General features: G+C 70.4%; 54 protein-coding genes (1 of these 54 running past the window's edge). 30 read left to right on the top strand and 24 right to left on the bottom strand.

Annotated features, from left to right (window positions below; genetic code table 11):
- A protein-coding gene (locus BWR60_RS20340) for a metallopeptidase family protein (protein ID WP_088152838.1) crosses the window boundary here: on the top strand, window positions 1–74 show its 3' portion. Its footprint begins 346 nt before the window's first position; 74 of the gene's 420 nt are visible here — the last part of the coding sequence; the start codon falls outside the window, past its left edge; its stop codon occupies window positions 72–74.
- Window positions 75–239: 165 nt separating this feature from the next.
- Here BWR60_RS20340 and BWR60_RS20335 read toward each other — a convergent pair whose 3' ends face one another.
- The 4 genes from BWR60_RS20335 to BWR60_RS20320 all read right to left on the bottom strand — a co-directional run bounded on the left by BWR60_RS20335 (window position 240) and on the right by BWR60_RS20320 (window position 5,039).
- Entirely contained in the window at window positions 240–1,346 is a 1,107-nt protein-coding gene (locus tag BWR60_RS20335; protein WP_179221857.1) for an AI-2E family transporter, read from the bottom strand.
- 44 nt (window positions 1,347–1,390) lie between these two features.
- On the bottom strand, window positions 1,391–2,002 hold the full coding sequence (locus tag BWR60_RS20330) for a uracil-DNA glycosylase family protein (RefSeq protein ID WP_088152836.1): 612 nt from the start codon (window positions 2,000–2,002) through the stop codon (window positions 1,391–1,393).
- A 237-nt stretch (window positions 2,003–2,239) separates the two neighbouring features.
- Window positions 2,240–4,207: a PhoX family protein gene (locus BWR60_RS20325; RefSeq protein ID WP_088152835.1), complete on the bottom strand. Its 1,968-nt coding sequence runs from the start codon at window positions 4,205–4,207 to the stop codon at window positions 2,240–2,242.
- Window positions 4,208–4,304: 97 nt separating this feature from the next.
- On the bottom strand, window positions 4,305–5,039 hold the full coding sequence (locus BWR60_RS20320) for an NAD-dependent deacylase (RefSeq protein ID WP_088152834.1): 735 nt from the start codon (window positions 5,037–5,039) through the stop codon (window positions 4,305–4,307).
- Window positions 5,040–5,114: 75 nt separating this feature from the next.
- Between BWR60_RS20320 and BWR60_RS20315 the strand changes: the two genes are divergently transcribed.
- The 3 genes from BWR60_RS20315 to BWR60_RS20305 all read left to right on the top strand — a co-directional run bounded on the left by BWR60_RS20315 (window position 5,115) and on the right by BWR60_RS20305 (window position 8,029).
- Entirely contained in the window at window positions 5,115–5,948 is an 834-nt protein-coding gene (locus tag BWR60_RS20315; RefSeq protein ID WP_088152833.1) for an EcsC family protein, read from the top strand.
- 195 nt (window positions 5,949–6,143) lie between these two features.
- Window positions 6,144–7,175 (top strand): isopenicillin N synthase family dioxygenase, encoded by a 1,032-nt coding sequence (locus BWR60_RS20310; RefSeq protein ID WP_088152832.1) that lies wholly within the window; start codon window positions 6,144–6,146, stop codon window positions 7,173–7,175.
- 35 nt (window positions 7,176–7,210) lie between these two features.
- Window positions 7,211–8,029 (top strand): MetQ/NlpA family ABC transporter substrate-binding protein, encoded by an 819-nt coding sequence (locus tag BWR60_RS20305; protein ID WP_088152831.1) that lies wholly within the window; start codon window positions 7,211–7,213, stop codon window positions 8,027–8,029.
- On the opposite strand, the gene BWR60_RS20300 is transcribed toward BWR60_RS20305, so the two are convergent.
- Window positions 8,010–8,927 (bottom strand): LysR family transcriptional regulator, encoded by a 918-nt coding sequence (locus tag BWR60_RS20300; protein ID WP_088152830.1) that lies wholly within the window; start codon window positions 8,925–8,927, stop codon window positions 8,010–8,012. The two genes, BWR60_RS20305 and BWR60_RS20300, sit on opposite strands and share 20 nt — an antisense overlap.
- A gap of 127 nt (window positions 8,928–9,054) precedes the next feature.
- Between BWR60_RS20300 and BWR60_RS20295 the strand changes: the two genes are divergently transcribed.
- The gene (locus BWR60_RS20295) at window positions 9,055–10,044 is read left to right on the top strand and encodes an aldo/keto reductase (RefSeq protein WP_088152829.1); all 990 of its coding nucleotides are present in this window, start codon (window positions 9,055–9,057) and stop codon (window positions 10,042–10,044) included.
- Window positions 10,045–10,091: 47 nt separating this feature from the next.
- Entirely contained in the window at window positions 10,092–10,556 is a 465-nt protein-coding gene (locus BWR60_RS20290; RefSeq protein ID WP_088152828.1) for a low molecular weight protein-tyrosine-phosphatase, read from the top strand.
- Here the strand turns inward: BWR60_RS20290 and BWR60_RS20285 are convergent.
- On the bottom strand, window positions 10,553–12,115 hold the full coding sequence (locus tag BWR60_RS20285) for an MFS transporter (RefSeq protein ID WP_088152827.1): 1,563 nt from the start codon (window positions 12,113–12,115) through the stop codon (window positions 10,553–10,555). The genes BWR60_RS20290 and BWR60_RS20285 overlap by 4 nt on opposite strands.
- 180 nt (window positions 12,116–12,295) lie before the next feature.
- Between BWR60_RS20285 and BWR60_RS20280 the strand changes: the two genes are divergently transcribed.
- Window positions 12,296–13,171, top strand: coding sequence for a LysR family transcriptional regulator (locus BWR60_RS20280; protein ID WP_088152826.1), 876 nt, complete (start codon window positions 12,296–12,298; stop codon window positions 13,169–13,171).
- Here BWR60_RS20280 and BWR60_RS20275 read toward each other — a convergent pair.
- Window positions 13,168–14,103 carry a LysR family transcriptional regulator gene (locus BWR60_RS20275; RefSeq protein WP_088152825.1) on the bottom strand — a complete coding sequence of 312 codons (936 nt, stop codon included), beginning with the start codon at window positions 14,101–14,103 and terminating at the stop codon, window positions 13,168–13,170. The two genes, BWR60_RS20280 and BWR60_RS20275, sit on opposite strands and share 4 nt — an antisense overlap.
- Window positions 14,104–14,208: 105 nt before the next feature.
- Between BWR60_RS20275 and BWR60_RS20270 the strand changes: the two genes are divergently transcribed.
- On the top strand, window positions 14,209–15,066 hold the full coding sequence (locus tag BWR60_RS20270) for an NAD(P)H-binding protein (protein ID WP_088152824.1): 858 nt from the start codon (window positions 14,209–14,211) through the stop codon (window positions 15,064–15,066).
- A gap of 56 nt (window positions 15,067–15,122) precedes the next feature.
- Window positions 15,123–15,488 carry a hypothetical protein gene (locus tag BWR60_RS20265; protein ID WP_144445679.1) on the top strand — a complete coding sequence of 122 codons (366 nt, stop codon included), beginning with the start codon at window positions 15,123–15,125 and terminating at the stop codon, window positions 15,486–15,488.
- A 10-nt stretch (window positions 15,489–15,498) separates the two neighbouring features.
- Here the strand turns inward: BWR60_RS20265 and BWR60_RS20260 are convergent, their stop codons facing one another.
- From BWR60_RS20260 to BWR60_RS20240, 5 genes are all read right to left on the bottom strand, one after another.
- The gene (locus tag BWR60_RS20260; protein ID WP_088152822.1) at window positions 15,499–16,380 is read right to left on the bottom strand and encodes a carbohydrate ABC transporter permease; all 882 of its coding nucleotides are present in this window, start codon (window positions 16,378–16,380) and stop codon (window positions 15,499–15,501) included.
- Window positions 16,377–17,267 (bottom strand): carbohydrate ABC transporter permease, encoded by an 891-nt coding sequence (locus BWR60_RS20255; protein ID WP_088152821.1) that lies wholly within the window; start codon window positions 17,265–17,267, stop codon window positions 16,377–16,379. Before BWR60_RS20255 ends, BWR60_RS20260 begins: the two co-directional genes overlap by 4 nt.
- A 173-nt stretch (window positions 17,268–17,440) precedes the next feature.
- Window positions 17,441–18,712: an ABC transporter substrate-binding protein gene (locus BWR60_RS20250; protein WP_088152820.1), complete on the bottom strand. Its 1,272-nt coding sequence runs from the start codon at window positions 18,710–18,712 to the stop codon at window positions 17,441–17,443.
- Between the two features lie 63 nt (window positions 18,713–18,775).
- Window positions 18,776–19,711: a carbohydrate kinase family protein gene (locus BWR60_RS20245; RefSeq protein WP_088152819.1), complete on the bottom strand. Its 936-nt coding sequence runs from the start codon at window positions 19,709–19,711 to the stop codon at window positions 18,776–18,778.
- On the bottom strand, window positions 19,708–21,093 hold the full coding sequence (locus BWR60_RS20240) for a 6-phospho-beta-glucosidase (protein ID WP_088152818.1): 1,386 nt from the start codon (window positions 21,091–21,093) through the stop codon (window positions 19,708–19,710). Before BWR60_RS20240 ends, BWR60_RS20245 begins: the two co-directional genes overlap by 4 nt.
- 125 nt (window positions 21,094–21,218) lie before the next feature.
- Here BWR60_RS20240 and BWR60_RS20235 point away from each other — a divergent pair, with 125 nt between their 5' ends.
- From BWR60_RS20235 to BWR60_RS20225, 3 genes are all read left to right on the top strand, one after another.
- A complete protein-coding gene (locus BWR60_RS20235; protein WP_088152817.1) occupies window positions 21,219–21,989 on the top strand; it encodes a GntR family transcriptional regulator in 771 nt (256 codons plus the stop codon).
- Between the two features lie 118 nt (window positions 21,990–22,107).
- The gene (locus tag BWR60_RS20230) at window positions 22,108–23,886 is read left to right on the top strand and encodes a peroxidase family protein (RefSeq protein ID WP_088152816.1); all 1,779 of its coding nucleotides are present in this window, start codon (window positions 22,108–22,110) and stop codon (window positions 23,884–23,886) included.
- A gap of 139 nt (window positions 23,887–24,025) precedes the next feature.
- Entirely contained in the window at window positions 24,026–24,445 is a 420-nt protein-coding gene (locus BWR60_RS20225) for a hypothetical protein (protein WP_088152815.1), read from the top strand.
- Here BWR60_RS20225 and BWR60_RS20220 read toward each other — a convergent pair.
- Together BWR60_RS20220 and BWR60_RS37715 are read right to left on the bottom strand one after the other, a co-directional pair.
- Complete coding sequence (locus BWR60_RS20220) at window positions 24,433–26,463, bottom strand: BTAD domain-containing putative transcriptional regulator (protein WP_179221856.1); 2,031 nt, start codon at window positions 26,461–26,463, stop codon at window positions 24,433–24,435. The two genes, BWR60_RS20225 and BWR60_RS20220, sit on opposite strands and share 13 nt — an antisense overlap.
- A gap of 98 nt (window positions 26,464–26,561) precedes the next feature.
- Window positions 26,562–27,884, bottom strand: a complete 1,323-nt coding sequence (locus tag BWR60_RS37715; RefSeq protein ID WP_218823589.1) for a YcaO-like family protein — start codon at window positions 27,882–27,884, stop codon at window positions 26,562–26,564.
- Window positions 27,885–27,974: 90 nt separating this feature from the next.
- Here BWR60_RS37715 and BWR60_RS20210 point away from each other — a divergent pair, with 90 nt between their 5' ends.
- From BWR60_RS20210 to BWR60_RS20165, 10 genes are all read left to right on the top strand, one after another.
- Window positions 27,975–28,835 (top strand): fructosamine kinase family protein, encoded by an 861-nt coding sequence (locus BWR60_RS20210; RefSeq protein ID WP_230983118.1) that lies wholly within the window; start codon window positions 27,975–27,977, stop codon window positions 28,833–28,835.
- 188 nt (window positions 28,836–29,023) lie between these two features.
- Window positions 29,024–29,944 carry an ABC transporter permease subunit gene (locus BWR60_RS20205; RefSeq protein ID WP_088152811.1) on the top strand — a complete coding sequence of 307 codons (921 nt, stop codon included), beginning with the start codon at window positions 29,024–29,026 and terminating at the stop codon, window positions 29,942–29,944.
- A gap of 4 nt (window positions 29,945–29,948) precedes the next feature.
- Window positions 29,949–31,469 carry a high-affinity branched-chain amino acid ABC transporter permease LivM gene (livM, locus tag BWR60_RS20200; RefSeq protein WP_230983117.1) on the top strand — a complete coding sequence of 507 codons (1,521 nt, stop codon included), beginning with the start codon at window positions 29,949–29,951 and terminating at the stop codon, window positions 31,467–31,469.
- On the top strand, window positions 31,466–32,347 hold the full coding sequence (locus tag BWR60_RS20195; protein WP_088152810.1) for an ABC transporter ATP-binding protein: 882 nt from the start codon (window positions 31,466–31,468) through the stop codon (window positions 32,345–32,347). Before livM ends, BWR60_RS20195 begins: the two co-directional genes overlap by 4 nt.
- A complete protein-coding gene (locus BWR60_RS20190; protein ID WP_088152809.1) occupies window positions 32,347–33,057 on the top strand; it encodes an ABC transporter ATP-binding protein in 711 nt (236 codons plus the stop codon). The genes BWR60_RS20195 and BWR60_RS20190 overlap by 1 nt, the downstream gene beginning before the upstream one ends.
- A 10-nt stretch (window positions 33,058–33,067) precedes the next feature.
- The gene (locus tag BWR60_RS20185; protein WP_088152808.1) at window positions 33,068–33,421 is read left to right on the top strand and encodes a DUF6867 family protein; all 354 of its coding nucleotides are present in this window, start codon (window positions 33,068–33,070) and stop codon (window positions 33,419–33,421) included.
- Between the two features lie 81 nt (window positions 33,422–33,502).
- Entirely contained in the window at window positions 33,503–34,636 is a 1,134-nt protein-coding gene (locus BWR60_RS20180) for a branched-chain amino acid ABC transporter substrate-binding protein (protein ID WP_088152807.1), read from the top strand.
- Between the two features lie 127 nt (window positions 34,637–34,763).
- The gene (locus BWR60_RS20175) at window positions 34,764–37,244 is read left to right on the top strand and encodes a glycogen/starch/alpha-glucan phosphorylase (RefSeq protein ID WP_088152806.1); all 2,481 of its coding nucleotides are present in this window, start codon (window positions 34,764–34,766) and stop codon (window positions 37,242–37,244) included.
- Between the two features lie 79 nt (window positions 37,245–37,323).
- On the top strand, window positions 37,324–39,159 hold the full coding sequence (locus BWR60_RS20170; RefSeq protein ID WP_230983116.1) for an extracellular solute-binding protein: 1,836 nt from the start codon (window positions 37,324–37,326) through the stop codon (window positions 39,157–39,159).
- 135 nt (window positions 39,160–39,294) lie between these two features.
- Window positions 39,295–39,606 carry a hypothetical protein gene (locus BWR60_RS20165; RefSeq protein ID WP_088152805.1) on the top strand — a complete coding sequence of 104 codons (312 nt, stop codon included), beginning with the start codon at window positions 39,295–39,297 and terminating at the stop codon, window positions 39,604–39,606.
- 56 nt (window positions 39,607–39,662) lie between these two features.
- On the opposite strand, the gene BWR60_RS20160 is transcribed toward BWR60_RS20165, so the two are convergent.
- Both BWR60_RS20160 and fumC read right to left on the bottom strand, forming a co-directional pair.
- Window positions 39,663–39,884 carry a ribbon-helix-helix domain-containing protein gene (locus tag BWR60_RS20160; RefSeq protein ID WP_088152804.1) on the bottom strand — a complete coding sequence of 74 codons (222 nt, stop codon included), beginning with the start codon at window positions 39,882–39,884 and terminating at the stop codon, window positions 39,663–39,665.
- A 10-nt stretch (window positions 39,885–39,894) separates the two neighbouring features.
- Entirely contained in the window at window positions 39,895–41,298 is a 1,404-nt protein-coding gene (gene fumC / locus BWR60_RS20155; protein ID WP_088152803.1) for a class II fumarate hydratase, read from the bottom strand.
- 113 nt (window positions 41,299–41,411) lie between these two features.
- Between fumC and nthA the strand changes: the two genes are divergently transcribed.
- The 4 genes from nthA to BWR60_RS20135 are packed head-to-tail and all read left to right on the top strand — an operon-like array spanning window position 41,412 to window position 43,522.
- The gene (gene nthA, locus BWR60_RS20150; protein ID WP_088152802.1) at window positions 41,412–42,053 is read left to right on the top strand and encodes a nitrile hydratase subunit alpha; all 642 of its coding nucleotides are present in this window, start codon (window positions 41,412–41,414) and stop codon (window positions 42,051–42,053) included.
- Window positions 42,050–42,709 carry a nitrile hydratase subunit beta gene (gene nthB, locus BWR60_RS20145; RefSeq protein ID WP_088152801.1) on the top strand — a complete coding sequence of 220 codons (660 nt, stop codon included), beginning with the start codon at window positions 42,050–42,052 and terminating at the stop codon, window positions 42,707–42,709. The genes nthA and nthB overlap by 4 nt, the downstream gene beginning before the upstream one ends.
- Window positions 42,696–43,076: a nitrile hydratase accessory protein gene (locus BWR60_RS20140; RefSeq protein ID WP_088152800.1), complete on the top strand. Its 381-nt coding sequence runs from the start codon at window positions 42,696–42,698 to the stop codon at window positions 43,074–43,076. Before nthB ends, BWR60_RS20140 begins: the two co-directional genes overlap by 14 nt.
- A 59-nt stretch (window positions 43,077–43,135) precedes the next feature.
- On the top strand, window positions 43,136–43,522 hold the full coding sequence (locus tag BWR60_RS20135) for a RidA family protein (RefSeq protein WP_088152799.1): 387 nt from the start codon (window positions 43,136–43,138) through the stop codon (window positions 43,520–43,522).
- Between the two features lie 129 nt (window positions 43,523–43,651).
- Here the strand turns inward: BWR60_RS20135 and BWR60_RS20130 are convergent, their stop codons facing one another.
- Window positions 43,652–44,200 carry an HD domain-containing protein gene (locus BWR60_RS20130; RefSeq protein ID WP_088152798.1) on the bottom strand — a complete coding sequence of 183 codons (549 nt, stop codon included), beginning with the start codon at window positions 44,198–44,200 and terminating at the stop codon, window positions 43,652–43,654.
- Window positions 44,197–45,360: a 2-trimethylaminoethylphosphonate dioxygenase gene (tmpA, locus tag BWR60_RS20125; protein ID WP_088152797.1), complete on the bottom strand. Its 1,164-nt coding sequence runs from the start codon at window positions 45,358–45,360 to the stop codon at window positions 44,197–44,199. The genes BWR60_RS20130 and tmpA overlap by 4 nt, the downstream gene beginning before the upstream one ends.
- A 114-nt stretch (window positions 45,361–45,474) precedes the next feature.
- Between tmpA and BWR60_RS20120 the strand changes: the two genes are divergently transcribed.
- From BWR60_RS20120 to BWR60_RS20110, 3 genes are all read left to right on the top strand, one after another.
- Window positions 45,475–46,332, top strand: a complete 858-nt coding sequence (locus BWR60_RS20120) for a LysR substrate-binding domain-containing protein (RefSeq protein ID WP_179221855.1) — start codon at window positions 45,475–45,477, stop codon at window positions 46,330–46,332.
- Between the two features lie 21 nt (window positions 46,333–46,353).
- Window positions 46,354–46,896 carry a dihydrofolate reductase family protein gene (locus BWR60_RS20115; RefSeq protein ID WP_088152795.1) on the top strand — a complete coding sequence of 181 codons (543 nt, stop codon included), beginning with the start codon at window positions 46,354–46,356 and terminating at the stop codon, window positions 46,894–46,896.
- A gap of 98 nt (window positions 46,897–46,994) precedes the next feature.
- Entirely contained in the window at window positions 46,995–48,776 is a 1,782-nt protein-coding gene (locus BWR60_RS20110; RefSeq protein ID WP_088152794.1) for an adenylate/guanylate cyclase domain-containing protein, read from the top strand.
- A 6-nt stretch (window positions 48,777–48,782) separates the two neighbouring features.
- Here the strand turns inward: BWR60_RS20110 and BWR60_RS20105 are convergent, their stop codons facing one another.
- The 3 genes from BWR60_RS20105 to BWR60_RS20095 are packed head-to-tail and all read right to left on the bottom strand — an operon-like array spanning window position 48,783 to window position 50,589.
- Entirely contained in the window at window positions 48,783–49,871 is a 1,089-nt protein-coding gene (locus BWR60_RS20105; RefSeq protein ID WP_088152793.1) for a 5-(carboxyamino)imidazole ribonucleotide synthase, read from the bottom strand.
- Window positions 49,868–50,368 carry a 5-(carboxyamino)imidazole ribonucleotide mutase gene (gene purE / locus BWR60_RS20100; RefSeq protein WP_088152792.1) on the bottom strand — a complete coding sequence of 167 codons (501 nt, stop codon included), beginning with the start codon at window positions 50,366–50,368 and terminating at the stop codon, window positions 49,868–49,870. Before purE ends, BWR60_RS20105 begins: the two co-directional genes overlap by 4 nt.
- A gap of 20 nt (window positions 50,369–50,388) precedes the next feature.
- Complete coding sequence (locus BWR60_RS20095) at window positions 50,389–50,589, bottom strand: YdcH family protein (protein WP_179221854.1); 201 nt, start codon at window positions 50,587–50,589, stop codon at window positions 50,389–50,391.
- Window positions 50,590–50,783: 194 nt separating this feature from the next.
- Here BWR60_RS20095 and BWR60_RS20090 point away from each other — a divergent pair, with 194 nt between their 5' ends.
- Window positions 50,784–51,866: an ATP-dependent 6-phosphofructokinase gene (locus BWR60_RS20090; RefSeq protein WP_034842419.1), complete on the top strand. Its 1,083-nt coding sequence runs from the start codon at window positions 50,784–50,786 to the stop codon at window positions 51,864–51,866.
- Here BWR60_RS20090 and BWR60_RS20085 read toward each other — a convergent pair.
- From BWR60_RS20085 to BWR60_RS20075, 3 genes are all read right to left on the bottom strand, one after another.
- Window positions 51,863–52,585, bottom strand: a complete 723-nt coding sequence (locus BWR60_RS20085; RefSeq protein ID WP_179221853.1) for an MOSC domain-containing protein — start codon at window positions 52,583–52,585, stop codon at window positions 51,863–51,865. The genes BWR60_RS20090 and BWR60_RS20085 overlap by 4 nt on opposite strands.
- Before the next feature lie 2 nt (window positions 52,586–52,587).
- Entirely contained in the window at window positions 52,588–53,982 is a 1,395-nt protein-coding gene (locus BWR60_RS20080) for a DUF3734 domain-containing protein (protein WP_218823588.1), read from the bottom strand.
- 22 nt (window positions 53,983–54,004) lie between these two features.
- A partial coding sequence (locus BWR60_RS20075; RefSeq protein WP_144445678.1) for an acetoacetate decarboxylase occupies window positions 54,005–54,518 on the bottom strand: 514 nt, incomplete at its 5' end.

Below are 54,518 nucleotides of genomic sequence, written 5' to 3'. Positions count from 1 at the left end.
ACGAGATCGGCCACCATTTCGGCTTCTCCGACGACGACATGGAGGCGCTGGAGCGCGAGGCGGACGAGGCCTGAAGGGTCTCTAAGTTCGGCTTTCTTTCTTTTTTGTCATGGCGAGCCCCGAAGGGGCGTGGCCATGCAGGGCCGCTCGCACCGACCCCTGGATGGCCACGGCGCTGCGCGCCTCGCCATGACGGTTCTATTTTGGGCAAGAGTTGTCTCATTGCCGGCCTGGGAGCCCTACCCCTCCAGCAGGTGGCCGAAGGCGCGCAGGGGGCGCAGGCGGTCGCAGACGATCTTGGCGATGGCCAGCATCGGCACCGCCAGGATGGCGCCGGGGACGCCCCACATCCAGTACCAGAAGATCAGGGCCAGGATCACCGCCACCGGGTTGATGGTGAAGCGCCGGGCCAGCACCATCGGCGTGAACCACTCGCCCTCGGCGACGTGGATGCCGAGATAGAGCGCGGCGGGCAGGATCGCGATCCAGGATGGGCCGTCGGCCACCAGCCCGACCGCCAGGAACAGCGCGACACCGAAGAACGGGCCCAGGATCGGCACGAAGTTCAGGCAGAAGGCGACCGCGCCCCACAGCACCGGGGCCGGCACGCCGCAGGCCCACATCACCAGCGCCGTGGCCACGCCGACCAGGGCGTTGATCACGGTGACGGTCAGCAGATAGGCGGACAGGTCGCGCTCGATCTGCAGCGAGATCGCCACCGCCTCCCGCTTCTCCTCGAAATTGGGCAGGATCTCGACGAAGCGGCGCAGGAAGATGTCGCCGAACACCAGCAGATAGAACAGGATCAGCAGCGTCTCGAACAAATGCGAGGCGACGGTGCTGGTGCCCGAGAACACCGCGGTGACGATGTCGGTCGGGTGCTCCAGCAGCGTACCGACGCCGCCGAAATGCACGCCCATCTGCTCCAGCCGCTCCTGCAGCCGGTGCAGCGGGTCGGCGATGATGGCGAACTTGGCCTGCAGCGCCGCCCATTCGTTCGACAGGTTGCCGGCCCATTCGGCGGCGGGGCTGGTCAGCAGCGCGCCGATGCCGGCGAAGATCGCCAGCAGCAGCAGGATGGCGGCGATGGCGCCGACGCCGCGCGGAATGCGGATCTTCTCCAGCAGCCGGACCAGGGGCTGCAGCAGCAGCTTCAGCACCACGGCCAGCACGATCGGCAGGACGATGTCGCGTGCGACATAGAGGGCGACGGTCAGCGCCAGCAGGCACAGGATGCCGAGGAAGACCGTCTTTGGATCCTCCGGCAGCGGCATCTCCGGGAAATGGCCGTTGCCGTTGTGCCCGTGCGGGGCGGCCGGCGCGGCCTTCTCGGGGTCGACAGGCATGGGCGGCGGATCCTGGGGCGACGGGGGCATGGGCGGAACGGCCATCAGGCGGCGTCCGCCAGCGCGGCGGCGGCTCTGGCCCGCAGCACCGGCAGAAGGTCCGCCTCGAACCACGGGTTGCGCTTCAGCCAGCCGGTGTTGCGCCAGCTGGGATGCGGCAAGGGGATGAAGTCCGGCAGATAGTCACGCCAGTTGGCCACCGTCTCGGCCACGCTCGCCTTGCGCCGGGCGCCGAGATAGCGGGCCTGGGCCAGGCCGCCCACCAGCAGGGTCAGGCGGACCTCGGACAGCAGGGGCCGCAGCCGCGGATGCCAGGTGTCGGCGCAGATCCGCGGCGGCGGATAGTCGCCGCCCTTCGGGTCGGTGCCAGGGAAGCACAGGCCCATCGACACCAGCGCCACGCGGCCCTCGTCGTAGAAGGCGTCGGGGTCGACGCCCAGCCATTGCCGCAGCCGGTCGCCGCTGGCGTCGGTCCAGGACAGGCCGGAGGCCTGCACCCGCGCGCCGGGCGCCTGGCCGATGATCAGGAGGCGCGCGGTCGCGGCGGCGCGCAGCACCGGGCGCGGCGGGTGCGGCCAGCGGCCGGCGCAGATCCGGCAGGCCCGTGCCGCCGCCACCACCGCCGCCAGTTCATCCGTCGCCGCCGCCACTGCCATGTGACCGGTCTAGGCCGTTCGCGGGCCGCGGCCAAGCGCCGGCGATGTCCGGTCACCGATGCGTCGGCCGCGGGGCGGGCGATGGAACGCCTGTCAGAGACCGTTTGGAAATGCGCTGGCGTGAGTCGGCTGGCGGTGGTTTCGAGAACCGGAGCGCAGCGGGCATTGGCCCGTGAGCACCGGAAGCGGAGAAACCGCCGTCAGACGGCCGCGCCAGCAGCATTTACAAATAGTCTCTCAGGTCCCGATCGGGCCGCCATCGGTGCGGCGGATCACGATCACCGAGGGCCGGGGCGGCACGCCGTCCTTGAAATCCGGCCAGCGCGTGGTCACGGCGTCCAGCGTCTCGGAATCCTCGCCCGGATGCTGCACCGACAGGAACAGCGTCCGGCCGTCCGGGGTGAAGCAGGGGCTGCTGCATTCCGACCCGCGCGGCGGCGAATAGAACAGCTTCGGCAGCGCCCGGCCCGGCCCTTCGGTGTCGAGGACGTAGAGCGCGTCGTTGAAGCCGGCATCGGGCGGGCCGTCGGTACAGACATACATCCGCCCGGCCGGGTCGAAGGCGATGTTGTCGGGGTCGGTGAACCAGCCATCGGCCGAGGTGTCGGGGTGGTAGCGTGCCTGGGCCTCGGGCTTCGCCGGGTCGCCGCACAGGATGAAGATGTCCCAGCCATAGCGGGTGCCGGCGTGGTCGACCTTGCCGTCGGCGGCGGGCGGCAGCAGCTCCAGCACATGGCCCTCGGGGTTCGGCGCCCGCGGGTTGGCGGGGTTGATCTGCCCGGCCTCGATATCCTCGTTCTCGGTCAGCGCAACATAGATCTTCCCGGTGACGGGATTGACCGTGAAGCCCTCCGGCGAATCCATCGGCGTGGCGCCGGCCAGGTCGGCGGCCAGGCGGGTCTTGATCGCCACGTCGCCCTGGCTGGCGAAGCCGTTCTCGGCGGTCAGCCTGCCCTCGCCCTGCACCAGCGGCAGCCAGTCCAGCGTGTGGTCGGGGTTGAACCGGGCGACATGCAGCGTGCCCTCGTCCAGCAGGTCGCGGTTGGCGGCGCGGTCCTGCGGGTTCCAGGGCTTGGCGGTGACGAATTTGTACAGGTAGTCGAAATCGTGGTCGTCGGCCATGTAGACCACCACGCGGCCGTCCGGCGCGACGACGCAGCCGGCATTCTCATGCGCCATGCGGCCCAGCGCCGTCCGCTTTACCGGCTGCGCCCCGGGGTCGTAGGGGTCGATCTCGACCACCCAGTCGAAGCGGTGCGCCTCGTTCGGCTCGCGCTCGTAGTGGAAGCGGTCGTGGAATCGGCCCCAGCCATAGCCGTCCTCGGCCTCGTCGGCGCCGTAGCGGGCCAGCAGCGCCGCATGCTCGGACTTGGTGGGATCGCCGCCGAACCAGCCGTCGAAGCCCTCCTCGCAGGACAGCACGGTGCCCCAGGGCGTCATGCCGCCATTGCAGTTGTCGAAAGTGCCCAGCACGGTGCGCCCCTCCGGGTCCGCGGCGGTGCGCATCAGCGGATGGCCGGCGGCGGGGCCGGAGATCCGGATCGGCGTCGCCGGCGTGATCCGGCGGGCATAGCGGCTGCCGGACACCGCCTGCCAGCCGGTGCCGTCGTCCCGGACCTCGATCACCGAGCAGCCGATGGCGGCCATGGTGACCGCGACCTGCGCCTCGGTCAGCTTGCCGCCGGCATCGTCCTCGGTCAGGCCGGTCCACATCAGCTGCGGGTTCGGATATTCGTGGTTGACGAACAGCAGTCCGTGGTCGGAACGGTCGGACCCGATCGGCAGCGGCAGATAGACCAGCAGGTCGTTGTTGATGCCGAATTGCCGCTCCGCCGCCGCCGCGGTCATGGCGGCGGGGTCGAACTCCGGCGCCTCGGGCAGCACCTTGTCGCCCCAGCGGATCAGCACCTTGCGGTCGTAGCCGGCGGCGATGTGGTCATGGTCGTCCATCACCCGCGCCAGCTCGGCGAAGCCGGCGCTGCTCCCGGCCGCCTCGGCGCGGCTGCCGGGCAGGGCCAGGGCGGCGACGGTGGCGGCGGAGCCCAGCAGCAGGCCGCGGCGCGACAGGCTGGCCCGCACCAGGGCGGACAGCGGCGGGGTCTCGACCGCGGCGCTGCGCCGGATGACCCGGCCCTTGTCGGTGGTGGCATAGGTGCCGGCGGGCAGGCCGGCGAGGCGGCGCCGGGCGCGGAGGCGCTTGGTCATGGCGGGAATCCTGGCAGGGATGGACGCGGGATCCTCCGCCGGCTCGGCGATGGCCGGGTGACAGGCCGATGAAGTTTCGGTGACGGCGCGGTGGACGTCAGCGCTTGGGGAATTCGCCCGCCAGCAGCGCCTCGACCAGCTCCGGCACCAGCCGGGTCGCGGGGCCGTGGCGGCGGATGTGGAACAGGCCGGAGCCCTCGCCCGGCTCCAGGTTCAGCTCCACCGTCAGGGCGCGGGCGTCCAGCGCCTGGTGGACGAAGGCGGCCGCCGGGTAGACGGTGCCGGAGGTGCCGATCGACACGAACAGCCGGCAGCCGGCCAGCGCCACTTCGATCTCGTCCATCGCCAGCGGCATCTCGCCGAACCAGACCACGTCGGACCGCATCCCGCCGGCCTCGCCACAAGCAGGGCAGGGGGTGTCGACCGACAGGTCCCCGGCCCAGTCGCGGCCGGCGCCGCAGGACAGGCAGCGGGCGCGGTTCAGCTGGCCGTGCATGTGGATCGGCCGGCGGCTGCCGCCGCGCTCATGCAGGTCGTCGACATTCTGGGTCACCAGCAACACCGGGCCCGGCCACTCCCGCTCCAGCCGTGCCAGGGCAGCATGCGCCGGGTTCGGCCGCACCGCCGGGTCAGCCAAAGTGCGGCGACGGGCATTGTAGAAGCCATGCACCCGCTCCGGGTCGCGCGCGAAGGCCTCGGGCGTGGCCACATCCTCCAGCCGCACGCGGGTCCACACCCCGCCGGCGTCGCGGAAGGTGTCGAGGCCGCTCTCCTTGGAGATGCCGGCCCCGGTCAGGATCACGATCGGATCGCCGGGCTCGATTCGTCTCATCCTTCGATCGTGGTGGCGGCGGCGCCGGGGCGCAACGGCCCTTGTCGGCGCGCTGCGGCCCCCAATCTGTTGCCTATGACCGACGCTGCCGCCGCCCTTCCCGCCCCGCTGCCCCTGCCGCCCGATGCCCTGGCCGAGCTGGCCGGGGCCAAGGCGGTGCTGGACCAGGATTCGCTGGTGGCGCGGCTGTCGGCTTTGGCCGGGACGCCGGTCGAGGCGCTGAAGCGCAACCTGCCGGCCGGGGTGCAGTCGGCGATCGACGGCGCCGTCCGCCGCGCCCTGACCACGGCGCTGAAGGCGGCGCTGCGCAGCGGCCCGGGCCGCCGGGTGCCGCGCGGGCCGGAGGCGTGGCTGCATCGCGGCCTGGCGGCGGCCAGCGGTGCCGCCGGCGGCGGCTTCGGCCTGCCCGGCACCCTCTTGGAGCTGCCGGTCTCGACCGGCCTGCTGCTGCGCCAGATCGCGGCCGAGGCCGCGGCGGCGGGCGAGGACCCGTCTGCCACCGAGACGGCGATCGAATGCCTGAAGGTCTTCGCCATGGGCCGGCCGGACCCGTCCGACGATTCGGTCGAGACCGGCTATCTCGCCACCCGGATCGCGCTGGCCCGGGTGGTGCCGAACGCCACTGCCACGGTGATGCCGCGGCTGGTGTCGATGGTCGCCGCCCGGTTCAGCGGCCCGGTGCTGCTGAAGCTGTCGGCCCAGGCCGCTCCGGTGCTGGGCGCGGCCGCCGGCGCCGCGGTCAACCTGGCCTTCCTGGAGCATTTCCGGCGTTTGGCGCGAGCCCATTTCACCGTGCGGAGGCTGGAGCGGACCCATGGCGCCGCGGCGGTGCGGCTGGCCTATGAGAGCCTGCGCCCGGTGCCGCCGCCCGACCTGACGGCGCTGCCGCCGAGACGCCGTCGCGGCTGAAAGGCCCTTTGTCATGCCCGGGCTTGACCCGGGCATCCAGAGATGCATCGACATCTTCTGGATTGCCGGGTCAAGCCCGGCAATGACACAAGAGGAATATGCATATTTATATTGTTATATAAATCGTCATTGCGCCGAGATATGTAAATTAGAGGGGCGTGCCAACGCACGTCGTCCTATCTGCCCGAGGCTGCCATGACCACCGCCACCCTCGCCTTGCCCCTGCTCGACCTGTCCCGGCTCGACGCCGGTCCGGCGGCGCGCCAGGCCTTCCTGGACCAGCTGCGCGCGGCCGCCCGGGATGTCGGCTTCTTCTATCTCGGCGGCCACGGCGTGCCGGAGGATCTGGTGGCCCAGGTGAAGGGCGAGGCGCGCCGCTTCTTCGCCCTGCCGGAGGCCGACAAGCTGGCGATCGAGATGGTGCACTCGCCGCATTTCCGCGGCTACACCCGCGCCGCGTGGGAGCGGACGCGCGGCGAGCCGGATTGGCGCGAGCAGTTCGACATCGGGGCGGAGCGGGCGGTGATCCCGCAGGGGCCGGGCGTGCCGCCCTGGCTGCGGCTGCAGGGCCCGAACCAGTGGCCGGCGGCGCAGCCGGCGCTGCGGACCGCGCTGCTGCGCTGGCAGGCGGAGCTGACGCGCGTGGCGATCCGCCTGCTCGAGGCCTTCGCCGCGGCGCTGGGCCAGCCGGGCGACGCGCTGGAATCGATCTATGGCGACACGCCGAACCAGCACATCAAGATCATCCGCTACCCCGGCCGTGAGGCCACCGGCAGCAGCCAGGGCGTCGGTGCGCACAAGGATTCCGGATTCCTGACCCTGCTGCTGCAGGACACCCAGCGCGGGCTGCAGGTCGAGGGCGAGGACGGCCGCTGGATCGACGCCGAGCCGGTGCCGGGCACCTTCGTGGTCAATATCGGCGAGCTGCTGGAGCTGGCGACCAACGGCTATCTGCGCGCCACGGTGCACCGGGTGATCACGCCGCCGGCCGGCACCGACCGGCTGTCGGTCGCCTTCTTCCTCGGCGCCCGGCTCGACGCCACCGTGCCGCTGCTCGACCTGCCGCCGGCCTTGGCGGCGGAGGCGCGCGGCCCGGCCAGCGACCCGCAGAACCCGCTGTTCCACGATGTCGGCCCGAACTACCTGAAGGGCCGGCTGCGCTCGCACCCCGACGTGGCGCAGCGCCACTACGCCGATGTGCTGGCGGCCCAGGCCGCCGCTCCCTGAACACGCCGCATTACTCGACCTGACGGATCCCAAAGATGCTGACTACCCTGACCGCCCGCCTGGCGCGGGCGGCGATCGCTGCCGCCTTGCCCCTCGCCTTCGCCGGCGCCGCCATGGCCCAGGACGCGCCGCTGAAGGTTGCCGCCGACGCCGTGCCGCATGCCGAGATCCTGGCCTTCGTCCAGACGCAGGCGCCCGACCTGAAGCTCGACATCGTCGAGCTGTCGACCGCGGTGAACCCGAACGAGCTGCTGGCCCATGGCGATGTCGACGCCAACTACTTCCAGCACCTGCCCTATCTGCGCTCGCAGGAGCAGGCGCTGGGCGAGACCTTCGCCGTCGCCGCCACCGTGCATATCGAGCCGCTGGGCGTCTATTCCCGCAAGGCCAAGAGCTTCGCCGAGGTGACGGACGGCGGCACGGTGGCGGTCCCGAACAACGTCACCAATCTCAGCCGCGCCCTCTACCTGCTGCAGGACCAGAAGCTGATCCGGCTGAAGGATGGCTTCGCCGAGCCGGACAAGCAGCTGGCGACGCCGAACGACATCGCCGAGAACCCGAAGCACCTGAAGGTGCAGGAGGTCGAAGCGGCGCTGCTGCCGCGGGCGCTGGACGATGTCGACCTGGCGGTGATCAACGGCAACTACGCGCTGGAAGCGGGGCTGAGCCCATCCAAGGACGCGCTGGGGCTGGAGAAGGCCGAGGGCAACCCCTACGCCAACATCCTGGTGACCACGCCGAAGCTGGCCGACGACGCGCGGGTCAAGCGGCTGGCGCAGGTCCTGACCTCGCCGGCGGTCGCCAAGTTCATCCGGGAGCGATACCAGGGCTCGGTCATTCCCGTGAACGACTGACGGCCAGGTTGTCCGCCCGGACGAAGTCGATGAAGGCGCGCAGCGCCGCCGGCATCTGGCGCTGGCGCGGAGTGTACAGGAAGAAGCCCGGGAAGGGCGGCGACCAGTCCAGCAGCAGCGGCACCAGCCGCCCTTCCGCCAGCTCCGCCGCCACCATGCCTTCGAACACATAGGCGAGGCCGGCGCCGTCCAGCGCCGACCGGATCAGAAGCCGCTGGTCGTTGTTGACGATCAGCGGTCCGTTCGGGCTGACCGTCAGCTCGCGGCCATCCTTCTCGAACTCCCACGCATAGACCACGCCGCTCGGGAAGCGGTAGCCGAGGCAGGCATGCTCGGTCAGGTCGCGCGGCGTCTCCGGCCGCGGTCTTCGCGCCAGATAGGACGGGGCCGCAACCACGACCAGCCGCTGCTCGCCGCCGAAGCGCACCGCCACCATGTCGCGCTCCAGCTGCTCGCCCAGGCGGACACCGGCATCGAAGCCGCCGGCGACGATGTCGATCAGGGCGCTGGTGACCGAAACCTCCAGCCGGATCTCCGGATAGGTCTCCAGAAACCGCGCCACCATCGGCGCCAGGCTCAGCTCGGCCGCCGGAATCGAGGCGGTGATCCGCAGCGAGCCGGCGGGCTGGCGTCGGAACTGGTCGATCTCCCCGACTGCCCCCTCGATGTCGCGGAAGGCCGGCTCCAGCCGGGCCAGCAGCCTTTCGCCCGCCTCGGTCGGGGTGACGCTGCGGGTGGTGCGGTTCAGCAGGCGCACGCCCAACCGCTCTTCCAGACCCCGGATCGCATGGCTGAGGGCGGAGGCGGACAGGGCCAGCTCGACCGCCGCGCGGCGGAAGCTGCGGTGCCGCGCCACCGCGGCGAAGGCGGCCAGGTCGGGCAGGTCGGGGCGAAGCATTGCTGAATTCCGTTCAACAGCTCATGCGCATATCTACGGGTTATCGCATGATCGCCCAATCCCCATTCTCCTGGCGTGCCGCGGCGGTCAGCGCGACCGGCGGCCTCGAACGCTCAGGAGAACCATCATGGACAGACGCTCCCTCGGCCAGGACGGCACCACCGTCTCCGCCATCGGCCTCGGCTGCATGGGCATGTCCGAATTCTACGGCTCGCGCGACGATGCGCAGTCGCTCGACACGCTCGCCGCGGCGCTGGAGCACGGCGTCGACTTCCTCGACACCGCCGACATGTACGGGTCGGGGCACAATGAGGAGCTGGTCGGCCGCTTCCTGAAGGGCCGGCGCGACCAGGTGGTGCTGGCCACCAAATTCGGCATCGTGCGCGAGCCCGGCGTCGCCGGGCGGCTGATCGACAACTCGCCGGCCTATATCCGGGCCGCGGTCGAGGCCTCGCTGAAGCGCCTCGGCACCGACGTCATCGACCTCTACTACATGCACCGCCGCAACCCCGACGTGCCGGTCGAGGACTCGGTCGGCGCCATGGCGGGGCTGGTCAAGGCCGGCAAGGTCCGCCAGATCGGCCTGTCCGAGGTGTCGGCCGAAACGCTGCGCCGGGCCCATGCGGTGCACCCGATCGCGGCGGTGCAGAGCGAGTACTCGCTGTGGACCCGCGATGCGGAGCGCAACGGCGTGTTGGAGGCCTGCCGCGACCTCGGCGCCACCTTCGTTGCCTATTCGCCGCTCGGCCGCGCCTTCCTGGCCGGGGCGGTGACCGACACCTCGACTTTGCCTGCCGACGATTTCCGCCGCGTCAATCCGCGCTTCGCCGGGGACGCGCTGGCCCAGAACACGCGCCTGGTCGAGGCGCTGGGCGACTTCGCCTTCGACCTGGGCGCCAAGCCGGCCCAGGTCGCACTGGCCTGGCTGCTGGCCAAGCACGGCAACGTCGTGCCGATCCCGGGCACCAAGCGCCGCGCCTACCTGGCCGAGAACGCCGCGGCTGCCGCGATCCGGCTGACGGCGGAGCAGGTGGCGGCGCTGGACGTTCTGTTCGCACCGGAGGCCGTCGCCGGCGCGCGCTATAATGAAGCGGGTCTGAAGGACATCGGACTGTAACCATTGGACGCCTTGCCGCCCGGGTTCGTCGCGACTATCCAGGCGGCATGCGCATCCTGTTCGTCTGCACCGGCAACATCTGCCGCTCGCCGACCGCCGAGGGCGTGATGCGGGCCAGGCTGGCGGCCGTGCCGCTGGACCACGCGGTCGACAGCGCCGGCATCCAGGGCTTCCATGCCGGCGAGCCGCCGCATCCGCCGGCGATCCGGGCCGCTGCTGCCCGCGGCTACGACCTGCTGCCCCTGCGGGCCCGCAAGCTGGAACGGGCGGATTTCCGCCGCTTCGACCTGCTGCTGGCGATGGATCGCGGCCATCTCGACCGGATGCGCCGCCTGGCCGTCGCCGGCCCCGGCCGGATCGGCCTGTTCCTCGATCACGCGCCGGGGCTGGAGGGGCGGGACGTGCCAGACCCCTATTATGGCGGCAGCGCCGATTTCGAGCATGTGCTGGACCTGGTCGAGGCCGGCTGCGACGGGCTGGTCGCGGCGCTGCGCGAGGGGCGGCTGGGTTAATCCGCCACGGCGCCGGCTGCCGCCTGGCGCGTCGCCGAGGTCCGCCCCGGGCCGAAGATCGCGAAGCTGATCGCGGCCAGGATCCAGGCGCCGATGCCGCCATACAGCATCACCCAGCCGAAGCCATCGACCAGCGCCGTGTGGGCGGCGGCGCCCGACGGGTCCAGCGTCGCGAGCACCGGATAGGTCTGGGGCAGCGCGGCCAGGTTGCCGGCGGCGACGGAAGCGGCCAGCGCCTGAAGCTGCGCCGGGTCGAGCATGCCGGACAGGGTCTCGGGCAGGGACCAGCGGATTCCCTCCACCAGGATCAGCCCCATCACCGCGATGTTGATCGCCAGCGTGATCAGCCGGGCGCTGATGTCGATGCCGGACGCCATGCCCGCCCGGTTGGCGGGGACCGAGCCGGTGGTGGTGTTGGTCACCGACGTGTTGGTCAGGCCGAGCCCGATCCCCGCCAGCAGGGTGCCGGGCAGCACGGTCAGCCAACTCGCCTGCGCGACGCCGCTGCCGACCCACATCAGCAGGAAGCCCGTCCCCATCGCCGCCATGCCGAGCGGGATCACCAGGCGCGGGCCGCCGCGCTGCAGCAGCCGGTCGGCCAGCGGCGGCATCACCAGGAACGGGATGGTGTAGGCCAGCAGCAGGAAACCGACCGACCGGCTGTCGAGGCCCAGCCCGCCCTGGAAGTAGATCGGCAGGTAGATCATGAACGGCCAGTAGCACCAGTTCATGCCGATGCAGCCGATGATCGCGCCGCTGAAGCGGCGGATGCGGAACACCGAGAAGTCGAACATCGGATGCGGATTGACCCGCTCCGCCACCAGGAAGCCGGCGAAGGCGGCCAGGGTCAGGACGGCCAGGCCGATCGCAAGGGCACGGTCCAGCTCCATCCCCTGGGTGATCAGGAAGGCCAGGCCGAACACCGCCAGCGTCAGGGTGACGATGCCGGCGACGTCCAGCGTCTGCGCATGCGGGTCGCGCGATTCGCGGATGCCGATCAGGGCCGGGATCAGCGCCAGCACGGTCAGCGGCACATGGATCAGGAACACCCAGTGCCAGCTGGACCAACTGGCGATCAGCCCACCGATGATCGGGCCGAAGCCGAGGCCGACGCCGCTGATCACGCCCCAGGCGGTGAAGGCGCGGCCGCGCTCGCGCTCGTCCTGGAACTGATGCGAGATGATCGCGATGGCGCAGGTCAGCATGGCGCCGCCGGCCAGGCCCTGCAGGAAGCGGGCGGCGATCAGCAGCGACACGTCGTCGGCCAGGCCGCACATCAGCGAGGTGGCGCCGAAGCCGACGGTGACGACGGTGAAAACCCGCTTGCGGCCGTAGCGGTCGGCCAGCGTGCCCGTCGCCATCAGCACCGTCGTGCAGGCGATGGTGTAGGCGTTCATGATCCATTGCAGACCGCGGAAATCGGCGGGCAGCGCGGTCTCCAGCGTCGGCAGGATCACCGGCACGCTGGAGATCTCGAGGCCGAACATCAGCGTGGCCAGGCACACGCCGACCAGGGCGGCCATGTTCCGGGCGCCCATTCTTGGGGAGGACAGAGCCATGATCCTTCTCTCGAAGCGACAGGCCGCGCCGCCGCGCAAAAGCTTTGCGCGACCGGTTCCGGCGCGGAGGGTGTCGGTGGGGGCTCGATCGGGCCTGGACCTGAATCTGGTCAATCAGCTTTCATGATGGAAATGAATTAATTTTGTGGCGTCCATTTTCCGCCATCATATATTTGGCAGATGGATTTCGATCCCGCCCTGCTGCGCGCCTTCGTCGCCGTGCATGAATCCGGCGGCTTCACCCGTGCGGCCGAACGGCTGCATCTGACCCAGTCCGCCGTCAGCCACCAGATCCGGCGGCTGGAGGAACAGATCGGCCGGCCGCTGCTGCAACGGACCACCCGCAAGCTGCTGCTGACCGAGGACGGCCAGGAGTTCCTGCGCCATGCCGAGCAGATCCTGCAGGCGCAGGAGGCGCTGACCCGGCGCTTCCTGCCCTCCTCGGTCTCCGGCGTCGTCCGCTTCGGCGTGCCGGAGAATTTTCTCGGCGACCGGCTGCCGCATCTGCTGCGCCGCTATGCCCGCGATTACCCCCAGGTGCGGCTGGAGGTGTCGGTCAGCGTCTGCCTCGACCTGCGGGCCAAGGTCGAGGCCGGCGAGTTGGACCTCGCCGTGGTGATGTCGCGGCCGGGGGAGACCGGCGGCACCGTGCTGAAGCGGACGCAGTTCGTCTGGGCCGCGGCCGACAGCTTCGACTGGGCGCCGGGGACATCGCTGCCGCTCGCCCTTGCCCCGCCGCCCTGCCCCTGCCGCGCCATCGCCGTCGACGCCATCAGCGCTTCGGGCGTCGAGTGGCATACCGGCTTCACCTCGGCCAACCAGCACGGGCTGCGGGCGGCGGTGCTGGCGGGGCTGGCCGCCTCGATGATCGCGCGGGACGAGATCGAGCCGGGGATGAAGATCCTCGACCACCGCCACGGGCTGCCGCCGCTGCCGGAGGTGGAGTTCGCGCTGATCTGGCGGCCCGGCACCACCTTGCCCTGCGCGCGCGAGCTCGGCCGGCTGATCGTGGAATCGGCGGATGCTGTTCCAGCGCCTCTCGCCCGGGCGGTCTAGGCGGCGTCCTGGGTTTCCGCCGGGGCGCCCGATCCCAGCCGCGACTGCACGAAGTCGATGAAGGCGCGCACCTTGGCCGGGGGCAGGTGGCGCGACGGGTACAGGGCATAGAGCGGGAAGCTCTCGCCGGTCCAGTCCGGCAGCAGCTCGACCAGCTCGCCGCGATCAATCAGGCGCTGCACGCCGATCGCCTTGACCCGGGCGATGCCCACCCCCTCCAGGCAGGCGCCGAGCATGGTGCCGAATTCCGCCACCATCAGCCGTCCGGTCGCCCGCACCTCCGCCACCTCGGCGCCGCGCCGGTAGGTCCAGCTGTCGATCGGCTGGCCGGAGGCGGAGTCGCGCACCTGGATGCAGGCGTGGCGGGCCAGGTCGGCCGGCGCCTCCGGCCGGCCATGCGCGGCGGCATAGGCCGGCGAGGCGACGGTGATCGTCCGCGTCTCCAGCAGCTTCCTCGACACCAGGGAGGAGTCCGGCGGGTGGCCGAAGCGCATGGCGATGTCGAAGCCCTCGCCCACCAGGTCGCCCAGCTGGTCCTTGGCCACCAGCTCCAGCGTCAACTCCGGGTACAGCGACAGGAACTCCGGGATGTGCGGCGTGAACAGCAGGCGCGAGAAGAAGGCGTCGACATTCACCCGCAGCCGGCCGCGCACGGCGATGGCGGAGCCGGCGGTGACGGTGACGGCGTCCTCGATCCCGGTCAGCAGCGGCACGACCTCGGAATAGAGACGGCGGCCCTCATCGGTCAGGGCCACGGCGCGCGTGGTGCGGTCCAGCAGCCGGACGCCGACTCGTGCCTCCAGCCGCGCCACCGCCCGGCTGACGCCGGAGCGGGACAGGCCCAGCGCCTCGGCCGCGCGGGCGAAGCTGCCGCCTTCGACCACGGCGGCCAGCACGCCGATGGTCGAGATCACCCGTCCGTCGAAGGCCATCGCGTCCTCCGTTGAATCCGAGTCATCAGTCTTATGACTCAATGGCGCTCACGGCAACGGTCTGGCGCCCCTAGATCTTCGGCATCCGCTGAAGGAGACCGAAGGATGTATGCGATCACGGGAATCACCGGCCAGGTGGGCGGCACGCTCGCCCGGCAGCTGCTGGCGGCCGGCGAGAAGGTACGGGCTGTTGTGCGCGATGCGCGCAAGGGCGAGGCCTGGGCGGCGCAGGGCTGCGAGGTCGCCGTCGCCGGGCTGGACGATGCAGCGGCCCTGACCAAGGCCTTCGCCGGCACCACGGCCGTCTTCGTCTTGGCGCCGCCGGTGTTCGACCCGGCGCCCGGCTATCCCGAGGCGTGCCGGCTGGCCGGCACGCTGGTGCAGGCGCTGACGGCGGCCCGGCCGGGCCGGGTGCTGGAGCTGTCGACCATCGGCGCCGATGCGGCGCAGGACAATCTGCTGTCGCAGCACACGCTGCTGGAGGCGGCGCTGCGCGGCCTGCCGATGCCGCTGACGATCCTGCGGCCGGCCTGGTTCGTCGAGAACGCCGCCTGGGACGTGGCCTCGGCGCGCGATGAGGGCGTCATCCATAGCTTCCTGGCGCCGACGAACCGGCCGGTGCCGATGGTGGCGACCGCGGATATCGGGCGCGTGGCGGCCGAGCTGATCCGCGAGGACTGGACGGGCCAGCGCGTGGTCGAGCTGGAGGGGCCGCGCCGGGTGTCGCCGGACGACCTGGCCGCCGCCTTCGCCGCCGCCCTCGGCCGGCCGGTGCGGGCCGAGCCGGTGCCGCGCGAGAGCTGGGAGGGCTTGTTCCGGTCCCAGGGCATGAAGAACCCCGGCCCCCGCATCCGCATGCTCGACGGGTTCAACGAGGGCTGGATCGACTTCCCGGACGGCCGCGCGCTGAAGGGCCGGGTCGAGGCGGCGGAGGTGATCGCCGGGCTGGTCGCGCGCGGCTGAGCAGCCCTTCGGCCAGCTATGCTATCGTCGGCGGGACTCGGGGATGTCGGATTGAGATGACTCTTCTGCGCATATGTCTGGTGCTCATCCTCGGCCTGTCCGGCCCAGCGGCCTGGGCCGACGACTGGCCGCCTTTGCCGAAGCAGGGCTTCATCACCGGGCGGGCGGCGCAGGCCGCCGATGTGCAGAATGGCGATGCTGTCTTCGTCGCGGCCGTCGACGGCCATGTTATCGGCCGGCCGATGGCGGTCCAGATTCCGCAATATGTCACGGTGAAAGGGCCACCCCGGGTCAAGGGCGTCCTTGTCCAGGCCGAGGAGGCCCAGGGCGTGGCGATGTACGGCATCCTGACCGCCGACGGCCAGTCGCTGGTCACCCTGTCCTCGGAGGTCGAGCTGCTGGGAACCAAGCGGCCCAGATAAAGCTGTCGCACTACCCCTTGATCGCCCCCGCGGTCAGGCCGGCGACGATCTTGCGCTGGAAGATCAGCACCAGGGCGATCAGGGGCAGGGTCACCACCACCGAGGCCGCCATGATCGGGCCGAACGGGTATTCGTAGCGGCTGCCGCCGGAGATGGTGGCGATCGCCACCGGCACCGTCCGGTTCTCGTCCGACAGGATGAAGGTCAGGGCGAACAGGAACTCGTTCCAGGCCTGGATGAAGGCCAGCAGGCCGGTCGAGGCCAAAGCCGGGCCCATCAGAGGCAGCAGCACGCTGACCAGCACCCGGCCGCGGCTGGCGCCATCCATCAGCGCCGCCTCCTCCAGCTCGCGCGGGATGTCCTGGATGAAGCCGGTCAGCACCCAGACGGTGAAGGGCAGGGTGAAGATCAGATAGGCGAAGGTCAGCGACCCCACGCGGTTGTACAGGCCGAACCAGCGCACCAGCTCGAACATCCCGGACAGCACCACGATCTGCGGGAAGATCGAGATCATCAGGATCACCAGCAGCACCGTCCGCCGCAGCGGGAAATCCAGCCGGCCCAGCGCATAGGCGGCGCCGATGGCCAGCAGCAGCGAGATCCCGGTGGCCGAGCCGGCGACGATCAGCGAGTTGACGATCGAGCCCAGGAACACCGGGTCGTGCAGCAGCGCCTTGTAATAGACCAGCTCGAAGGCCGGCAGCAGCGTCGCCTCGAACAGCGACGCCCCGGTCTTCAGCGACGACACGATCGCCCAGTAATACGGGAACAGGGTGTAGACCAGCACCAGCACGACGGCGAAGCCGAGGCCGATGGTCCTCAGCACCCGGCGCCGGCGATAGCGGGCGACGGCGCGGGCCAGGGCGTGACCGGGGGCGGCGGCGATGGTCATCGCAGGCTGGTCCGGTCCAGCCGGATTGCGCCGATGATGACGATGGCGATCAGGGCGATCAGCAGGAACACCCAGGTCGAGGCGGCGGAGCCGTAGCCCAGCTCCTGGAAGCTGACCAGGTGGTTGCGGGCATAGATCGTCATGGTCATGGTCGGGTCGCCATTGCCGCCGAGCACGTAGCTGAGGTCGAACATCCGCAGCGCGTCGAGGGTGCGGAACAGCACGGCGACGCCGATCGGCACCCGCAGCATCGGCAGGGTGATCGACCGCAACCGCTTCCACCAGGACACGCCATCGACCCGCGCCGCCTCGTGGATCTCGGCCGGGATCAGCTGTAGCCCGGCCAGGATCAGCAGCACCATGAAGGGCGTGGTGATCCAGACATCGACGAAGATGACGACGCCCAGCGCCAGCGACGGGTCGGCGGTCCAGGCCACGCCCTTGTCGATCAGGTGCAGGTCGATCAGCAGGCGGTTGATGATACCGAACTGGTCGTGCAGCAGCCATTCCCAGATCTTGGCCGAGACCACGACCGGGATCGACCACGGCACCAGGATGGCGGCGCGCAGCACGCCGCGGCCGGGGATCGCCTCGTTCAGCAAGAGCGCGATGGCGAGGCCCAGAAGCGTCTCCAGCGCCACCGAGACGATGGTGAAGACCAGCGTGTTCTCGACCGCCCGCCACCATTGCGGGTCGCGGGCGACGTCGACGAAGTTGTCGAGCCAGACGAAGCCGTAATTCGTCGGATCGTCGAGGAAGGCGTCGGTGGTGGAGAAGAACAGCGTGCGCAGCAGCGGCCACAGCGCCACCAGAGCGAGGGCCGCCAGCGTCGGCGCCAGGAACAGCCACCCGGCCCGGCGATGCGATCGGGCGACGCGACCGGTCATGGGGCGAGCGTCCCTGGGCCGGTGCAAACCCCCTCACCCTCCCGTCGCCTTCGGCGCCGGGCCCCTCCCTCTCCCCAAGGAGAGGGTTGAATCACCTCTCCCCCGGGGAGAGGTCGGAATCGCGGAGCGATTCCGGGTGAGGGGGAGGGCACCGGCCTATCCTCTTCGTCCGATCACCACTTCGCCCGCTGGCGCAGGCGGTCCAGCTCCTTGGCCAGGGCCGCCACCGCGGCGTCGGGCTGCTCGTCGCCGGTCAGCACCGCATGCACCGACTTCGAGAAGGCCTGCGATACCCGGTTGTAGCTGGCGCCGGTGGCGGCCGAGGGCCGGGCGACGCTGTCGGCGAAGGCGGCCTGCGTGTCCTTCAGGAAGGGCAGCTTGGCCAGCACCTCCGGGTCCTCGTACAGCGCCGAGACGGTCGGGTTGTAGGCGCCCTGGATCGCCCGGCGCTTCTGGTCGGCCGCGCCGGTCATGTAGCGGATCAGGTCGACCGCCTCCTTCTTGTTCTCGGAGTATTTCGACACGCCGAGATAGGCGGGGCCGAGGCAGCCGCTCGACTTCTCGCCGGCGGCGCCGACCGGCAGCGCCGCCACGCCGACCTTGCCGACCAGGGCGCCGCCCGCCGTCTGCGAGGTGCCCCAGACATAGGGCCAGTTGCGCAGGAACACGGCCTTGCCGCTCTCGAACACGGCGCGCGAGCTCTCCTCGTCATAGCCCAGCACGCCCGGCGGGCTGATCGTGTCGACCCAGCTGTGCGCCAGGGTCAGGGCCTGGGCGGCCTTCGGGTTGTCGATGGTGACGTCGCCCTTGGCGTCGATGATGGTGCCGCCGCCGGTGCTGGCGACCCATTCGATCGCGTCGCAGGTCAGCCCCTCATAGGATTTGCCCTGCCAGACGAAACCCCACATGTCGGCGTTGCCGGCCTTGCGCTCGCCGTCCTGCACCGCCTTGGCGGTGTCGGTCAGCTCGGTCCAGGTCTTCGGCACCGCCTTGCCGTATTTCTCCAGCAGGTCCTTGCGGTAGAAGATCAGCCCGGTGTCCATGTACCAGGGCAGGGCCAGCAGCTGGCCGTCGATGGTCGCGGCGTCGATCGTGGTCGGGAAATGCGCCGCCACCTCCTCCTTCGGCACCATGGTGCCGAGGTCGAGCAGATGGTTCTTCAGCATGCCCATCCAGATCACGTCGATCACCAGCACGTCGACATCGGTCGACTTCGCCGCCAGCATCTGCTGGTACAGCGGCACCGCATCGTCCCAGGACGCCGGCATCTTGTTGATGCTGACGCTGTTGCCGCTCTGCTTCGCCCAGGCCTCGGCGGCACTGCTGCACAGGTCGTAATCGGTGGCGCCGCAGAACAGCTTCACCGTCGCGGCCTCCGCATGGCCGGCGACACCGGCGGTGACGGCGGCCAGCGCCGCGGCCAGGGATAGGGTGGCGATCTTCATGGTTCCCTCCGTTCAAGCCCCTGTTTGCACTGTGTTGTCGTTTGCCGGCGGGTTGGGTCCCGCTCAGGTCGAGGCCGCAGCCTCTTGTCGGATCAGGGCGACCAGCTCCGCCTCGCGCGGCAGCGCCCGGCCGCCGTAATCGGTGGTGGCCAGCGCGCCGCAGCAGGCCGCCAGGGCCAGGCTGTCGCGGAAATCGAAGCCGCGCAGCCGGCCGTAGAGGAAGCCGGCATTGAAGCTGTCGCCGGCGCCGGTGGTGTCGACCACGGTCACCGCCGGGGCCGGCACGGCGCAGCGCTCGCCCCGGCTGACGCCGATCGCGCCGGCCGCGCCGCGTTTGACCAGCACCGTCGGCACCATCGCGACCAGCCGCTCCAGCGCCGTGCTGACATCGGCGGCGCCGGTGAAGGCCAGGGCCTCGGATTCGTTGGGCGCGAAGACGTCGATCTCGCGGAACAGCTCGGCCACGCCGGGCGAATCGATCCGGTGCGGCACGTGCTGGCAGTCGAGATAGACCAGCACGCCCTGCCGCTTCGCCGCCCGCGCCAGGGCCAGCAGCTCCGGCTGCAGCCGGAAGCTCTGCAGCAGCAGCGCCTTGGGCGCGGCCGCGGCCAGGGCCTCGGGCGCAGGCGGCAGGTCATCGCGCACGGCGTAGCTGACGAAGCCGCGGTCATGGGCGAAGGAGAAGGCGGCGCTGACCCGTTCCAGCGGGTGGTCCAGCCGGCGGAACAGCCGGTCGTCCAGCCCCTCCTTGCGGGCCGCGTCCAGCGCCAGCTGGCTGAACAGGTCGGTGCCGAAATCGGCCGCCCAGGCGGTGCGCAGCCCCAGCCGGTGCAGCGCCGTGGCGCTGGTGAAGCTGGCGCCGGGCAGGGTGGCGAAGTGGCGGGCGAACAAATCGGCGCCCAGCCGCGGCACCTCGGGCAGGCCGGTGAAGATCAGGTCCCAGTAGTATTCGCCGACCACGACGACATCGCAGCCCGGCGCCGTGCCCGCGGCGGTCATGGCCAGTTGCCGACATAGGGGGCGTGGGCGGCGAGGTATTCGTCGACCAGCGCCTCGGCCCGGGAATAGGACAGCACCAGCGGGTGCGCCACCAGCGCCTCGACCGCCAGGTCGCGGTCGCGCTCACGGATCGCCTGCACCGCCAGCCGCTCATAGCGCTTGATGTCGTGCACCAGCTGGGCCTGCGCCTCCGGCATCGGGCCGATCGGCAGCGGCCGCACGCCGTCGCGGTCGACCACGCAGCTGACCTCGACCACGTCGTCGTCGCGCAGCCCCGCGATGGCGCCCCGGTTCGGCACGTTCAGCCCGCTGTACAGCGGCTTGCCGGTCTCCAGCGCATCCACCAGGTCCAGGGCGACGCCGGCATAGCCCTCGCCCTCGTCGCCCAGCGGCGCATGGGCGCCGGCAGCCAGCGCCCGGTCGGCCTCCTCCATGCTCGGCGCCCCTTCCTGGGCGTAGTGCATGTAGGTGGCGTTGCGGCGGTGGGCGTAGGCGTAATACGCCTCCAGCGCCTTGTCGGGGTTGCGGCGCCAGTCCAGCGCCGTCAGCTGCTCGATCAGCCCGTGGTTCAGGTCGCGCACCTCCTCGCCCCGCGTGCGGACATCCGACCGGATCGCCTCCACTGCCTTCTCGGCATAGTAGAAGTAATAGAGGTACTCGTTGATCCACATCCCGTGGCGGCGGACCACGCGCGGGCTGAACACCTTCTGGGCCGAGGCGGCCAGGAAGGCATCGTCGGCCAAGAGACGCGGCAGCACGTCCTCGCCGCCGATCTCGGCGCGGCGGGTGAAGGACAGGTGGTTCAGGCCGAACACCTCGGTGCGGACCGCCTTCTCCGGCACGTCGAACCAGCGCGCCACGGCCGACTGGGCGGCGTTGGCGCCATCGCAGATGCCGATGGTGCGGTCATGGCCGGCGTCGCGCAGCGCCTGGGTGACCAGCCCGGCCGGGTTGGTGAAGTTGAACAGCCAGGCGTCGGGGCTGACCCGCTTCAGCAGGTCGGCATAGCCCAGGATCGTCGGGATGCTGCGCAGCGCCATGGCGAAGCCGCCGGGGCCGGTCGTCTCCTGCCCCAGCACGCCATGGGCCAGGGCGATGCGCTCGTCCTTGATCCGACCTTCCTCCAGCCCCGGCCGGACCGTGGTCACGACATAGGCGGCGCCGTCCAGCGCGCGCTCCGGATCCAGGCTGGTGGTGATCTTGACGGGAGACTTCATGCGCCGGGCGATCTCCGCCCCCAGCCCGCCGAACAGCTCCAGCCGCGGCCCGTCGATGTCGAACAGGCACAGCTCCGTCAGGTTGCTCCACTCCGCCCGGCGCAGCGCCGATTCGATGAACAGGGGGGCGCGGACGCCGCCGCCGCCGACCAGGGTCAGTTTCATGGTGCCTCCCGAGAACCGGCTTCGTTATGACTGGTTATAACCAGTCATGTCAATTGTGGCCGGAGCCCCGATTTGCGTGTATGCAGCGGAATGATCTCCGCCCAGTCCGAGAGGCCTTCCGCGCCATGACCGACGGCCTTCCCAGCGACGGACCGGCCGTCGACGGGCTGCGGCGCGACGATCCGCAGCCGCTCTACCGCCAGATCAAGCAGCGGCTGCGCGAGCAGATCGAGAGTGGGGCGCTCGGCACCGATGCCAAGCTGGCGTCGGAGCGCGAGTTGGAGAAGCAGTACGGCGTCAGCCGCATCACCGTGCGCCAGGCGGTGCGCGAGCTGGTGCAGGAGGGCTGGCTGCACAGCCATCCCGGCCGCGGCTTCTTCGTGGCGCGGCGGGAGGAGACCTACGAGCTGCACCTGCTGCGCAGCTTCACCATGATCGCCGAGGCGCATGGCCGGGCGCCGGCCAGTCGGCTGATCGAGGGCTATGTCTGCCGGGCGCCGGCCGAGGTGGCGCGGCCGCTGTTCCTGCCGCCCGGCGCCGATGTGGTGATGCTGAAGCGGCTGCGCTGCCTGGACGGCCAGCCGGTGGTGCTGACCCAGGACTGGTTCGCCGCCCGGCTGGTGCCCGGGATCCTCGACCTCGACTGGTCGACGGGCAACCGCTCGCTCTATGCCGAGGTGCGCGACCGCTACCGGCTGCGGCCGGACCGCGGCCGCACCACGATGAGCGCCCGGCTGGCCAATGCGGAGGAGGTGGAGCTCCTGGAGCTGACGCCCCCCGCCGCGGTGCTGACGATCGAGCAGATCGCCTATGACCCGCAGGGCCGGCCGGTGAACATGACCTTCTCCAGCCACCATCCGCTGCGCTATCCGCTGAGCCTCGACCAGCGGGGTTGACCCGGTCCGGCCCCCGGCCGCGGAATTGCCGCAGGGGAATCACGATCCGATCACGATCCGGCTTCTAAATGCTCCGGCGACGACGGATCGCGGTGTACCGACCAGGGAGGGCACGAACGTGCATGGCTTAGGTTTCGCAGGGGCCGGCCAGCGCAGCGCCGCGCTGACGCAGGGGCTCGAGCAGCCCGCGACCTATTTCGAAGGCAACCCGCCGCCCCCCAATGGCGTCTTCGGCTGGCGGCTGGCGCAGGAGGCTGGTCGGCTGGGCCTGCATCCCCAGGCCCTGGTCATGGACGTGCTGCAGCGCCTGGCCCGCAAGATGTACCTGGACGGGCTCGTCGCCGGGCCGGAGACGTTCAATCCCGAGGTCCCGGCCGGCTACACCTATCTCGGCCAGCTGATCGCGCACGACCTGACCTTCACCGATCTCGGCACTCTCTCGCGCTCGGCGAATGCCGGGCCGCTCTGGGCCAGCCCGTCGCTGGATCTCGACTGCCTCTATCGCGGCGGGCCGTTCCGGTCGCCGATGCTGTACCAGCAGCGCACCGGCGGGCCCGACGCGCTGCGGATGAAGCTGCGCGTCGGCTACACCGGCGGCCGGACCTGGGACAAGGAGGCGCCGGAGGTGCCGGGCGACCCGGCCACGGCCAAGGCCCCGCAGCCCTGCGATTTCGCGATGATCGCCTGTGTCGACGCGGCCACCAACGCGACCGATCTGTGGCCCCTGCCGCCGGACGCGCCGGAGGTGCCGCGGCAGTGCCCGGTCGAGCCGCTGATCGGCGACATCCGCAACGACAACAACCTGGTCCTGTCGCAGATCACGGTCCTGTTCCATCGCTTCCACAACCGCATCGTCGACGCCATCCTGGCCTCGCCGCACCGGCCGTCGGACTACGAGGTGTTCGAGATCGCCCGCGCGCTGGTGATCGCCAGCTACCGGTCGGTGGTGCGCCACGACTATCTCGGCCATGTCCTGGACCCCGAGGTCTGGCGCAGCTACGCGGAGCGCGAGAGCCTGCAGGATCTGGGCGGCTTCGGCCGGCGCCTGGCCGCCGACCGGGACACGCCGCTGCCGGCCGAGTTCATCATGGCCGCCTTCCGCTTCGGCCACGCCATGGTGCGGCCGTCCTACACGCTGAACCGGGCCCTGGCGCTGACCGAGACCGGGCTGAAGGGGCTGATGACCTTCCGGCGTGGCATGCTGGTCGGCGACGGCGGCATCCCGGGCAGCCCGATCCCGAACGACTGGATCCTGGAATGGGACCTGTTCTTCCCGGAGAAGCCGGGCGCCGACGAGAACCAGGCGCATCTGATCGGCCCCTGGGTCACCTCGCAGTTCTACACCATGTCGGCCATGGTCCATGACGACATGCGGCGCATGGTCGGCGGCGACCCGCTCTATGACGGCTGCTATGGCGGGCTGCCGTTCCGCGACCTGGCGCGGGCCTATCTGTCCAGCCTGCCGAACGGCCAGCACCTCGCCGACCGGCTCGGGGTCCCGAAGCTGATGCGGGAGGAGCTGCTGGGCGACGGCCATGGTGGCCTCGCCGGCATGAACGCGCGCAGCCAGCGCAACCCGCTGGCCGAGGGTCCGGACGGGATGATCGAGGCGTTGGCCGAGGACACGCCGCTGTTCTACTACATCCTGCGCGAGGCCGAGGTGCGCCACCAGGGCCGGCGCCTCGGGCCGCTGGGATCGGCGCTGGTCGCCCAGGTGATCCTGGCCGCGTCCCTGGCCGAGTCGACGACGGTCGAGCCCGGCGTGATCCGGCGCTGGAGCCGCGTCCTGTTCAAGGGCGGCGCCGTTCCGGACAGCATGCGCGACATCATCGGCTTCGTCGAATCGCCGCCGCCGCCGGCCGCGTCGTCGCGGCCGATCACACAAGCCAGCGTCTGAGGACGCCGGCACCGAGGTGGTGGGGGACCTCCGCCTCCGTCGTCCTTCGGGGCGCGGGGGCGGAGGTTTAATGCGGCGGCCGGTCGGCCGTCGCCATATGGCAAGGCGGCAGCGCCTTGCGAACAAGGAGGAGCGAGCGATGACGGACCACAACAAGCACGACCCGAAGCAGCCGCCGAAGGCGGTGCCGGTCGAGATGACCATGTATGATCGCGAGGCCGCGGGCCGGCTGATCATCGGCATGGCGATCGGCGAGATCCCGAAGCCGAAGACGACGGCGGAGGCGCTGCAGCTGCTGAAGGATCACGGCATCACGCTGGAGAACTTCGCCGAATCCGGGAAGGAGATCCGGGTCGTCAGCCGCGACGAGGCGCTCTATGTCGTGCTGCCGCCGGCCGACCTGATGCGGCAGCGGATCGAGGAGTACTCGAAGTATCCCGGCCCGTATCCGCTGCCGGACGAGTACGGCCTGCAGGTGCGGCGCGACCCCAACGCGCTGGACGCGCTCGACATGTTCTACTTCCGCGTCGGCGACTACAGCTTCGGTCAGTGCCGGTGAGGCCAGTAGAGCTGCTCCTCGCCGACATCTGAGGCGGGAAGGCCGGCCTGGATCAGGCCTTCCCGCAACTCGCGCCAGCGGGCGACGTTGCGGATCGGGAAGCTGCTCAGGAACCACTCGACGATGGCGGCGTCGGTGCATTCCAGCTTGGCGTGCCAGGCGTCGCGGGCGTTGCGCAGGAAGAGGCGCGCCTCCTCCTGCGCCCGCCGGCTGTCGCCGAGGAGGCTGAGGGCGGCCGCCTTCCAGGCCGGGATGTTGAAGATCGACTGCCCGGCCCGGTCGGCGGCCTCGACGCAGCCCTCGATGTCGCCGTGCAGGAAGCGGATGCCCGCGAGATAGGCCCAGTGATGGGGCGGGATCATCGGGTTGAGCTCGAAGGCATTGGCCACGAGGTCGAGCGCGATGTCGGTCCGGTCGACGAAGGCGAAGCCCTGCGCCGCCGACATCAGCACCGACGGGTTGCTCGGGTTCAGGTCGCGCGCCAGCTCCAGATGCAGGTCGGCCTGCGGGTAGCGGGTCGTCATCATGTAGGACCAGGCCAGCGTCAGGTGCCCGCGCGCGTCCAGCGGGTCCAGCTCCGCCGCCCGTCGCGCCAGGCTCAGCGCCTCCTCGGCCATGGCGCGGTCGCGCCGCACCCCCGGCAGGATGATGTGGCGCGAATTGTAGATGTTGGCCAGGCCGCTATAGGCCGGGGCGAAGCTGGGCCAGTCCCGGATCACCTCCTTGAACTGCGCCTCGGCCTCGAACTCCGCCTGGGGCTCCCAGAAGTTCAGCAGGTACTGGCCGCGCAGCCAGCGGACATACGGCCCGTGCGCGAAGTCGCGGTCGCCGATCTGCCGCGACAGGGCGTTGGCCGAGATGTGGATGTCCAGCGTGGCCGAGACGCGCCGGGCGATCTGGCGCTGCTGGTCCATCCAGGACGGCAGGGCCAGGGAGAAGGTCTCTGACCACAGCGACCGGTTGCGGGTCAGCTCGATCAGGGAGACGACGATCAGCAGATCGTCCTCCTTGTGCCGGAAGGCGGTGGACAGCCGGTAATCGACCTGCTGCTGCGGCGCCTCGGTCCCGGGGGGCTGGTCCGGCGGCTCGACCACGATCCATTCGCGGAACCGCACCAGATTGGCGATCAGCTCGCTGCGGAAGCCGTGCACCACATAGTCGTCGACGCCCTCGGGGATGCCGGGGCTCAGCCGATCCACCTCGATGATCGGCAGCCGCGACGCCTCCGCGACCGGCGCCAGGGCGGGCTGGGCGGCGCTGTCGACCGAGCCCTGCTTGATCTCGACGATCAGCCGCTGCGTCTCCTCCGACGGCTCCATGTCGTAGTCGTTCTGCAGCAGGTCCCACAGCGTGCCGTACAGCTTCAGCGCTGCGGCGATGTTGCCGCGCAGCGCCTGCTGCAGGATCAGCAGGCGATAGGCCTCCTCATGCGTCGGATCGATGTCGAGCAGCGCCTGGGCGGCCTCGGCGGCGATCTTCTCGCCTGAGGTCGGGTCGTGCAGCAGCCGCTCCAGGTTGCCGATGAAGATCTTCCGCCACTGCTGCCGGCAGACCGTGAGCCAGGAGGCGAATTCCCGGTCCAGGTCCTCGAACCCCGCCATGATGCGGTCCGGGTTGGCCAGGCCCAGCGTCAGGGCCGACGGCAGGACGCCCCGGGCCAGGTCGCTCGCGACCTGCTCCAGGTCCACATCCACGACCTCGCGCCGGATGCGGATGTCCTGGCGCCCGATATCGATGATCCCCGACCGGACGGCCTCCAGATTGTCGCGCAGCTGCTTCAGGCATTGTCGCAGCGATCCGCGGGCATGGTCGCCGTCGCTCTCGCTCCAGAACACGCCGGCGACGCGCTCGCGGCTCTCGATCGCGGTGCCGCTCAGCGCCACGAAGGCAAAGATCGCCTGGGCCTTGCGGCTGCCCAGCTCGATCCGCTCGCCATTGCCCAGACGGAGGTCGAATCCATTGCCCAGCGACAGCCGCAGGCGCTCAACACCACCTGTGTCCGGAGCGGGAACGTCCACCCGTTCCGGAGTCCTCGCACTCCGTGTCGCCGGAACCGCCATCCGCGGTCTCCCTTCCCCCAAACAATGAAACCGCAGCGGACTGGGCTCGCAAATTATTAAATTATCGCAGGTCGATCCTCCAAACCATTCAGCGGCCGGTCGAATTCCGTCGCCGTCTGGCGCAGCCTTTCCGTCATCGCGGCAGGAACGGAGGCTTGCAGGTCCGGCGATAACAGCTTCACAACCGGAATCCCAGCCCTCGCGGTCAGGCCGACCCGGAAAATCACCGTTCCCCGCCGGTCCAGGGCGGCGAGGAGCCCGGGCAGGGAGGCCGGGCCGTCGGGGCGGTCACCCTCCGCCGCAGCGTCTCCCTCCGCCGCCGTGGCCAGCAGCGCCTCGGGCCGCAGCCGCTGCTTCGCCGCCAGCCGGTCCCGGTCCGCCGGGGCGGCGTCCGGCCCGGCCCGGCGCAGCCGCAGGACCAGGAGATCGTTGGCGATCTCGGACTGGATCATCTCCAGCACCGCCGCCTCCAGCGCGGCCGCGCGTCCGGGGCGGGCCGCGAAGCCGCAGGCGACCAGGCCATGGATCGGGCTGACCGAGATCGCGGCGACGACGGCGACCGGCAGGCCGGCGGCATCCAGCTCCAGGGCGAAGCCCTCTCGCGGCCAGGGCGCCTCCGGGCGCAGCCGGCCGATCGCGGCGGCCAGCAGCGCCGGCGGCAGCCGCCGGGCCGGCCGGCCGCCGTACCACCACTGCGCCACGACGTCGCGCTCGACCAGCTCGAACAGGGCGGCACAGGTGGCGTCGTCCGGCGTCGGGCCGGCGGCGCATCCCTCGCTGACCGCCACGGCGGCCCGCTTCCCGCCCGATGGCCCGAAGACCAGCGGCCGCGGCACCCGCACTATGCGGCCGGTTGCCAGCTCCGTCCCGGCCAGCACCGGCGCGGCGTCGAGGGCGGCGGCCGAGTCCAGCCCGGTCCGCGCCGCGATCTGGCCGTCGAAGCGGGCGGCGATCTCCGCGGCCGAACCGTCCCGGTCGGCCGTGCCGATCCCGGGCGCGGCCAGGGCCAGCGTCTCCGCCGCCTCGCCGATGCATTTCTGGAAGGCGCGCCACGGGTCCGGGTCGCAGCCGATGACGCCGTCGACGGCGATGGCCGCGCCGTCGGGGGCGGGCAGGCCCTGCGGCAGCCGGGCGCCCAGCACCGTCAGGCCCGGATAATCCATCGCCGGCACCGCGAAGCTGGCCTCCAGCGTCGCGGCCAGGCGGAACAGCCGCGCGGTCCGGCCGTCCTCGGCGCTGCCGTCCGGCGCGATCCCGAAGGCGGCGAGGAGGCGCCGGGCCTCTTCCACCGCCTGGCCGGCTGCGCCAGGATCGGGGGCGTCGGATCCCGGCTCGAACAGCCGGGCGCAGGTTTCGTAGACCGAGGGCGGTGCGAGCATGATGCTCCGGATGACGGGCTGGGCCTCCGCCCATTTCACCATGGCCGCCGCGAAACGCGCGGTGTTTTCTGCCGGCACGGGATGCCGCCCTTGACCGCCCTCGCCCCCCGCCTTGCCGACCGGATCGCCGCCGCGCTCGGCGTCCGGCCGGTGGCGGCCGAGCCGCTGCCGGGCGGGTCGACCGTCGATGTGCTCCGGGTCGACCTCGCCGATGGCGGCCGGGTGGTGGCCAAGGCCGGGCAGGGGCCGCTGCTGCTGGAGGCCTGGATGCTCGGAGAGCTGGCCCGCCATTCCCCCCTGCCGCTGCCGGCCGTGCTGCATGCCGCCGAGGACCTGCTGCTGCTGGAGCATGTCGAGCACGAGCCCGGCCCGCCCCCGGCGCCGGCCCAGCTGCACGCGGCCGAGCTGCTGGCCGCGCTGCACGCGCCGGCCTGGCCGAGCTTCGGCTACAGCCGCGACACCACCATCGGCCGGCTGCCGCAGCCGAACCCGCCGGGCGACCGCTGGATTCCGTTCTTCCGCGACCACCGCCTGCTGCACATGGCCCGGGCCGGCCATGAAGAGGGCACGGTCGATGCCGGGCTGCTGCGCCGGCTGGAGGCCCTGGCCGGGCGGCTCGACGGCCTGCTGTCGGAGCCGCGCCATCCGGCGCTGCTGCATGGCGACATCTGGACCGGCAACCTGCTGCATCGGGGCGGGCGAATCGTCGCCGTCATCGACCCCGCCCTCTCCTGCGGCCATCCCGAGATGGAGCTGACCTATCCGACCCTGTTCGGCACCTTCGACGACATTTTTTTCCGCCGCTATGCCGAGCTGGCGCCGCTCGACCCCGGCTTCTGGGACGACCGCAGGCCGATCTACCTGCTGTATCCGCTGCTGGTGCATGTGCGGTACTGGGACCCGGCCTATGCCGCGCCGATCCGCCGAATTCTCGACCGCTACGGCGTCTGATCCGTAGCCTAAGATCCCGAAACGTCTTATGATTCATTGAGATTGTAACGGTCCATTTTCTTCGCCATAGTCGCGCCAATCCGACGTTGACGCGGAGCTTGAACAGAGAAACGCCCTCGGTTTAAACGGCGAGTGAACAGTGAGGTCGACCATCCGCGGATGGTCTGTGGAGGCAATTCGGCGCGAGCATGGAATATTTCCTGCAGCAGCTCATCAACGGGCTGACGCTGGGCGCGATCTACGGTCTGATCGCGATCGGCTATACGATGGTGTACGGCATCATCGGCATGATCAATTTCGCCCATGGCGAGATCTATATGATCGGCGCGTTCATCGCGGTGATCGGATTCGTCGTGCTCGGCGCCTTCGGCGTTCCCGGCGTCTCGGTGGCCCTGGCCCTGGCCATCGTGCTGATCGTCAGCGTGGTGGTGACCGCCGCGTATGGCTGGACGATCGAGCGGCTGGCCTACAGGCCTCTGCGCGGCTCCACCCGGCTGGCGCCGCTGATCTCCGCCATCGGCATGTCGATCTTCCTGCAGAACTATGTCCAGCTGCTGCAGGGTGCCCGGCGCAAGCCGGTGCCGCCGCAGATCCCGGGTGGTTTCCAGCTGACCTCCGGCGGCGGCTTCGACGTCAGCCTGTCCTACCTGCAGATCATCATCGTGGTGCTGACCCTGGCCCTGATGATCGGGCTGACCTGGGTGATCAACCGCACCTCGCTGGGCCGGCAGCAGCGCGCCTGCGCCCAGGACCGCACCATGGCGGCGCTGATCGGCGTCGATGTCGGCCGCACCATCTCGACGACCTTCGTCATCGGCGCGGCGCTGGCCGCCGTGGCCGGCGTGATGGTGACCCTCTACTACGGCGTGATCGACTTCTACATCGGCTTCCTGGCCGGCATCAAAGCCTTCACCGCGGCGGTGCTGGGCGGCATCGGCTCGCTGCCGGGGGCGATGCTCGGCGGCATCCTGATCGGCCTGATCGAGGCCTTCTGGTCCGGCTACTTCTCATCGGAATACAAGGACGTCGCCGCCTTCACCATCCTGGTGCTGGTGCTGATCTTCCGCCCGTCCGGCCTGCTCGGCCGCCCCGACATCGAGAAGGTCTGAGGCGATGGCCACGATCGCGCAATCCGACGCGGCCGGCGCGCGCCGCCTCGACGTCGTCGCCATGCTGAAGGAGGCGGGGGTCACCGGCCTCATCGCCCTGGTCCTGACCGCGCCGCTGGTCGGCATCCGCACCATCGAGCAGAGCGGCTCGCTCGGCTATCAGACCGATTTCACCGCGGTCGCCATCGCGGTCGCGCTGGTGTTCTTCGGCCGCATCGGCATCATCCTGAACCGCGAGGGCATCCCGCGGCCGGTGTTCTGGATCAGCCTGCTGTTCCTGATCGTCTTCGCCCTGCCGCCGATCTACGAGTATCTGCGGCCGTCGATTTCCGACGCGCTGCCGCCGCTGCCGGTGCAGGATCTGCACTCGGTGCCGCTGCTGCTGATCGGGGCGCTGGGCGCGGCCTGGCTGCTGATCCAGTCGATCCTGGTGCAGCGGCGCAGCAGGGCCAGCCTGTCGCGGCAGGAGCGTGACCGGGCGATGGACCGGATCGGCGCCCGGGTGCAGCGCCTCAGCGTCTATGTCGGGCCGATCCTGGTGGTGCTGGCGGTCGTCTTCCCCTTCACCGACCTCGCCACCCGCAGCACGCTCGGCGTCGCCACCATCGTGCTGATCTACATCATGCTCGGCTGGGGCCTGAACATCATCGTCGGCCTCGCCGGCCTCTTGGACCTCGGCTATGTCGCCTTCTACGCCGTCGGCGCCTATTCCTACGCGCTCCTGTCCACCACCTTCGGCTTCAGCTTCTGGATCTGCCTGCCGCTGGCCGGCGTGCTGGCGGCCTGCTTCGGCCTGATCCTCGGCTATCCGGTGCTGCGGCTGCGCGGCGACTACTTCGCCATCGTCACCCTCGGCTTCGGCGAGATCATCCGCATCATCCTGATCAACTGGGCGCCAGTGACCGGCGGGCCGAACGGCATCAACAACGTGCCGCGGCCCAGCTTCTTCGGCTTTCCCTTCGACCGCAGCCCGCCGGAGGGCACCACCGCCTTCCACCAGCTGTTCGGGCTGGACTACAACCCGACACACCGGATCATCTTCCTGTACCTGCTGATCCTGGCCCTGGCGCTGCTGGTGAACCTGATCAGCACCCGGCTGCGCCGCCTGCCGGTCGGCCGCGGCTGGGAGGCGATCCGCGAGGACGACATCGCCTGCCAGTCGCTCGGCATCAACCGCACCAACCTGAAGCTGGCGGCCTTCGCCACCTCCGCCATGTGCGGCGGCTTCGCCGGCAGCTTCTTCGCGACGTATCAGGGCTTCATCAGCCCGGAAAGCTTCTCCTTCATCGAATCGGCGATCGTGCTGGCGATCGTGGTGCTCGGCGGCATGGGCAGCCAGCTCGGCATCGTCGTCGCCGCCTGCCTGATCATCGGCCTGCCGGAAGCCTTCCGCGGCCTCGACCTCTATCGCATGCTGGTGTTCGGCCTGTGCATGGTCGGCATCATGGTGTGGCGCCCGCGCGGCCTCCTGGCGCATCGTGACCCGACCATCCTCCTGCACGGCAAGAAGGGAGCCCAAGGATGACCGGGGCCGTGAGCGCGCTCCTGACCATCGAGCATGTCTCGATGCGCTTCGGCGGCCTCGTCGCCATCGACGACGTCTCCTTCGACATCCGGGCCGGCGACATCACCGCGGTGATCGGGCCGAACGGCGCCGGCAAGACCACGCTGTTCAACTGCATCACCGGCTTCTACAAGCCGACCGCCGGGCGGATGACGCTCAAGGGCGAGACCGGCGAGTTCCTGCTGGAGCAGATTCCCGGCTACCGTATCGCCCAGCAGGCCAAGGTCGCCCGCACCTTCCAGAACATCCGCCTGTTCGCCGGGATGAGCGTGCTGGAGAACCTGATGGTGGCCCAGCACAACAAGCTGATGCGCGCCTCCGGCTTCTCGATCGCCGGGCTGCTCGGCCTGCCGAGCTACCGCCGGGTGGAGCGCGAGGCGGTGGAGAAGGCAAAGTTCTGGCTCGACCGCGTCGGGCTGACCGCCCAGGCTGATGATTCCGCCGGCAGCCTGCCCTATGGCGGCCAGCGCCGGCTGGAGATCGCGCGGGCGATGTGCATCGACCCGGTGATCCTGTGCCTGGACGAGCCGGCAGCCGGCCTGAACCCCCGTGAATCCCAGGAGCTGAACGGCCTGCTGCGCGCCATCCGCGACGAGCACCGGACCAGCGTCCTCCTGATCGAGCACGACATGAGCGTCGTCATGCAGATTTCCGACCACATCGTGGTGCTCGACCACGGCAAGAAGATCGCCGACGGCACGCCCGAGCAGATCCGCAGCGATGAGGCGGTGATCCGGGCCTATCTCGGCGAGCCCGAGGAGGACGACCTGCCGCCGGAGATCGCCGCCGACGTGGCCAACGCCACCGGGGCCGCCGCGACCGGGGAGGCCCGGTCGTGATGCTGTCGCTGCAGGGCGTGCACACCTTCTACGGCGCCATCGAGGCGCTGCGCGGCGTCGATGTCGAGGTCAAGGAAGGCGAGATCGTCACCCTGATCGGCGCCAACGGCGCCGGCAAGTCGACCCTCCTGATGACGATCTGCGGCAACCCGCAGGCGCGCAAGGGCGCGGTCGTGTTCGACGGCAAGGAGATCACCCGCCAGCCGACCTTCGAGATCGTGCGCCGCGGCGTCGCCATCTCCCCGGAAGGCCGCCGCATCTTCCCGCGCATGACGGTGATGGAGAACCTGCAGATGGGCGGTCTGACCGCCGATCCGGCGGCGTTCGGCCGCGATCTGGAGCAGATCTTCACCCTGTTCCCGCGGCTGAAGGAGCGGCAGGCCCAGCGGGGCGGCACCCTGTCGGGCGGCGAACAGCAGATGCTGGCGATCGGCCGGGCGCTGATGAGCCGGCCGCGCCTGCTGCTGCTGGACGAGCCGTCGCTCGGCTTGGCGCCCCTGGTGGTGAAGCAGATCTTCGAGGCGATCAAGGTGATCAACCGGGAGCAGCAAATGACCGTGTTCCTGGTCGAGCAGAACGCCTTCCACGCGCTGAAGCTGGCGCATCGTGGCTACGTCCTGGTCAATGGCCGGGTGACGATGAGCGGCAGCGGGCGCGAGCTCCTGGCGAATCCGGAGGTCCGGGCCGCCTATCTCGAAGGCGGGCATTGAGGGGCGGGCGATGGAACAGATCCTCGGAACCTCGGTCGGCGACTTCATCTTCGTCAGCCTGATCCTGGGCGGCGGCGGCGGCTTCCTGACCGGCCAGGGCCAGGCCCAGGGCTGGGCGCCGATGCGCAAGGTGGTGCCCTTCGTGGTGCTGCTGGCCTGTGCGACCCGATTCCTGCACTTCGCGCTGTTCGGCGGTACGCTCTTGTCGCCGACCGGCTTCGTCATCGATCTTGTGTGGATCGGCCTCTGCGCCACGGTCGCCTACCGGATGACGCGGGCGGCGAAGATGGTGCGGCAGTATCCGTGGCTGTACGAGCGCGCCGGCCTGTTCGGCTGGCGTGACCGGCGGCCGGCCGCACGGTAAGACGCCGGTCCTTCCGGGCCGGCGAAAAGCAAGGGCCGGCGGGGTCGTCCCGCCGGTCGATGAACTGGGGAGAGCGATCTGATGACGAGATTCAACCGAGTGCTCCTGGCCGGCGTGGCGCTGGCCGCGATGACATCGGCCCCGGCCTGGGCCGATGTGAAGATCGGTCTGGGCGCGCCGCTGACTGGCCCGAACGCGTCCTTCGGCGAGCAGATGAAGCGCGGCACCGACGCCGCGGTGAAGGCGCTGAACGACGCCGGCGGCGTGAATGGCGAGAAGATCACGGTCGTCTACGGCGACGACGCGTCGGATCCGCGCCAGGGCGTCGCGGCGGCCAATGAACTGGTCGGCGAGGGCGTGGTGGCGGTGATCGGCCACTTCAACTCCTCGGTCTCGATCCCGGCCTCCGCGGTCTATGCCGAGGAAGGCATCGTCCAGATCTCCCCGGCCTCGACCAACCCGCAGCTGACCGAGCAGGGCCAGAAGACCACCTTCCGCACCTGCGGCCGCGACGACCAGCAGGGCGAGGTCGCCGGCCCCTTCCTGGCCGAGAAGTACAAGGGCAAGAACGTCGCCATCCTCCAGGACCAGACCACCTACGGCAAGGGCCTGGCCGACGCGACCAAGGCGGCGATGAACAAGGCCGGCCTGAAGGAAGTGCTGTATGAGGGCATCACGGTCGGCGAGAAGGATTTCTCGGCCGTCGTCTCCAAGATGAAGCAGGCCAAGGTCGACGTGATCTATTACGGCGGCTTGCTCAGCGAGGCCGGCCTGATCCTGCGTCAGGCGCGCGAGCAGGGGCTGACCGCCCAGTTCATCTCCGGCGATGGCATCGTCGCCGAGGAGTTCTGGGGCATCACCGGCGATGCCGGCCAGGGCGTGCTGATGACCTTCGGCGCCGACCAGCGCAACTCCCCGGCGGCCAAGGATGTCGTGGCCAAGTTCAAGGCCGACAACTACGACCCCACGGGCTACACGCTGTACAGCTACGCAGCGGTGCAGGCCTGGGCCCAGGCCGCGACCAAGGCCAAGAGCTTCGAGGGGCCGAAGGTGGCCGAGGCGCTGCATGACGGCTCGCTCTACAAGACCGTGCTGGGCGAGCTCTCCTTCGACGAGAAGGGCGATCGCAAGCAGGCCGACTACGTGTTCTGGATCTGGAACAGCGGCAAGTTCGTCGAGGCCACCCAGGCCGAGCTGGCCAAGGTCGGCAAGTAAGCGTTCCGGCATCTGATATCGGGCCCGGCGGAACTTCCGCCGGGCCTTTTTTGTCACATGATTGATCACGGCGCCGTTCCGTGGTGTAACGGACGGTCTATATCGCAGTGCAGCATGGGGGTCAGCGATGGAGCTGCCAGCCTCCCCGATGGCGATCGAGCCGCGCGGGCTCGACCGGGACTCGCTCAAGCGCGACATTCTCGAATGGCTGGTCTATGCCGTCGGGCGCGAGGTCCATCGCGCCACCCGCCACGACTGGTTCGCCGCCACCGCCCTGGCCGTGCGCGACCGGCTGGTCGACCGCTGGATGGCGGCGCAGCACCGCGAGGAGGCGACCGACGGCAAGCGGGTCTACTATCTCAGCCTGGAGTTCCTGGTCGGCCGGCTGATGGCCAACGCGCTGACCAATCTCGGCATCTACGACACCTGCCGCGAGGCGCTGGGGGAGTTCGGCGTCGACCTCGGCTCGGTGCTGGAGGTCGAGCCCGACGCGGCGCTCGGCAATGGCGGCCTCGGCCGCCTCGCCGCCTGCTTCCTCGACAGCATGGCCACGCTCGGCATCGCCGGCACCGGCTACGGCATCCGCTACGAATACGGGCTGTTCGAGCAGCAGTTCGACCGCGGCTGGCAGGTCGAATATCCCGAGGACTGGCTGAAATTCGGCAACCCCTGGGAGTTCGAGCGGCCGGAGGTGGCCTATCCGATCGACTTCTACGGCAAGGTCGAGCCGGGCGAGCCCGGGCCGGACGGGCGGCCGAAGCCGGTCTGGCGCGGCAGCCAACGGGTGCTGGCCGTGGCCTACGACACGCCGGTGGTCGGCTGGGGCGGCGCCACGGTCAACACGCTGCGCCTGTGGTCGGCCAAGCCGGTGCGGGAGTTCGACCTGGTCCCCTTCAACTCCGGCGACTATCTGAAGTCGGTCGAGGACAAGATCCTGTCCGAGACCCTGTCACGCGTCCTCTACCCCAACGACAACACCCCGGCGGGGCAGGAGCTGCGGCTCAAGCAGGAATACTTCTTCACCTCGGCCTCGCTGCAGGACGTGCTGCGGCGGCACCGGATGCATCATGACGGCTATGACGACCTGCCGGAAAAGGCGGCGCTGCAGCTGAACGACACCCATCCGGCGATCGCGGTGCCGGAGCTGATGCGCCTCCTGATCGACCGGCACCGGCTGGACTGGGACCGCGCCTGGGCGATCACCAAGGGCTGCATCAGCTACACCAACCACACGCTGATGCCCGAGGCGCTGGAGACCTGGCCGGTGGCGCTGCTGGAGCGGGTGCTGCCGCGCCATCTGCAGATCATCTACGAGATCAACGACCGGTTCCTGAAATCCTCCAAGGTGGTGGCGAAGGATCCCAGCCGCCTGTCCACCCTGTCGCTGATCCAGGAGGGCTGGGACCGGCGGGTGCGGATGGGGCCGCTGGCCTTCCTCGGCAGCCACCGGGTCAACGGCGTCTCGGCCCTGCACACCCAGCTGATGCGCGAGACGGTGTTCCGCGACCTGAACGAGGAGTTCCCGGACCGCATCACCAACAAGACCAACGGCATCACCCCGCGCCGCTGGCTGGTGCAGGCCAACCCGAACCTGTCGCAGCTGATCCACAACATGATCGGCAGCGGCTGGGAGGATGATCTGGGGCGGCTGTCCGCCCTGGCCGGCAGGACCGAGGACAGCGCCTTCCGCGAGGCGTTCTGGGCGGTGAAGCGCCGCAACAAGGCCTTCCTGGCGCATCATATCGGTGAGATCGCCGACCTGCGCGTCTCCGGCGACGCGCTGTTCGACGTCCAGGTCAAGCGCATCCATGAATACAAGCGACAGCTCTTGAACATCCTGCACGCCGTGGCGCTGTGGCAGGAGATGCGCGACACGCCGGACGCGGCCTGGACGCCGCGGGTCAAGATCTTCGCCGGCAAGGCCGCGCCCGGCTACGCCGTCGCCAAGCTGATCATCAAGCTGGCCAACGACGTGTCGCGGGTGATCAACGCCGATGCCGAGATCCGCGACCAGCTGAAGATGGTGTTCCTGCCGAACTACAACGTCACGCTGGCCGAGCGCATCATCCCCGCCGCCGACCTGTCGGAGCAGATCTCGACCGCCGGGATGGAGGCGTCGGGCACCGGCAACATGAAGTTCGCGCTGAACGGCGCGATCACCATCGGCACGTTGGACGGCGCCAATGTCGAGATCGCCGAGCGGGTGGGCGCCGACAACATCCTGATCTTCGGCCTGACCGCGGCCGAGGTGGCGGCGAAGCGGGCCCAGGGCTACGACCCCGGGGCCGTGATCGCGGCCGACCCACGCCTGGCCCGGGCCATCGCGGCGATCGAGGACGGCACCTTCTCGCCCGACGATCCGGGCCGGTTCCGGCCGATCACCGACGCGCTGCGGCACAGCGACTGGTTCCTGGTGGCGGCCGACTTCGCCGCCTATTGGGACACCCAGGCCCGCGCCGCGGCCCTCTACCGCGACCGCGCCGAATGGACCCGCATGGCGATCCGCAACACCGCGAATGTCGGCTGGTTCTCCTCCGACCGCACGGTGCAGGACTATGCCGAGGAGATCTGGGGCGTCTGGCCGCCCCTGGCCCGCGCGGCGGAATAAGGCTCCGCCGTTACGGCCTTGCGCCCGGACGCCTCGGCGGGAAGACTGCGCCCCACCGATTCCCACCCGGACAAGTTGCATGCGCGCCGCCCGCCTCCTGCTTCGCCTCGCCTTCGCCGTCCTGCTGCTGCCCGGCGCCTTGCCGGCCGCCGCCCAGGCGCCGGCGGGAGCGGAGGCGCCGGCGGCCAGCGGCGGCCTCGCCATGTATGGCGAGCCGAAATACCCGGCGGATTTCGCCCATTTCGCCTATGCCGACCCGGCCGCGCCGAAGGGCGGCGAGCTGCGCCAGGCCATGGTCGGCAGCTTCGACACGCTGAACCCCTTCATCATCGGCGGCCAGACCGACCAGGTCCGGCTGATCGTGCCGCCCTACATCTTCGCCAGCCTGATGACGCGGGGCTGGGACGAACCCTTCACCCTGTACCCGTATCTGGCCGACCGGGCGGAGATGTCGGACGACCGGCGCCAGGTCACCTTCCATCTCAATCCGAAGGCGGTGTTCCATGACGGCACGCCGGTCACGGCGGATGACGTGATCTTCACCTGGCAGACCCAGGGCACCAAGGGCCTGCCGAACACCCGCGCGCTCTACGAGACGCTGGATGGGATCGACCGCATCGACGACCGCACGGTGCGCTTCCGCTTCAAGCCGGAGGCGGCGCGCGAGAACCCGCTGGTCGTGGCCATGCAGCCGATCCTCAGCAAGGCGTGGTACACGGCCCATCCCTTCGACCAGCCCAGCCTGGATCCGCCGCTCGGCGCCGGCCCCTACACTTTCGGCGCGGTCGACGCTGGACGCAGCATCACGCTGGAGCGGGTCAAGGACTGGTGGGCGGCAGACCTGCCGGCGATGCGTGGCCTCTACAACTTCGACACGATGCGGTTCGACTTCTACCTCGACGCCGACACGGCGCTGGAGGCGTTCAAGGCCGGCGCCTACACGCTGCGGCGGGAACGCGACGCCGAGAAATGGGTCGGCGGCGCCTACGACTTCCCGGCGGTCCAGGACGGCCGCGTCACCATGCTGACCCTGCCGCACAATCGGCCGGTGGGGATGATGGGCCTGGCCATGAACACGCGCCGGCCGATCTTCGCCGACCCGCGGGTGCGCCGGGCCCTGATCCTGGCCTTCGATTTCGAATGGGTGAACAAGACCCTGCTGGGCGGCCAGTTCAAGCGGGACGACAGCTACTTCGCCAACTCCTCCCTGGCCGCGACCGACACGCCGAAGGGGGCGGAACTGGCGCTGCTGGAGCCGTTCCGCAGCCAGCTGCCGCCGCAGCTCTTCACCGAGCCGTACACCCTGCCGCCAAGCGACGCCAGCGGCCGCAACCGCGAGAATCTGCGGGCGGCACAGGCGCTGCTGGCCGAGGCCGGCTGGACGATCAGGGACAACGCGCTGGTGGATGGCAGCGGCGTCCCGTTCCGGTTCGAGATCCTGCTGCAGGGCAAGGGCTACCAGCGCATCGCCCTGGCCTATGCCGACCAGCTGCGCCGGCTAGGCATCCAGGCCTCGGTCCGGCTGGTCGAGAGCGCGCAATATGCCAATCGCACCGGGACCTATGATTTCGACGTGATCCTCAACACCTGGATCACGACGCTCTCGCCCGGCGTCGAGCAGTCCCGCTACTGGGGCAGCCGCTCGGCCGACGTGCCCGGCACCCGCAACTATCCGGGGGTGAAGAGCCCGGTGGTCGACGCCCTGATCCAGGCCGTCACCGCCTCGCGGAGCCAGGAGGAGCTGCAGGCCGCGGTGCACGCGCTGGACCGGGTGCTGCTGTGGGGCAACTATGTGGTGCCGCTCTACTATCTCGACCGCGACTACGTCGCCTATTGGGGCAATCTCGGCCGGGTCACCACGGTCAACCCGACCTACGGCACCGTGCTCGAGGCCTGGTGGTCGAACGGCAAGTAGCGGCGTCCCGGCGGCCGTATCGATTCGCTGCAATTCTCCACAATTGTTGGGAACCCGGTCCGCGGCCGGGGGTTTCCCCAACGCCGCCTCGGCTCGCTCCGGGGCGGGCCGCCCCAGAAGCCCAAGGAGCTTTTCGTGAAGCGCATTCTTCTCGCCGCCGCCATTGCGACTCTCGCGGCCTCGCCCGCTTTTGCCGGGTGCGTCGAAGACGCCCAGGCCCAGGCCCAGAAGGTCCAGACGCTGAGCCAGGGCCTGATGTCCAAGGCCCAGGCTCCGCAGGCGGAGCAGTGCTCGGCCATGAAGGAGGTCATGGACGAGACCCAGAAGCTGGTCGGCCTGTACAAGGGCTGCCAGGCCGACCTGAAGCTGACCGACGCGCAGATCCAGCAGCTCGACCAGCAGGTCGCCACCGGCCAGCAGGGCTATTCCGCCCAGTGCGGCGGCTGATCTCCCGGCCTTTCGGTGATGAAAAGCCCCGGCCGTCCGGCCGGGGCTTTTTCATGTCAGATCTCCCGCGCCAGCGCCGCCTCCAGGACCGTGGTCCTCAGCGCGCTGGACAGGTTGCCGTCCGGGTCGCGGGCGGCATCCACCGCCTCGACCAGCCGGTTGACCGGCAGGCCGCGCGCCGCGGCCAGGCGGGTGAGGGCGTCCCAGAAGGCCGGCTCCAGCGACACGCTGGTGGCGTGGCCGGCGATGCTGACCGACCGCTTGCGGACGCCGCTCACCGCAGCCTGATCAAGCGCTCGGGCCGACCATGGTCTCCGGCCGCACCCACTGGTCGAACTGCTCGGCGGTCAGCAGGCCCAGCGCGATCGCCGCCTGCTTCAGCGTGGTGTTCTCGGCATGCGCCTTCTTCGCCACCTTGGCCGCGTTGTCGTAGCCGATATGCGGGTTCAGCGCCGTCACCAGCATCAGCGATTCGTGCAGCAGCTGCTCGATCCGGTCGGTGCGGGCCTCGATGCCGACGACGCAGTTGTCGGTGAAGCTGCGGCAGGAATCGGCCAGCAGGCGGATCGACTGCAGCAGGTTGTAGATGATCACCGGCTTGAACACGTTCAGCTCGAAATGGCCGTTCGACCCGGCGATGGTCACGGTGACATGGTTGCCCATGACCTGGGTGCAGACCATGGTCATCGCCTCGGACTGGGTCGGGTTGACCTTGCCCGGCATGATCGACGAGCCGGGCTCGTTCTCCGGCAGGTGGATCTCGCCGATGCCGCAGCGCGGGCCGGAGCCCAGCAGCCGGATGTCGTTGGCGATTTTCATCAGCGACACGGCCAGGGTGTTCATCACGCCCGACGCCTCGACGCAGGCGTCATGCGCGGCCAGCGCCTCGAACTTGTTCGGCGCGGTCTTGAACGGGAAGCCGGTGATGGTGGCGACATGCGCCGCGAAGGCCTCGGCGAAGCCCTCCTTGGCGTTCAATCCGGAACCGACGGCGGTGCCGCCTTGGGCGAGGTCGAGGAGATGCGGCAGGCAGCCCTTCACCCGGGCGATGCCCAGCTCGATCTGGCGGGCGTAGCCGGAGAACTCCTGGCCCAGCGTCAGCGGCGTCGCGTCCTGCAGATGGGTGCGGCCGATCTTGACGATGTCCTTGAACTCCGCCGACTTGGCGGCCAGGGCGCGGTGCAGGTGCTCCAGGCTCGGCAGCAGCTCATGGCCGATCTGCTCGACCGCGGCGATGTGCATCACCGTCGGGAAGCTGTCATTCGAGGACTGGCCGCGATTGACGTGGTCGTTCGGATGCACCGGCTTCTTCGAGCCGATCTCGCCGCCCAGGATCTCGATGGCGCGGTTCGAGATCACCTCGTTGGCGTTCATGTTGGTCTGGGTGCCGGACCCGGTCTGCCACACCACCAGCGGGAAATGCTCGGCCAAGGTACCGTCGATCACCTCCTCGGCCGCGGCGACGATGGCATTGCCGACCGAGGCCTCGAGCTCGCCCAGCGCGATGTTGGCCTGGGCCGAGGCCTTCTTCTGGATGCCCAGCGCCCGCACCAGCGGGGCCGGCATGCGCTCGCCGCCGATCTTGAAGTTCTGCAGGCTGCGCTGCGTCTGCGCGCCCCAGTAGCGGTCGGCCGGCACCTCGACGGCGCCCAGGCTGTCGGTCTCGGTGCGGAATGCGGTTTCGGCGGCCATCGAAAGGCTCCGGTTGCTGTCAGTTTTTGGCTGGCCGGTTTGCTAGCACGAATGCGGGTGTGGGGGTAGGCTGGGTTCTCCCCGACCGATTCCCGATCCGCGGAGCGAGCTCCATGACCGCCCACGATCATCACGACCATGACCACGATCACGACCATGAAGGCAGCGCCCTGCCGGAGATCGCGCTGCGGGTGAAGGCGCTGGAATCGATCCTGGTCGAGAAGGGCTATGTCGACCGGGCGGCGCTCGACGTGCTGATCGAGACCTACGAGACCAGGATCGGCCCGCGCAACGGCGCCCGGGTGGTGGCCAAGGCCTGGGCCGACCCGGCCTATCGCGACCGGCTGCGGGCCGATGCCAGCGCCGCGATCGCCGAGCTCGGCTTCATCGGCCGCCAGGGCGAGCACATGGTCGCGGTCGAGAACACGCCGGATACGCACAACCTCGTCGTCTGCACCCTGTGCTCCTGCTACCCCTGGCCGGTGCTCGGGCTGCCGCCGGTCTGGTACAAATCGGCGCCCTACCGCTCGCGCGCGGTGATCGATCCGCGCGGCGTGCTGGCCGATTTCGGCGTCGCCCTCCCGCCCGAGACGAAGATCCGGGTCTGGGATTCGACCGCCGAGACCCGCTATCTGGTGATCCCGATGCGCCCGGCCGGCACCGAGGGCTGGGACGAGGACGCGCTGGCCGGCTTGGTCAGCCGCGACAGCATGATCGGCGCCGACGTGGCGCATGCACCGGGAGACGCCCGATGAACGGCGCCCAGGATCTCGGTGGCATGATGGGCTTCGGCCCGGTGGTGCCGGAGCCGGAGGATGTCCGCTTCCACGCCGAGTGGGAGAAGCGGGCCCTGGCCCTCACCCTCGCGGCGGGCGCCTTGGGGCGCTGGAACATCGATATCAGCCGGCATGCGCGCGAGACGCTGCACCCGGCCGACTACCTGTCCTCCAGCTACTACGAGATCTGGACCAAGGGGCTGGAGAAGCTGTTGCAGGGCGCCGGTCTTGTCTCGGCGGCGGAGCTGCAGGCCGGCCGCGCCATCGACCCGCCGGTGCCGGGCCAGAAGGTGCTGGCGGCGGACCAGGTCGCCGCGGTGCTGGCGCGCGGCAGCAACTACCAGCGGCCAGAGGCGGCGCCGGCGCGCTTCGCCATCGACGATGTGGTGCTGACCCGCAACGAGCATCCGGCCGGCCACACCCGGCTGCCGCGCTACGCCCGCGGCAAGGTCGGCACGGTCGAGCGCGTGCACGGCGTCTTCGTGCTGCCCGACAGCAACGCCCATGGCCGCGGCGAGAGCCCGCAATGGCTCTACACCGTGCGCTTCGACGGGCGCGAGCTGTGGGGCGAGGCGGCGGACCCGACCCTGACCGTCTCGATCGACGCCTGGGAGGGCTATCTTGAGCCGGCATGAGGCGGTGATCGCGGCGCTGGACGGCGCCGCCCCGCTGCCGCGCGACGCCGACGGGCCGGTCTTCGCTGAGCCCTGGCAGGCCCAGGCCTTCGCCATGGCGGTGGCGCTGCACCAGCGCGGCGTGTTCACCTGGCCGGAATGGGCGGCGGCGCTGGCGGCGGAGATCGCGAGCGCCCGGGCGGCCGGCGACCCCGACGACGGCAGCCGCTATTACGAGCACTGGCTGGCGGCGCTGGAACGGCTGGTGCTGGCCAAGGGCGTCGCCGATGCCGAGGCGCTGGGTCGGCGCAGGGACGCCTGGGACCGCGCCGCCCGGGCCACGCCGCATGGCGCGCCGATCCTGCTGGAGAACGATCCCCTCTCCTGATGCTAGACTTGGGGATCGGGCCGAGTCCCGGCCCTGCCCAGCGACATCGGGGAAGACCCATGACCGTTCAGCTGCACAACCCGGCCGGCGTCGCCGCGCCGTTCTCCCGCTACAGCCATGGCGCCTCGGCCCCGGCCGGCGCCCGCTGGCTGCACATCTCCGGCCAGGTCGGCGCCACGCCGGACGGCACCATTCCCGACGACGCCGAGCGCCAGTTCGAGCTGGCCTGGGACAACCTGTTCGCGGTGCTGGCCGATGCCGGCATGGCGGTGACCGACCTGGTCAAGGTCGACGGGTTCATCACCCGGCCGGATCTGGTGCCGCTGTACCGCACGGTGCGCGAGCGGCGCCTGGGCGGCTATGCCACAGCCTCGACCCTGGTGGTGGTCGCCGGCCTGGCGGTGCCCAGCCTGCTGGTCGAGATCCAGGCGGTGGCGGCCCGTTAGAGCCCAGAGCGAGGACCAGCAATTCAAAGCCGTCATCGCGAGGAGCGAAGCGACGTGGCGATCCCGCGGCACGATTCCTGGATGGCCACGCCCCTGCGGGGCTCGCCATGACGACTATGGATTGGCGGCTTAGCCGGCCTTCGCCACCTTGAGGATGCGCTCGCGGTAATCGGCGACGGTGCTGACCTTCAGCCCGTCGACCTTGCCGCCATCGTCCCAGCGCCGCAGCCGCACCGCGGCGTCGACATGGGGGTGGCGGGCGAACTCCGCCGCCTCCGCCGCGCTCATCGGCCCGCCCTGCTTGCCGAGCGAATGGACCGAGGCGGCGGACAGGACGTCCAGATAGCTCGGCTCGACGGCGCAGAGATAGCGCTTGGCGGCGACATGCAGCCGCACCGGCTCGCTCACCTCCGGGCCGAAGCGGGCGGCCAGCCAGTCGCCGCCGGCGCCGTCATGCTTGTGATAGCCGAAGGCGTCGTCGGCCAGCTCCAGGAAATGGCCGATATCGTGCAGCAGGGCGGCCACCACCAGCACGTCGGGCGCGCCTTCGTGCTCGGCCAGGGCGGCGGCCTGCAGGCCATGCGCCTGCATGGTCACGCCTTCGCCATAGGTGTTGTGGCCATGGGCGGCGAACAGGCCCTCGATCTCGGCCAGCAGGGGATGCAGGGGCGTGGTCATCGCGCAGCCTCCAGGCTGAACAGCGTGCTGGTCAGTCCGTCCTTGTCGGCGTAGCAGCCCTGCAGCCAGCGGCGCCCGGCGGAGAAGCCGCGGCGGCCATGCAGCACGCGCTGGTTGTCGACCAGGAACAGGTCGCCCGGCGCCAGGCGGAAGCCGACCGTGAGATCCGGGTCGTGCAGCAGCCGGCCGAAGCGGCGATAGGCGTCGTAGAAGGGCTCGACCTCGTCCGGATCCAGGTCGAAGGGCGCGATCGAGCGGTTGTTGTAGCGCACCGCCGCGAGAGCTCCGTCGGCATCCAGTTCGATCAGCGGCGCCCGGCTGCGCAGGTCGACCCGGCCCGGCAGGTCGCCACGACCGGGCTCGACATAGCGGAACGGCACGGCCCGGCGGGTCAGCAGGGCGAAGGCGTCGGGCGCCTCGCGCCGCAGCCGCTCGGCCGCGGCGAAGCCGTCGACCACCACCGACTCGCCGCCCTCCGCCGCCGCCTCCAGGCAGTGCAGCAATTGCAGCTGCGGCACCGGATCGCGATAGGGGTTGTCGGTGTGGTTGCCCAGGGACAGTGCGGTGAAGGCCAGGTTCTGCGGCTTGTCCACCGCCACCACGTCGAACAGCCGACCGTAATTGGTCTCGCGCACGAAGCCGAACAGTTCGACCACCTTGCACACCATGCCGGGCTCCACCAGCACGCCGCGCAGCAGGGCGAAGCCATGGTCCCAGGCCGCGCGCAGCCAGGCGGCGCGGGCGCCAGCATCGCCGGCCACGGTGGCATAGTCGCCGGTGGGCAGCACCAGCGACGAATCCCACAGCACCGGCCGGCGCCGGCGCTCGGCGCGCGAGGCCGGGTCCAGCGCATGGGCGCGCAGCCAGGCGGCCGGGAAGCGGGCCGCGCTGTCGAAGCCGGTCAGGTGGATCTCTACCGCCCCGTCGGCGCCCAGGGCCACGCCGGCGATGGCGATACCATCGGGCAGGTCGATGGCGTCGAACAGGCGCTGCCCGTCCGGCCGGTCGCGGCGGTCGGGCCGGTTGTCGGCCAGCCAGATCGCGGGATAGGGGCTCTCGCGTCCGTCCGACCAGCGGATGGTCAGGCGGTCCGGCGTGTGGTGCAGCGTCGCGATCCCGATGTCGTCGGTGGTGATCGGACGGGCGGCGGCGATGGGCATGGCGTGTTGCCGGTTCTTTGGGGCTGGGGTGGCTGGCGCCGAAGCTGCGCCGACCTCATGCATAAGTCCAATACGGGCTTTCCATGCTATCTATAGGCCATGCGAATAAACCTGATGCAACTGCGGGCCTTCCACGCGGTGGCCACGCAGGCCAGCTTCACCCTGGCGGCGCGGACGCTGGGGCTGACCCAGCCGACCCTGTCGCAATCGGTGAAGGCGCTGGAGGAGCGCTACGGCGTGCTGCTGTTCGAGCGCAGCTCGCGCCGGGTGCAACCGACCGAGATGGGGCGGCGGCTGTTCCGGCTGACCACCCGCCTGTTCGACACCGAGCAGGAGGCGGCGACGCTGCTGGAGGGCTCGGCCCAGCTGGCCCGGGGCCTGCTGCAGCTGGGCGCCGACAGCCCGTACTATGTCATGCCGCTGATCGCCGAGTTCGACCGCCGCCACCCGCAGGTCGAGATCCGGCTGTCGATCGGCAATGCCGGGGCGGTGCTGGAAGACCTGTCGGAGGCGCGGCTGGACGTGGCCCTCCTGTCCAACCCGCCGGTCGATCCGCGCTTCCACATCGTGCCGCTGTACCGCGACCCGGTGCGGCTGATGCTGCCGGCCGGGCATCCCCTGGCAGAGGCGGAGACGGTCCCGGTCGCGGCCCTGGCCGGGCAGCGCCTGGTGATGCGCGAGACCGGGTCGATGACCCGGCGCACGGTCGAGCGCGGCCTGGCGGAGGCGGAGATCGCGCCCGGCGTCGTGTTCGAGGTGATGGGCCGCGAGGCGGTGCAGGAGGCGGTGGCGCTGGGCCTCGGCCTCGGCTTCATCTCCGCCGGCGAGATCCGGCCGGATCCGCGTATCGCGGTCCGGCCGCTGGCTGACTGCGACTGGCACACCGACGAATATGTGTTGTGCCAGCGCGACCGCCGCCGTTTCCCGGCGATCCGCGCCTTCATCGATCTGGCGGTGACGGCCGCCGCCTAGGCCAAAGGGGGGGAGGACGGGATGAGGAAGGTCATCGTCACGGAATTCATCAGCGCCGATGGCGTCGCCGAGGTCGAGATGCTGACCGGCGTCACCTGGAACGCCGAGATGGACCGGTTCAAGAACGATGAGCTGGCCGACAGCGGCGCCATGCTGCTGGGGCGCAAGACCTATCAGATCTTCGCCGGCTCCTGGCCCAAGGAGACCGGGGACTTCGCCGACCGGTTCAACGCGCTGCCGAAATATGTCGCCTCGACGACGCTGACGACGCTCGACTGGGCGCCGGCCGAGCTGCTGCGAGGTCCGCTGCCGGACGCGGTCCGGGCGCTGAAGGCGGGCGAGGGCGGCACCATCTATGTGCATGGCAGCATCAGCGTGGCGCAGCAGCTGCTGCGGCATGGGCTGGTCGACCGCATCCGCCTCCTCGGCTATCCGCTGGCGCTCGGCCAGGGAACACCGCTGTTCCCGCCGGGCGAGCGGCTCGGGCTCGAGCTGATCTCGGCCGCGCGCTTCGGCAACGGCGTCCTGGCCCTCGAATACGCGCCGGTGACGGTGGCGCCCTGAGCGACCCTCCAACGCCACAATGTTCGAGGATCGAACGCATTTGAGGCGTATACTCGGATATTCAGGTGGCGTTGGGTTCGGAGGGCCAAGGCGCTTCCATGAGCGACCATCGCAAGCTGGCGGCGATCCTGGCCGCCGATGTCGTCGGCTTCAGCCGGCTTGCCGGCGCGGATGAGGAACGCACTCTGGCCCGGCTGCGCGCCCTGCGCAGCGACCTGATCGACCCCACGATCGCCATCCACAACGGCCGCGTGGTGAAGCGGACCGGCGACGGATCGCTGGTCGAGTTCCGCAGCGTCGTCGACGCCGTGCGCTGTGCCATCGAGGTGCAGCGCGCCATGGTCGAGCGCAATGCCGGCGTGGCGCCCGACCGGCAGATCGAGTTCCGCATCGGCATCCATCTCGGCGACGTGGTGGAGGAGAGCGACGGCGACCTGATGGGCGACGGCGTCAACATCGCCGCGCGGCTGGAGGGCGTGGCGGCGCCCGGCGCCATCTGCCTGTCCGAGGATGCCTATCGCCAGGTCAAGTCGAGGCTGGACCTCTCGGTCAGCGATCTCGGCAGCACCCAGCTCAAGAACATCGCCGAACCGATCCGGATCTACGCGCTGCAGATCGGCAGCGCCCCGGCCGCCGACCCCGCGGCACAGCGCCCGCGGCCTGCGCCTGCCGCGCCGCCGCCGGGAAAGCCGTCGATCGCGGTCCTGCCTTTCACCAACATGTCGGGCGATCCGGAGCAGGAATACTTCGTCGACGGCATGGTCGAGGACATCATCACCGCCCTGTCGCGCTTCAGCCAGCTGGCGGTGATCGCGCGCAACTCCACCTTCACCTACAAGGGCCGGGCGGTCGATGTGCGCCAGGTGGCGGCGGAGCTGGGCGTGCGCTATGTGCTGGAAGGCGGCGTCCGCAAATCCGGCAACCGGCTGCGTGTCACCGGCCAGCTGATCGACGCGGCGACCGGCGCCCATCTCTGGGCGGAACGGTTCGACGGCGATGTGCAGGACGTGTTCGACCTGCAGGACAGGATCACCGCCAGCGTCGTCGGGGCGCTCGAGCCGACCATGCTGAAGGCGGAGATCGAGCGCGCGCGCCGCAAGCCGGTCGAGAATCTCGACGCCTACGATCTCCATCTGCGGGCGCTGCCGCATGTCTATGCCATGCGGCCGGACGAGAACCTGCTGGGCTATGGCCTGCTCATGAAGGCGGTCGAGCTCGATCCGACCTTCGCCTCGGCGCTGGCCCATGCCGCGTGGTGCCTGGAACAGCGGCTGTCGCGGGGTTGGCCGGCCGCCGGGCCCGATGATCTGGGGACGGCCATCTCGCTGGCCCGCCGGGCGGCCGCCGCCGCCGGCAGCGACGACCCGGTGGCGCTGGTCGTCGCCAGCTTCGTCCTGGTGATGGCGGGGCGGGACTACGGCGCCGGCCTCGCCGGCGTGCGGCGCGCGGTGGAGCGGAATCCCGGCTCGGGCTACGTCAACTTCCTGGCCGGCACCGCGCTGGTCTGCGGCGGCGACCCCGAGGCCGGCCTGGCGCTGCTGGAGCGGGCAATGACGCTCGGCCCGCTGGATCCCAGCTACTACATGTTCCTGACGGTGGCCGGGATGGCCCATCTGTTCGGCGGCCGCCCCGCCAGGGCCGTCGAGCTGGCCGAGCGGTCGGCCGCCCTCAACCCCGACTGGGACACGGCCCACTGGGTCCTGGTTCCGGGCTATGTCCAGCTGGACCGGCTGCCGGAGGCGCGCGCGGCGCTCGGCAAGTTCCTCGCCCTGGCGCCCGGAAGCACCGTCTCGGCCATCCGGGACTATCTGCCGCTCAGGGACACGCTGTCCCGGGACATGATCCTCGACGGGTTCCGCAAGGCCGGCCTGCCGGAGTGAGCCGGATCAGCCCTTCGGCACCAGCCGGTTGACATGGCCCATCTTGCGGCCGGGGCGCGGCGCGCCCTTGCCGTAGAGATGCAGCCTGGCGCCCGGCTCGGCCAGGAAGTCCGGCCAGCGCAGCACGTCGTCGCCGATCAGGTTCTGCATCACCGCGTCGGAATGGCGCGCGGTCGATCCCAGGGGCAGGCCGCAGACGGCGCGGACCAGCTGCTCGAACTGGTCGCAGGCGCAGGCATCCTGGGTCCAGTGGCCGGAATTGTGCGGCCGCGGCGCCAGCTCGTTGACCAGCAGGCCGCCGTCGCGCGCCTCGAACAGTTCCACCGCCAGCAGGCCGACCATGTCCAGCGCGGTGATCAGCGTGCGGGCGATCTCCTCCGCCTCCGCCGCGCGCTGCGGCGCCAGGCCGGGGGCGGGGGCGATCGTCTCCGAGAGGATGTGGTCGCGATGCCGGTTCTCGACCGCCGGGTAGCAGACCACCGACCCGTCGACGCCGCGGGCGGCGATCACCGACAGCTCGCGGGCGAAGTCGACGAAGCCCTCGAGAATCGCCGGCCGGCCGCCCAGCTTGTCCCAGGCCGCGGCGGCATCGGCGGGGTCGCGGATCACCGCCTGGCCCTTGCCGTCATAGCCTTCGCGCCGGGTCTTCAGCACCGACGGCGTGCCGATCGCCGTCACCGCCGCCGTCAGCTCCTCGGCCGAGCCCACGGCCCGCCAGGGCGCGGTGCCGATGCCATGGCGGTTGCAGAAATCTTTCTCCGACACCCGGTCCTGGCACACCGCCAGCCCGTCCGGCCCCGGCCGCACCGGCACGCGGGCCGCCAGGTGCAGCACGGTCTCGTAGGGGATGTTCTCGAACTCGTAGGTGACGACGTCGACCTGGGCGGCGAAGGCGTCCAGCGCCGCGTGGTCGGTGTAGGAGGACAGGGTCGACCGGTCGGTCACCTGGGCGCAGGGGCTGTCCGGCTCCGGGCACAGCACATGGGTGCGGTAGCCGAGGCGCGCCGCGGCCAGGGCGGTCATGCGGCCGAGCTGGCCGCCGCCGAGCATGCCGATGACGCTACCGGGCGGAAGGGGTGTCGGAGTGCTGGTCATTCGTCCTTCGGGTGCTCGGCGACGGCCTCGGTCTGGCGCTGGCGCCAGGCATCCAGCGCATCGGCGACGGCGGGGTCGCTGAGCGCCAGGATCGCGGCGGCCAGCAGCGCCGCGTTGATCGCCCCGGCCCGGCCGATCGCCAGGGTGCCGACCGGGACGCCGCCCGGCATCTGCACGATCGACAGCAGGCTGTCCATGCCCTTCAGCGCCTTGCTCTCGACCGGCACGCCCAGCACCGGCAGCGGCGTCATCGCCGCCGTCATGCCCGGCAGATGTGCGGCGCCGCCGGCGCCGGCGATGATCACCTTGACGCCGCGGCCGCGCGCCGCGCGGGCGAAATCGGCCATCCGGTCCGGCGTGCGATGCGCCGACATGATCAGCGCCTCATGGCCGATGCCCAGCAGCGACAGGGTCTCGGCGGCGTGGCGCATGGTCTCCCAGTCGGACTGGCTGCCCATGATGATTGCCACAGGCGGCACGGCGGCGGGTTCGGCCATCGGTCAGGATATCCTCGGGCTCAGGCGATGATGTCGGGCAGCAGCTTGCTCTCGATCATCGAGATCTGGTCCTTGAGCAGCAGCTTGCGTTTCTTCAGGCGCTGGATCTGGAGCTGGTTGACGGGTCCGTCCGCGCTCAGCCGGTCGATGATCTCGTCGAGGTCGCGGTGCTCGACCCGCAATGCGGCCAGCCTCTCCTGCATCGACTCGATGTCGATCATTCCCTCAAACGGCCTTTCCTGCGGGTCCCGGTTCAACGGCGGCCCGATCATAGCAAAGGGAGCGGCCCGACCGGAACGCGTTTGACGCGGGGCTCCCGCGCGGGCCCGGCCGGCCGCTGCATCCGGCTCTTACAGCACCGGGCGTATCCCGGTACAAGGGGGAAACGCAACCGGGGACGGAAACGAAGCACGGCATGGCGGGCGAGAAGCGCATCGGAATCCTGACCAGCGGCGGCGACTGCGCCGGGCTGAACGCGGTGATCCGCGCGGCGGTGTGCCGGGCCGACGGCCTCGGCTGGACCGTGATCGGGATCAAGGAGGGCACGTCGGGCCTGCTGGCCCGGCCGCTGCGCTACGAGGTGCTGACGCCGGACAAGATGACCACCGCGGTGATGCGCCAGGGCGGCACCATCCTCGGCACCACCAACAAGGGCGACCCCTTCGCCTTCCCGATGGCCGACGGCACGCTGAAGGACCGGTCGGTCGAGATCGTCGGCGCCTATCACGAACTCGGCCTCGACGCGCTGATCGGCATCGGCGGCGACGGCAGCCACCAGATCCTGCGGCGCCTGGCGCAGCAGGGTGGCTTCAACTATGTCGGCATCCCGAAGACGATCGACAACGATGTCGGTTTGACCGAGGTCTCGGTCGGCTTCGACACCGCGGTGGCGGTGGCGACCGAGGCGCTGGACCGGCTGCAGCCGACCGCCGCCAGCCACGCGCGGGTGATGGTGCTGGAGGTGATGGGCCGCGACGCCGGCCACATCGCGCTGGCCGCAGGCATCGCCGGCGGCGCCGACGTGATCCTGATCCCGGAGATCCCGTTCTCGATCGACTCCGTGGCCCAGAAGATCCGCGAGGTGCGCAAGACCGGCCGCAACTTCGCGCTGGTGGTGGTGTCGGAGGCGGTGAAGACCGCCGACGGCACCAAGGTGCACAAGGATTATCACGGCGGCGAGAAGCGCTTCGGCGGCATCGGCGACTATGTCGCCTTCAAGATCGCCGACACCACGGGGGCGGAGACGCGGGTGACGGTGCTGGGCCATGTCCAGCGCGGCTCGATGCCCAGCTGGCGCGACCGGCTGATCGCCTCGGCCTTCGGCGCCCATGCGGTCGACCTGATCGCCGAGGGCAAGTTCGACCGGCTGGTGGCCTGGTCCGACCGGCGGGTGATCGACGTGCCGCTGCAGGAGGCGATCGCCGAATACCAGGACGTCAAGCCGGACGATCCGCTGGTCACCACCGCCCGGGCCTTGGGGATCTGCCTGGGGGACTAGCCCAGCACCCGTGCCGGGTCGCCGACCCGGATCTCGCCCGGCACCTCGACGATGCAGAGCACGCCGAAATGGGTGGCGTTGCGTTTGGTGATCGCCATCAGCACCGCGGGGTCCAGCGGCAGGTCGCCCTGGGCGATGGTGGTGAAGGCGCAGCGCACGCAGGGCTCGGCGATGCGCAGGCGGACGCCGCCCACCGTCATGGCCCGCCCGATCCAGCCGGTCTCGGCGAAGCCTTCCGCCCCCGGCAGGTCGACCAGCAGGTTCGGCCGGAACCGCCGCTCGTCGATGGCGCTGTCGGGCAGGATCGCGCGCAGCGCGGCGAGCGAGGCGGTGGTGACCAGATGGATCGGGTGGCGCTCATAGCGCGGCTTCAGCGGCCCGGTCGTCGCCGTCTGTTCGGCGTCGGCGGCGTGCGGCCGCAGCGCGACCGGGAAGCCGAAATGCGCGGCCAGGGCCTCACCCGCGGCTTCGGCCGGCAGGCTGCTGCCGTCCGGGAAGTCCAGATGCAGCCCGTCTTCGGCGCTGCGGGCGCGGATCTGCGGCGCCGGGCGCCAGCGGCGCTTGCTCTCCGGGAAGGCGGTCTCGCCGCTGTCCCGGGCGGCCAGGCCCCAGTCCCGGTCGCCGGCCAGCCCGGTGGCGCCGACGATGCAGGCCTGCAGCCGCTCGCCGCCGAGCGAGCTGACCGGATAGCGCCACAGCGCCGTGACCCGACCGTCCATTGTCATCCCCCTGCCGTCCGCCAGCAGTATCGCCGATGCGGCGGGGTCCGCAAGCTGGAGGGGCCGCTAGCGATCCTGCCGGTGGACGTCGTGTGTGACGACGCCGTCCTCGACCGGGGGTCGGTCCAGGCGGTGCGGGTCGGCCAGGGTGCGGCGGATGTCGTCCAGGCCGCTCTGCCAGTGCTCGCGCATCGCGTCCGGCCCGAACTCATAGTCCTTGGAATGGCCCTCATAGGCCTTGGNGTGACGACGCCGTCCTCGACCGGGGGTCGGTCCAGGCGGTGCGGGTCGGCCAGGGTGCGGCGGATGTCGTCCAGGCCGCTCTGCCAGTGCTCGCGCATCGCGTCCGGCCCGAACTCATAGTCCTTGGAATGGCCCTCATAGGCCTTGGACTGGTAGATCAGATGGACGATGTTGTAGGCGCGCTCGCAGGCCAGCTCGGCGATCGCCTGCATCTCCGGCTCCTGCTTCGCGTCGTCCGGCAGCCGGTCCATCACCCGCTGCAGCGCCCGGCGCATCTTCTGCATCTGCGTCATGTAGGTGGTGATGGCGCGGGTGCGGCTGGAGTACTGGATGTCCTTCTGCCGGCTGTTCACCTCCATCAGATCGTCCGGCATGCGGCCCCTGGCCGACCACAGRTCGACCTGGAAGGTCAGCGTGTCGCGCCGCGGCTCGGTCGACAGCACGTAGGAGAGCGGCGTGTTCGAGACCACGCCGCCGTCCCAGTARWRCTCGCCGTCGATCTCGACCGCCGGGAAGCCGGGCGGCAGCGCGCCGGAGGCCATGAAATGCTCCGGCCCCAGCCGGCGCTCGGCCGTGTCGAAATAGACGAAGTTGCCGCTGCGGACATTGACCGCGCCGACGCTGACCCGGGTCTCGCCGGAGTTCAGCCGGTCGAAATCGACCAGCCGCAGCAGCGTGTCGCGCAGTGGGCTGGTGTCGTAGAAGCTGGTGGCGGCGTCGCCGCCGAAGGGCGACAGGAAGGGCGGCGGGAAGCGCGGCCTGAAGAAGCCGGGCTGGCCCTGGAACAGCGCCCGCATCGCCGCCGCCGCGTTGTGGGCCGACCGCAGGTCGAAGGCGAAGGGCAGCGACTCGGCCAGCCCCTCGCCCGCCGGCCACTCGACCGGGATGGCGCAGATCGTCTCCCAGAACTCGCGCAGCCGGTCCACCCGCTCRKCCTCCGGCGAGCCGGCGATCACCGCGGTGTTGAGCGCGCCGATCGAGATGCCGGCCAGCCAGGTCGGGCGGATGCCGGCCTCGTGCAGCCCCTCATAGACCCCGGCCTGGTAGGCGCCGAGCGCCCCGCCGCCCTGCAGCACCAGGGCGACGACGTCGTAGGGCGGCCGCTCGACCCGCCCCGGGGCGCCGCGCGCCTGCTTCCGTTTCACGCCACGCATTCCGCCTTCTCCTCCCGCCGGGTCAGGCGAGATAGTCGTGCACGACCGAGCCGAGGCCCAGCGTCAGGTCGGCGACCAGATGCTTGGCCGACAGCACCTCCAGCACCGGCAGCTCGGCGATCGGCGCCAGGGCATGCGGGTACAGGTCCAAAGCCGCCGGGCCGGTCCAGGCGCCCTTGACGGTGATGTCCTCGAGATAGTAGCGCACCAGCTCGCAGATCCGCGGGCTGCCGTCGACATGCGGGATGATCTTCAGCAGGAAGTTCGGCGCCGCCAGGCCCTTCGCCTCCGCCGCCGGGTCCAGGGTGCGGTGCTTGTAGCCCATGGTGCCGGTGGCGATGCGGATCGAGCCGTAGTTCAGCGTGCCGACCAGCGTGTCGGTCTCCACCGCCAGGGTCGGCTGGGCCAGCTTCTTCGGGAAGCCCCACARCTCGCGCCCGCCSGCGATCGGCGGGTGGTCGTTCAGGAACATCTGGTGGGTGTAGCCGCCCAACTGCCCCTGCCAGCGCACCGGGATCACCTGGCCGCTCTCGGTA

This window comes from Inquilinus limosus (assembly GCF_002195995.1).
GTDB lineage: Bacteria > Pseudomonadota > Alphaproteobacteria > DSM-16000 > Inquilinaceae > Inquilinus > Inquilinus limosus_C.
Note: the sequence above shows the minus strand (reverse complement) of the source record. Positions and strands in the feature narration are given on the sequence as shown.

What these genes read in the sequence shown, in the direction of transcription:
- BWR60_RS20175 (WP_088152806.1), top strand. Translation starts at nt 34,764, where the DNA reads ATGGAGCTGCCAGCCTCCCCGATGGCGATCGAGCCGCGCGGGCTCGAC.
- BWR60_RS20290 (WP_088152828.1), top strand. Translation starts at nt 10,092, where the DNA reads ATGCGCATCCTGTTCGTCTGCACCGGCAACATCTGCCGCTCGCCGACC.
- BWR60_RS20270 (WP_088152824.1), top strand. Translation starts at nt 14,209, where the DNA reads ATGTATGCGATCACGGGAATCACCGGCCAGGTGGGCGGCACGCTCGCC.
- BWR60_RS20170 (WP_230983116.1), top strand. Translation starts at nt 37,324, where the DNA reads ATGCGCGCCGCCCGCCTCCTGCTTCGCCTCGCCTTCGCCGTCCTGCTG.
- nthA (WP_088152802.1), top strand. Translation starts at nt 41,412, where the DNA reads ATGACCGCCCACGATCATCACGACCATGACCACGATCACGACCATGAA.
- BWR60_RS20205 (WP_088152811.1), top strand. Translation starts at nt 29,024, where the DNA reads ATGGAATATTTCCTGCAGCAGCTCATCAACGGGCTGACGCTGGGCGCG.
- BWR60_RS20085 (WP_179221853.1), bottom strand. Translation starts at nt 52,585, where the DNA reads ATGGACGGTCGGGTCACGGCGCTGTGGCGCTATCCGGTCAGCTCGCTC.
- purE (WP_088152792.1), bottom strand. Translation starts at nt 50,368, where the DNA reads ATGGCCGAACCCGCCGCCGTGCCGCCTGTGGCAATCATCATGGGCAGC.
- fumC (WP_088152803.1), bottom strand. Translation starts at nt 41,298, where the DNA reads ATGGCCGCCGAAACCGCATTCCGCACCGAGACCGACAGCCTGGGCGCC.
- BWR60_RS20180 (WP_088152807.1), top strand. Translation starts at nt 33,503, where the DNA reads ATGACGAGATTCAACCGAGTGCTCCTGGCCGGCGTGGCGCTGGCCGCG.
- nthB (WP_088152801.1), top strand. Translation starts at nt 42,050, where the DNA reads ATGAACGGCGCCCAGGATCTCGGTGGCATGATGGGCTTCGGCCCGGTG.
- BWR60_RS20190 (WP_088152809.1), top strand. Translation starts at nt 32,347, where the DNA reads ATGCTGTCGCTGCAGGGCGTGCACACCTTCTACGGCGCCATCGAGGCG.
- BWR60_RS20135 (WP_088152799.1), top strand. Translation starts at nt 43,136, where the DNA reads ATGACCGTTCAGCTGCACAACCCGGCCGGCGTCGCCGCGCCGTTCTCC.
- BWR60_RS20115 (WP_088152795.1), top strand. Translation starts at nt 46,354, where the DNA reads ATGAGGAAGGTCATCGTCACGGAATTCATCAGCGCCGATGGCGTCGCC.
- BWR60_RS20250 (WP_088152820.1), bottom strand. Translation starts at nt 18,712, where the DNA reads ATGAAGATCGCCACCCTATCCCTGGCCGCGGCGCTGGCCGCCGTCACC.
- BWR60_RS20285 (WP_088152827.1), bottom strand. Translation starts at nt 12,115, where the DNA reads ATGGCTCTGTCCTCCCCAAGAATGGGCGCCCGGAACATGGCCGCCCTG.
- BWR60_RS20240 (WP_088152818.1), bottom strand. Translation starts at nt 21,093, where the DNA reads ATGAAACTGACCCTGGTCGGCGGCGGCGGCGTCCGCGCCCCCCTGTTC.
- BWR60_RS20090 (WP_034842419.1), top strand. Translation starts at nt 50,784, where the DNA reads ATGGCGGGCGAGAAGCGCATCGGAATCCTGACCAGCGGCGGCGACTGC.
- BWR60_RS20295 (WP_088152829.1), top strand. Translation starts at nt 9,055, where the DNA reads ATGGACAGACGCTCCCTCGGCCAGGACGGCACCACCGTCTCCGCCATC.
- BWR60_RS20095 (WP_179221854.1), bottom strand. Translation starts at nt 50,589, where the DNA reads ATGATCGACATCGAGTCGATGCAGGAGAGGCTGGCCGCATTGCGGGTC.
- BWR60_RS37715 (WP_218823589.1), bottom strand. Translation starts at nt 27,884, where the DNA reads ATGCTCGCACCGCCCTCGGTCTACGAAACCTGCGCCCGGCTGTTCGAG.
- BWR60_RS20335 (WP_179221857.1), bottom strand. Translation starts at nt 1,346, where the DNA reads ATGCCTGTCGACCCCGAGAAGGCCGCGCCGGCCGCCCCGCACGGGCAC.
- livM (WP_230983117.1), top strand. Translation starts at nt 29,949, where the DNA reads ATGGCCACGATCGCGCAATCCGACGCGGCCGGCGCGCGCCGCCTCGAC.
- tmpA (WP_088152797.1), bottom strand. Translation starts at nt 45,360, where the DNA reads ATGCCCATCGCCGCCGCCCGTCCGATCACCACCGACGACATCGGGATC.
- BWR60_RS20185 (WP_088152808.1), top strand. Translation starts at nt 33,068, where the DNA reads ATGGAACAGATCCTCGGAACCTCGGTCGGCGACTTCATCTTCGTCAGC.
- BWR60_RS20130 (WP_088152798.1), bottom strand. Translation starts at nt 44,200, where the DNA reads ATGACCACGCCCCTGCATCCCCTGCTGGCCGAGATCGAGGGCCTGTTC.
- BWR60_RS20110 (WP_088152794.1), top strand. Translation starts at nt 46,995, where the DNA reads ATGAGCGACCATCGCAAGCTGGCGGCGATCCTGGCCGCCGATGTCGTC.
- BWR60_RS20260 (WP_088152822.1), bottom strand. Translation starts at nt 16,380, where the DNA reads ATGACCATCGCCGCCGCCCCCGGTCACGCCCTGGCCCGCGCCGTCGCC.
- BWR60_RS20280 (WP_088152826.1), top strand. Translation starts at nt 12,296, where the DNA reads ATGGATTTCGATCCCGCCCTGCTGCGCGCCTTCGTCGCCGTGCATGAA.
- BWR60_RS20320 (WP_088152834.1), bottom strand. Translation starts at nt 5,039, where the DNA reads ATGAGACGAATCGAGCCCGGCGATCCGATCGTGATCCTGACCGGGGCC.
- BWR60_RS20300 (WP_088152830.1), bottom strand. Translation starts at nt 8,927, where the DNA reads ATGCTTCGCCCCGACCTGCCCGACCTGGCCGCCTTCGCCGCGGTGGCG.
- BWR60_RS20325 (WP_088152835.1), bottom strand. Translation starts at nt 4,207, where the DNA reads ATGACCAAGCGCCTCCGCGCCCGGCGCCGCCTCGCCGGCCTGCCCGCC.
- BWR60_RS20330 (WP_088152836.1), bottom strand. Translation starts at nt 2,002, where the DNA reads ATGGCAGTGGCGGCGGCGACGGATGAACTGGCGGCGGTGGTGGCGGCG.
- BWR60_RS20255 (WP_088152821.1), bottom strand. Translation starts at nt 17,267, where the DNA reads ATGACCGGTCGCGTCGCCCGATCGCATCGCCGGGCCGGGTGGCTGTTC.
- BWR60_RS20225 (WP_088152815.1), top strand. Translation starts at nt 24,026, where the DNA reads ATGACGGACCACAACAAGCACGACCCGAAGCAGCCGCCGAAGGCGGTG.
- BWR60_RS20305 (WP_088152831.1), top strand. Translation starts at nt 7,211, where the DNA reads ATGCTGACTACCCTGACCGCCCGCCTGGCGCGGGCGGCGATCGCTGCC.
- BWR60_RS20235 (WP_088152817.1), top strand. Translation starts at nt 21,219, where the DNA reads ATGACCGACGGCCTTCCCAGCGACGGACCGGCCGTCGACGGGCTGCGG.
- BWR60_RS20310 (WP_088152832.1), top strand. Translation starts at nt 6,144, where the DNA reads ATGACCACCGCCACCCTCGCCTTGCCCCTGCTCGACCTGTCCCGGCTC.
- BWR60_RS20275 (WP_088152825.1), bottom strand. Translation starts at nt 14,103, where the DNA reads ATGGCCTTCGACGGACGGGTGATCTCGACCATCGGCGTGCTGGCCGCC.
- BWR60_RS20105 (WP_088152793.1), bottom strand. Translation starts at nt 49,871, where the DNA reads ATGACCAGCACTCCGACACCCCTTCCGCCCGGTAGCGTCATCGGCATG.
- BWR60_RS20265 (WP_144445679.1), top strand. Translation starts at nt 15,123, where the DNA reads ATGACTCTTCTGCGCATATGTCTGGTGCTCATCCTCGGCCTGTCCGGC.
- BWR60_RS20245 (WP_088152819.1), bottom strand. Translation starts at nt 19,711, where the DNA reads ATGACCGCCGCGGGCACGGCGCCGGGCTGCGATGTCGTCGTGGTCGGC.
- BWR60_RS20195 (WP_088152810.1), top strand. Translation starts at nt 31,466, where the DNA reads ATGACCGGGGCCGTGAGCGCGCTCCTGACCATCGAGCATGTCTCGATG.
- BWR60_RS20120 (WP_179221855.1), top strand. Translation starts at nt 45,475, where the DNA reads ATGCAACTGCGGGCCTTCCACGCGGTGGCCACGCAGGCCAGCTTCACC.
- BWR60_RS20315 (WP_088152833.1), top strand. Translation starts at nt 5,115, where the DNA reads ATGACCGACGCTGCCGCCGCCCTTCCCGCCCCGCTGCCCCTGCCGCCC.